We start from the raw sequence: 55,398 nt of genomic DNA, 5'->3' as shown, positions 1-55,398 counted from the left end.
CAGGATGGATTCGATCAGCGGCTCCAGAAAGGCCAGCCCATAATAGCGCGGATAGGTTTCGAACCTTGTATGCACGGACGCCACAGTCGGCAGGCTCCGCGCCCGCGCCCAGCTCAGCGCCCGATGCCCCAGCGGATCGGGGCTGGACAGATGGACGATATTGGGTGCGAACGCCTTGAGGTCGCGGCGAACCGCCGCCGACATGCGGTGCGGCACCCGATATTCCTTGCGCCCCGGCACCGGGAAGGAGGGCGTGCTGACCAGATCGCCCGCCGGCTCGAAAGCGGGGGTGTCGGTGGTCGGCGAATAGACGCGTACCGCCGCGCCCTGCTTCAGCAGATAGCCGACGAAGCGATTGAGCGCCTGGTTCGCACCATCGCGGACATAATTATAATTGCCGCTGAACAGGGCAACGCGCAGGCCGGTAGCATCCATCGGCGCCCCTTATATCAACCCGCATGAAAACCCAAGGGAACCAGAGCGCTCGCCGGGAATTTTGCCTTCGCTGATGACGAGTAACGGCCGACGCAGCATGTGCCCAACATAGGAGAGGACGCCCCATGACCGATACATTCCGTAAGGGAACGCGGGTCAAATGGAATTGGGGGCAGGGCGTCGGCCGAGGGCGCATCGCGGAGCGTTTCGACCGCCACGTCGAGCGCACGATCGAAGGGTCGCTGATCCGTCGCAACGGTTCGGCCCGCGATCCCGCCTATCTCATCACCGCCGACAATGGCGGCCATGTCCTGAAATTGCGGTCGGAACTGAGCGCGGGCTGACAGGCATAAAGTCTATATGGTAGTCTATCCGGGAGGACGACGGATAAACCTCGTCATGCTGAACCTGGTTCAGCATCCATTCCTCCCCACGGCCCAGTGACGCATTGCGACATGATGGATGCTGGGGCCGCCGCGGGATATCGGCCGACAGGGTTCTGGAAGGGGCCTCTTCCCGCAAACCGGTCATCGCCTCCGGCGCGTGACCATGGCAGGATAGGGCTATGACGACCCCATCCATGACCATCGACGCGCTGCTGGTCGGCACGCCCGTCCCTTTCCGTGGCGAGGATTACAGCGCCATCGCCAAGCAACCGGTCAGCGGGCCGGTCCGCATCACATGGGACGGGTTCGAAAGCGATGCCGTGGCCGACCGCATCCACCATGGCGGCAGGGACAAGGCGATCCACCTCTATCCGCAGGATCATTATGGCTGGTGGCGCGAACGCAGGCCCGATCAGAGCCTGCTCGACGCGCCCGGCGCCTTTGGCGAAAATATCGCCTCGCGCGGCCTCACTGAAACCGACATCTGCCTCGGCGATCGCTTTTCGCTGGGCAGCGCGATCGTGGAGGTCAGCCATGGCCGCCAGCCCTGCTGGAAACTCGACCACCGTTTCGGCGCGCGCGATATCATGGCAACCATCGTCAAGACCGCCCGCAGCGGCCTCTACTTCCGCGTCCTGCGCGAAGGGGAGGCGCAGGCGGGCACGCGCATGGACCTGCTGGAACGCCCCTTGCCCGACTGGAGCATCGCCCGCGTCTTCCACCTGCTCATCGGCGGCGGCCACAAGCGCGAGCCAGAAGCCGTACAGGCGCTGGCGAAGATGCCGGTCCTGGCCGGGGCTTGGCGGGAGAGGGCGAACAAGCTGGCGGGGTAGGGGCTGGGAACGACCACGTGCGGACCTAATAGCCCCTCCCCTTTAGGGGAGGGGTTGGGGTGGGGGATCGCCTATAGGCCCTGCGTTATGAGGATGGACCCCACCCCCGTCCCCTCCCCTGAAGGGGAGGGGCTTATGTCGTGTTCCCACCCATCCCAGCCATTTCCCTGAGCGCGGCAATGGCCTACATCCGCTGCATGCGTGCCATTCATCATATTGCTCTGATCTGTTCCGACTATGCGCGGTCGCGGGCCTTTTATCGCGACCTGCTGGGCCTGCCGGTGATTCGGGAAGTGTGGCGGGCGGAGCGGCAGTCGTGGAAATGCGATCTCGATGCCGGCAATGCACAGATCGAGCTATTCTCCTTCCCCGCGCCGCCGCCGCGCCCGACCCGTCCGGAGGCCTGCGGGCTGCGTCACCTCGCTTTCCTGGTCGAGGATCTGGATGCCGAGGTCGCGCGGCTGGAAGCGGCGGGCGTGTCGTGCGAACCCATCCGCATCGATGAATATACCGGTCAACGCTTCACCTTCTTCGCCGACCCGGACGGGCTGCCGCTCGAACTTTATGAAGGCGCGGCATAAACCGCGCCCTCAGACATGGCTTCCGCCGATACTCGCTTTCGGGGCAGCGCCCTATTTTGCGAACCGCTTGAAGAAACTGTCCGCATTCCAGCTTGGCCGCGTATCGGCATTGGCGACGCGCAGCGTCACGGCGGTAACATAGGCGTTCAGCCTGGCGGTTTCGCCGGGCATCACTGGCTGCTTGAGGTCGTCGAACGGCGAATGATAGAGGTTGGCCCGCCACGCCTTTTCCGTTTCGGCCTCCGGCGTCGCCGCCTTGAACCCATATTTGAAGAAGAGCGCGGGAATGCCCTGGCGGATGAAGGCATATTGATCGGATCGGATGAAAACGTTGCGATCCGGGAAGGGATCGGGCGTGATCGGCAGGTGCATCTGCGCGCTCACCGCCTCCGCATCCTGCCCCAGAGAACTCTGGTCATAGCCGATCGGCGTCACACTGGTCAGCGGGAAGATGGGCAGCGCCATGTCGAAATTCAGGTCGGCGACGATGCTGTCCGCCGGCACGGTGGGCCGCCCGGCGAAATAGCGCGCGCCTAGCAACCCCTTCTCCTCCGCCGTCACGATGGTGAAGAGGATGGAGCGTTTCGGTTTCACCTTGCCGGCCTTCAGCGCACGCGCGATTTCCAGCACGCTGGCCACGCCCGAAGCATTGTCGAACGCGCCATTATAGATGGCGTCGCCCTTGATCGGCGTGCCGATGCCATAGCCGTCCAGATGCGCCGAGAGCACTACATGCTCGGCCTTCAGCGTCGGATCGCTGCCCGGCATGACCGCGACCAGATTGGGGGAGGTCAGGTCGCGCCGGGTGGCCGCGACACGGGCCTTGAACCGCAGCGTGAGCGGGAAGCTGGCCACCGGTGCGGCGGCGTCGGCCGCTGCGGCGATCGCGTCGAAATCTTTGCCCGTCCCGGCGAAAAACTGGGCTGATTTGGCCGGATCGAACTGCGCACTGAGGAAGGGCGCTTTGGTTTCCCGCATGGCATCATTGGCAAAATAGAGCGCCGGCGCCCCGGCCAGCGCGACGCGACGGACCCAGGGAATTTCGACCTGCTTGGGTGTCACCAGGGTGATGAGGCCGAGCGCCCCCTGCGCTGCCAGCCATTGTGACCGCTCCGACCGGGCATGCGATTTGAGTGCGCCCGAAATAGTGGCCGGCCCGCCCGACAGCACCACCACGATCTTGCCCTTCAGGTCCAGCCCGGCGAAATCGTCATGCCCTGCCTCCGGCAAATGCAGGCCATAGCCGGCAAAGACCATCGGCGCGTCGATCTGCTCCGGCACCGGCCCGCCGCTTCCCGAGAAGATCAGGTCGCCGGGCACCGCCAGCGCTGTCTCCCCCTGCGGCCCCACCAGTGCGGCGCTGCTCTGGTCGGACTGGATGCGCTGCTCGACGAAGGCGACCGGCTGCTTGTAGCCGTCCACCCCGGCGGGCTTCAGGCCCAGAGCCTTGAACTGGGCGATCACATAGTCGGCGGCGCGATCATAGCCCGGCGTTCCCGTGCCGCGTCCTTCCATGCCGTCATTGGCCAGCGCTTCGACATGCGCCCACCAGCGCGCGCCGGCATCGTCCGCCGTTGCCGCATGGGCGGTGCCGGGGATCAGGGAAAGCAGGGGAAGGGCAAGGAGGGAAAGGCGCATCAGTGCGGACTCCGCTTATTATCAAGGGCTAACATGCCAGACCCTGTCCGACGAACAAGAGGGTTGGAACCGCCACCCCGCATGTGTATTATCATGGCAATACACAAACAGGAGATTGCGATGTCCCGTCCCCTTCCTCTGCTCGCCCTGATGCTGACGGGCATGGCCCTGTCTACCGCCGCCTGCTCGCGCACCGACGAATCGCCTGCCGCGGACGCGGTCTCTCACAGCGCACAGGACTGGTCGAAACTCGGCCAGTTCGACGCGATCGAGGCGACCGGCCCGGACAATGTCGTCGTCACTATCGGCGAGACGTTCAAGGTCACGGCCGATGGCGATAGCAAGGCGGTCGCCGACCTCGATATTCGTACCAAGGGCAGCAAGCTGGTCATCGGCCGCAAGTCCAAGGGCGACTGGAGCTGGGGCCGCAAGGACGGAGACAAGGGCGCGACCGTCCATGTCACCATGCCCGCAATCAAGTCCGCCGACCTGACCGGTGCGGGCGATTTCGATCTGGACAAGGCGGACGGCGACAGCCTGACGCTAGCCCTGACGGGTGCCGGCGATTTCCGAATCGGCGCGGTCCGCCTCAAGTCGCTGGCCGCCGACATTACCGGCGCAGGATCGATGAAGATTGCCGGCACGGCGGATGAGGCGACATTCTCCATCACGGGCGCAGGCGATATCGATGGCGAAGCGCTGAAGGTCGGCACCGCAAAGGTCGATATATTGGGCGCGGGCGACATCGACTTTGCCTCCGACGGGAAGGTCGCTATCAGCATCATGGGTCCGGGCGACGTGACGGTGAAGGGCAAGGCACAATGCACGACAAGCGGAATGGGACCGGGCGAGGCACGCTGCGCACCCTGATGGCGGCGGGCGCGGCGGGGCTGCTCCTCGCCACGCCGGCCAGCGCAGCGACGCGCGGGTTCACCATCACCAGCTTTGACGCGATCCGCGTGGATGCACCCGTGACCGTGGTCCTGACCACCGGCATCGGCGCATCGGCGCGGGCGGAGGGGGACCAGTCGGCGCTCGACCGGCTGAAGGTCGACGTATCCGGCCGGCTCCTGACCGTGAGCATGGAGCGGACGCGGCCCGGTGAGAAGGGCGGCGGCGCGGCCACGCTGCGCCTGTCGACCGGGATGGTCGAGCGGGTTGTGCTCACCGGCGGCGGGTCGATCGCGATCGATCGCATGAAGGGATTGCTCGGCCAACTGGTGCTTGGCGGCAATGGCGACATCAGCGTGGCGAAGGTCGATCTCGATCGGGTCGATGTGGCGCTGGCCGGCGGCGGCCGGATGACGCTCGCGGGGCGCACGGGCGTCGCCAATGTCCGGGTCAACGGCCCCGGCGCGCTCGCCGCCGAACCGCTGCGCGCACGTCAGGCGAGCGTGAGCAATGAAGGGCCGGGCAGCATCATCCTGACCGCCGACGTCAATGCGAAGGTAGTGACGTCAGGATCAGGGGACGTCAGCGTCGCCGGCAAGGCGGCCTGCATCGTGGACAATCGCGGCACCGGCCGGGTGTCATGCGGCGGCGAGAGTTTCTAGAGCGTTTTCTAAGCAGGTGGAATCACCTGCTGACTCGGAAAACGCGGTAAACCAAAAACTTAGAGCAGCCGATCTGATGCAATCGGATCGGCTGCTCTAGGCGGGCTGACAGGAAATAGGATGGTTAGAGGACTGCCTGCTTATAAAGTCGAGCGCCCATAATAGCGCGACCCGAAGGGCGGCCGCAGGCCAACGCTGGTATTTCAGACAGGCGCACGCTGGATCAACGGATAGCGCAAGATGGCTGGCTGCCCTCTACTGCCGCCTGAGACCCCAGCCTTCGCTGGGGTGACGGCTATGAGGCAAGCAGAAACGGCCGCCACATCTCCATCTGGCCATCTGCGGGCAGTGCCTATGGCTGCGGCAGGCGGGATTTCATCGCGTCGATGCGGTCATTCTGCTGATCGACCAGCGCGAGCGCGGCGCTGCGGGCGGCGTCGACATCTTCCAGGCCACCAGCGGCCTTGCCATCGGCGACGGCGTTGCTGCGCTGGACATAGAGGGTGTCGAGGCTGGCCAGCGCCGATACGCTGTCGTTCCGGGCGGATTCGAGCGCGCTGATCGTTACCTGCGCCGCGATCCAGGCGTCGCTCGACACGGCGGCGCCCGATGCTGCGCGGACCGCCTTGTCGGCCCTGGCATAGGCAGCGTCGAACGCGGCAGCGCCCTTGTCCGCCTGACCCACATATTTGGTGATTTCCGCTGATAGTGCCGCATCGGCCGGGACCGGGGCGGATGGCGGGCTGATCTTCGCGACGGGCGCGCTTTCCACCGGGCGCTTGGCGAGCGAAGGATAGCTTTGCGGCGCGCCGGCGCAGCCGGACAGGAACAGGGCCAGGGCGGCAAGGAGGCGGCGCGGATTCATAGACGTCATCTAGGCTGAGGAGAGGCGGGGCGCAATGGCCCCGCACCCAACCTTAGCGCGGCAGCGCTGCCGCTTCGCGGGCCAGCGCCTCGATTGTGTCGGGATCGACCGGCCCCTTTGGTACGACCCAGCTGCCGCCGACGCATTTGATGAAGGGCTGGGCCAGCCATTCGGGTGCGCTTTGCGGCGTGATGCCGCCGGTCGGGCAGAAGCGGGCGGTGTGCAGTGGCGCGGCGAGCGCCTTCAGGGCCGGCAGGCCGCCCGAGGTTTCGGCGGGAAAGAATTTGAAGTGGCTCAGCCCCATGTCCATGCCGCGCATGATATCGCCCGCCGTAGCCGTGCCGGGCAGGAAGGGGATGTTGGCCGCGATCGCCGCCTTGCCCAGCGGTTCGGTGAGGCCGGGGCTGACGATGAAGCGCGCGCCCGCTTCCATAGCGGCATCCAGTTGCGCAGGGTTCAGCACCGTGCCGGCGCCAACGACCGCGCCTTCGACCTTGGCCATTTCGCGAATCACGTCCAGCGCGGCGGGGGTGCGCAGCGTCACTTCCAGCGCGGGCAGGCCGCCCTTCACCAGCGCCTGCGCGATCGGCAGCGCATCCTCGACCCGGTCCACCACCAGCACCGGGATCACCGGGGCCAGTTCCATCACCTGTTCTACGGTCAGGTTGCTCATTATCACTTCTCCCTCCAAGCGTTTTCGAAGCAGATGCTCGCATCTGCTGGCTTGCGAAAACGCGAAAACCAAAAACTCAGGGAAAGATCATCTTTCCCTGAAAGCTGCGGCGGCGCCGAACAGCCCGATTTCATCATGGATGGCGCAGCGGATCGGCACGGTCGCCATCAGGCTTTCGAACCGGCCCTTCGCCTTGAAGCGGGTGTGGAACCCGCTCTGTTGCAGAAAATCCTTCATCCGCTGGGTCAGGCCACCGGCCAGCACCACGGCATGCGGGCCATGCGCCAGCGCCAGATCACCCGCGACGGAGCCATAGCAGAGGCAGAAGCGCTCCAGCGCACGGCGGGCGAACTCGTCGCTGCCGTCCAGCGCCGCCTGCCACAATTCCGGGTCTTCCATCAGCACCACGCGATCATGACCGATTGTGCCCAGCGCCTTGTAGATATAATTGAGGCCCGGACCCGACACGATCCGCTCGGTCGATACGCGCAGGAACTTGTCGCGCAGGTAGGAGAGGATTTTCTCTTCGATATGGTCGAGCGGCGCGAAGTCCAGATGGCCGCCCTCGGTCGCGATGACATGGGGATGACCTTGGTCATAAGCGATCATCGCGACGCCCAGGCCCGTGCCGGGGCCAAGGATGGTGACGCCACCATCGGTGGGGAAAGGACGGTCCTCGCCGAACAGCAAAGGCAGATTCTCGGCCGGCAGGCGCGACACGGCATGGGCCACCGCCTCGAAATCATTGACGAGGCGGACGGTGTCGACCCCTATATCCTCGGCCAGCGTATCGGCGCGGATCACCCAATTGCTGTTGGTCAGCTTGATGACGTCACGCCCGATCGCGGTGGCGAAGGCGATGGAGGCGGCGCGGGGCAGGTCGCCCGCGCCATCCTTCTTCTCGTCCTCGGCAAAGGCAGCCCAGCAGGCTTGCAGGCTGGGATAGTCGGCGACCTTGTACTTGCGTACGGTGCCAAGCGTCGGCACGCCCCGCTCGTCCAGCGAGGCGCGGGCAAAGCGGGCGTTGGTTCCGCCAATGTCGGCGGCGATGATGTCGGTCATCAGGGCATCCAATTCTCTTGCCCGTCATCCCAGCGAAGGCTGGGATCTCATTTTTCTTCTCATCAACGCAGGATAAAGAAGAGAGATGCCAGCCTTCGCTGGCATGACGGAAGGAAGTTTACAGTTCGCTTTCCATTGCCGCCAGGATCGGCGACGCGCCCTGTTCGGCCAGGTCGCTATGATGGCGGAACAAAGCGAACAGTTCGCGGCCGGTGTCGTATGGCGGGGGCGGGGCAGCGGGGATGTCGCGTGCGTCCCATGTCGCCGCATCGACCAGCGCGGTCACGTCGCCGGTCTGCGCGCAGACCCGCACCATGTCGCCATCGCGCAGCTTGCCGATCGCGCCGCCGCCGAGCGCCTCGGGCGACAGGTGGATGGCGGCGGGCACCTTGCCGGACGCGCCGGACATGCGGCCGTCGGTCAGCAGCGCGACCTTGAACCCGCGATCCTGCAACACACCCAGCGCCGGGGTCAGCTTGTGCAGTTCGGGCATGCCATTGGCGCGCGGCCCTTGGAAGCGGACCACGACCACGACGTCGCGCTCCAGCTTGCCTTCCTTGAAGGCGAGCAGCACATCGTCCTGATCGTGGAAGACGGCGGCGGGTGCCTCGATCGTCCAGCGTTCCCTGTCGACCGCGCTCACCTTCATGACGCAGCGGCCGAGGTTGCCCTGAAGCAGCTTCATGCCGCCATCGGCCTGGAAGGGATTGGCGGCCGGGCGCAGCATATTTTCGTCGCGCGATGCGGGCACATCGTTCCACACCAGCCCGTCGTCGCCCAGCGCCGGTTCCTTGCCATAGTCGGTCAGGTCGTCCGACGCGACGGTCATGATGTCGCGGTGGAGGAGGCCGGCGTCGAGCAGTTCACGGATGACGACCGCCATGCCGCCCGCCGCGTGGAAATGGTTCACGTCGCCCGATCCATTGGGATAGACGCGCGCCAGCAGCGGCACGACGTCGGAAATCTCGGCAAAGTCGGTCCAGTCGACATGGATGCCCGCCGCCCGTGCGATCGCCGGCACATGGATCGCATGGTTGGTCGAACCACCTGTCGCCATCAGGCCGATGATCGCGTTGACGATCGCCTTTTCATCGATGCAATGGCCCAGCGGACGGTAATCATCGCCGTCCCAGCCGATCTGCGCGATGCGATGCGTCGCCGCGCGGGTCAGTTCGGTGCGCAGCTTCGTACCCGGATTGACGAAGGCGGCACCCGGCATGTGCAGGCCCATCATCTCCATCATCATCTGGTTGCTATTGGCCGTGCCATAGAAGGTGCAGGTGCCCGCGCCATGATAGGAAGCGCTTTCGGATTCCAGCAGTTCGTCCTTGCCGACTTTCCCTTCGGCATAAAGCTGGCGGATGCGCACCTTTTCCTTGTTGGCGAGGCCCGATGGCATCGGCCCAGCCGGGATCAATATGGTCGGCAGATGACCGAAACGCAGCGCGCCGATCAGCAGGCCCGGCACGATCTTGTCGCAAATGCCCAGCAGCATGGAGCCTTCGAACATGGCGTGGCTCAAGGACACGGCGGTCGAGAGCGCAATGGTGTCACGGCTGAACAGGGAAAGGTCCATGCCGGCCTGCCCCTGCGTCACGCCATCGCACATGGCCGGCACGCCGCCCGCCACCTGCGCCGTGGCGCCGACTTCGCGGGCCGCGATCTTGATGATTTCGGGATAGCGGCCATAGGGCTGATGCGCCGACAGCATGTCATTATAGGACGTCACAATACCGATGTTCATCGCCGCGCCGGTACGGATGACAGCCTTGTCTTCACCGCTCGCGGCAAAGCCATGGGCGAGGTTGCCGCAGGACAGCTGCGCGCGATTGGTGCCGGCGTCGCGGCCCCGTTCGATCAGGTCGAGATATTTCAGGCGCGACGCGGCGCTCCGTTTCACGATGCGGTCGGTGACCTTTGCGATCACCGGATTCAAATCAGTCATGCCAGCTGGCTCCGTCACGTTCGATAAGGGCAATGGCCGAAGACGGACCCCAGTTCCCCGAAGAATAGGCGGCGGGCTTCACATTGGCCTCTTTCCACCCGTCGATGATCGAATCGATCCATGTCCATTGCGCCTCCACCTCGTCGCGGCGGACGAAGAGGGTCTGGTCGCCGGCCAGCAGGTCCAGGATCAATCGTTCGTAAGCGATGCGGCGGCGCTGTCCGGCAAAAGCGGCAGTCAGGGAGACGTCCAGCGTCACCTCGTCCAGCTTCACCTGCCGTTCCAGCCCCGGCCTTTTGCTCATGATGGCCAGCCGGATATATTCCTCCGGCTGCAATCGGATGACGAGCGTGTTCGGCTCCAGCCCCGTTCCGTGCCCGTCGCGGCCGAAGATGCTGTGGCGCACCGGCTTGAACTGGATCACGATTTCGGACTGGCGCGCGGGCATCCGCTTGCCGGTGCGCAGGTAGAAGGGCACGCCCTGCCAGCGCCAATTGTCGATATAGGCCTTGAGCGCCACGAAGGTTTCCGTGTCGGACGGCTTGCCCAGTTCGTCGGCATAGCCGGTGACGATCTGGCCGCGGACGGCGCCCGGCGTATATTGGCCGCGCACGCTATGGGTCTTGACCGTCTCGTCGGTCATCGGGCGCAGCGACCGCAGCACCTTCACCTTCTCGTCACGCACGGCGGTCGGGTCCATGCGGGCGGGCGGCTCCATGGCGATGATCGACAGGATTTGCAGAATATGATTCTGCACCATGTCGCGCAGCGCGCCGACCCCGTCATAATAGGAAACGCGGCCTTCCAGCCCCACCGTCTCGCCCACGGTGATCTGCACATGGTCGATCGCCGTGGTGTTCCACAGCGGCTCAAACATCACATTGCCGAAGCGCAGCGCCAGCAGATTCTGGACCGTTTCCTTGCCCAGATAATGATCGACACGGAAAATCTGGTCCTCGACAAAGAGGTGGCCGATGCCGTCATTGACCACCTTGGAGGAGGCGAGATCCTTGCCGATCGGCTTTTCCATCGCGATCCGGGTATGCGGCGTGATGAGGCCAGCGTCAGCGAGTCCCTGCGCAGTCGGGGCGAAGAGCGAGGGCGGGGTGGACAGATAGACCGACAGGCCACGCTCCAGCCTGCCGTCGATCCGCTGGGCGAGCGCCGCAAACTGGTCCGCATTGCCGGCATCGACCGGCTGATAGCCGATCATCGCGCCGAAGCGGGCGGCGATGTCCGCATCATAGCGGTCGGCGGCCAGGAATTGCTGCAACGCCTCGTCCACTTCCTTGCGGAAGGCGGCATCGTCCATTTCGGACCGGCCGGACGCGACGATCATGAAGTCGTCGGGCAGCAACCCATCCGACAGCAGATTGTAGAGCGAGGGAAAGATCATCCGGCGCGCCAGGTCACCGGTGGCACCAAATAGCAGGAACGTAGCAGACGGCTCGGTCAAAGGATGGTCCTTCTCCGTTTTTGAAATTGTCTATGTCTGCACGAGGCGCCCTTATAGCGCTCGCGGATCGTTACGCAAGAAGGCTATCGTGGAAGCCTGCTGGCGGCAACATCATGACAGGACGGCCTTGGCAACGACCGGACATTTCGCGAATCGAATCAGGGATGAAGGACGTTGTCAGCGCAGCCCGCGCCGCCAGTTGAGAATGTGGGCGCCCGCCAGCAGCAGGCTGCCGGCGACGGTCCAGAGCGTCTCGGCCAGCACGCCATGGGCGACCAGCGCGCCGATGCTCATCAAGGTCAAGCCGGTCACGCCCGCCAGAATCGGTGCCCGACCGCCATGGCGGCGTTGGCCCTGTGCCAGTGCGAACAGGCTGGTCGGCACCGCCAGCCCCAGCATGATGAGGTGAAAGGATTCGCCCGGATCGATGCGGCTGGCGAAGGCCGGGAGCAGCGCGAACAATAGCGGCAGGCCCAGACAATGCAGGGTGCAGAGCGAGGAGGCGCAAAGCGCAAAGCCATCCAGCCAGGCGGAGGGGCCGTTCGCCGGCTCGCTGGCCTTGAGGGGTGGGCAGGGGGAGGCGCTTTGCCGCTCGTCGCAGGAAGCCATGACATTCCAATCAAATGATATAACATTACATAATTCAGGCGGCATGTGGGCGCGACGCCCCATGCTGTCAAGCGATGGGCGGAGGCTTTTATGCCGTCTGCCGATTTTCGGCTGGACGCCCGCGTCGGATTTTGTCATTTGCGCCCAACCAGCCGTGCGGGTGTGGTGAAACTGGTAGACGCGCCGGACTCAAAATCCGGTTCCGCAAGGAGTGTCGGTTCGATTCCGACCACCCGCACCACTGGCATCTCCGGACATGGCTGACGCGTCGTTGCGCCCCGGTGTCGCACCCAAGGTGTCGCACACTGCCTGCGGCCATGCTATGCCGACTCCCATGAAGGTCCGCCACGTCCTGCCGCCCTTGCTGTTCGGCCTGTTTGTCCTGATCGTCATCAGCGTGGGCGACGCGATCTTCTGGAGTGTGCCTCACGCCATCGAAAAACTCCCGCCGCGCCTGCTGACGGTCGCCGTGCTGACCGGGCTGTGGCTGGTGCATCTGTACAAGCGGACTGTGCGATAAGGCAGGTGAGTGGGGGTTCGACGCCGTCGATGGCGATCGGAACTGCGCCAGTCGAAGGGCCCGGCGTGACGAATGACTATACGGCGATCAACGACCAGAAGTTGCCGTAAAAGACGTTAGCTGTGCTTCCGGTTAACGGACGCTCGATCACGGTTTGCGCGTTCCGCTGACGGCCCTGTCTTCATATCTTCCCAGTGGCGTCGGAAGCTGCGAATGGCTCCGACAAAGCCGATAGCCATACTAACCAAGATAATGAGAAGATACGGCAGTGGGAGCCAATCGGTCATATCCTCAGCCTATACCGTGATCCTTCTGGCATCAATCGACCGTTTTTTGCCCATAGAGGCTATCTGCGGCGTTCTTGATAGCCGCGCCTAACGCAAGCCGAAATAAAGAGCACTTAAGCCTCCCAATATGACGACCACGACCATACAGCCTAACCTGAACTTGGCGGTTACATCGCGCTGACGCCTCGTCCACACATCTTCGGTAAAAGCAACCAGCGTAGGGAGATCAGCGTCCATTGGAACCAACTCACCAGCCTGCTGTAGTGAGCGCCGAAGAAGCGCACGCAGGCCATCAGGGTCGGCTGGCTGTTCGGTAGTGCGAATTACGACGCTTTCGCCATCTGTTTCGATCGAAAAAAGTTCACCCGTTGGGCCAAAGACGCGCGTGTAGACTCCGCTCGCAACATCAAGTGGTTCAAGATGCTGCTCAGCCATCTCGATGGAAGGAAAAACAAGGAGCGGCTCGCCGGCCTCGATAAAAAGGGTCGTCATGTCGGTAAACTGCCAACTAAGCTAAAAGTCAGCAACGGACGATTGCTGTCGGGTGGCTCTCTCTGCCGAACATCATCTATCGCCGATCATCTCCCAAAACCGGCCAGTCCCCAACCCACCCAATTCCTCCTCTCCCCCACGGCTCATCGCCTTTCCCGACGTCCTTAGCCTGCGGTTAATCTGCGCCATGCCATAGCGGCCGGGTACAGGAACAAGTCGGGGGACTGATGATGAAGACACGGATGGTAATGGCTGCGCCGCTCCTGCTGCTGGCATTGCCCGGCTGCGTGCGCACGGTGGCCAGCGTGGTGACGGCGCCGGTACGCGCCGGGTCGCAGGTGGTGGACTGGACGACGACCAGCCAGGATGAAGCCGACCGCAATTACGGCCGCAAGATGCGTAAGCAGGAAGCCCGTGACGGCAAGGCCGCCAAGAAGGCCGAAAAGGAACGGCGCAAGCAGTGCCGTGACGCCGGCTACGACAATTGCGGGTGAATTAGCCCAGCCCTTCAGGACAACCACCGTTCGTCCTGAGCCTGTCGAAGGACTGTTCTTTGTCACGAGATTGCAAAGAAGAACCGGTCTTCGAAAGGCTCAGCCCGAACGGGAAATGCGTTCCTAAGCCGCCGCCCGCCGCAACCGATCGTTGATGGCCGCGCCGATACCTTCGTTTGGGATCGGCGCCACCGCGATTCGGCCGGCGGCGCTGGCGTCGGCGATATGCAGCGCGGCGAACAGTTGAGCCGCCGCCTCGCGCAAATCGGCCTCCTGGCTCAGGTTGATGTGGCAGGGCATCAGGCCGAACCCGATCAGATATTCGTCCTTTTCCGCCCGCAACGCGTTCAGCCGCACCGGCTTGGACGGGGCGTAATGGCTTTCCAACTGGCCGGGTGCCTCGATCTTCGTGTCGCTGCCGATCACCACCGGCAGGCCGGACGCCTCCTCCAGCATCGCCGCCGTCACCGGGCCGGGGCGCAGCAGGCGGATGCGGTCGGCTTCCGGTGCGGCGATGGTGGATTCCAGCCCCTCGCTGGTCGGTCCTTCGTCCAGGATCATGCGGATCTTGCCGTCTAGGCTGGCCAGCACATGTTCCGCCCTGGTCGGGCTGATCGATCCGCTGCGATTGGCGGACGGGGCGGCGAGGGGGCAGCCGCTTTCGCGGATCAGCGCGCGCATCGCCGGATGGGCGGGCAGGCGCAGCGCCACCGTCGGCAGGCCGGCAGTCACCAGTGGCGACAGGCCGCTTGTCGCGCGCACCGGCAGCACCAGCGTCAGCGGCCCCGGCCAGAAACGGTCGGCGAGCAGCGCGGCGGAGGGCGAGACGTCGGCCAGCCGCTCCGCCATCGCCCGGTCGGCGACATGGACGATCAGCGGATTGAAGCTGGGCCGCCCCTTGGCGCTGTAGATGGCGGCGACGGCGTTGGTGTCGGTGGCGTCGGCGGCCAGGCCATAGACCGTCTCGGTCGGCACGGCCACCGGTTCCCCCGCCCGGATCAGCAGCGCGGCCTCCCGCAGGGCCTCGCTGCCATAACGGACGGACTTGGTGGAAAAGATTGGATGAGCGATGGTCACAACCCCCGCGATATAGGCCCCGTTTCAGGCGATTAAAAGGCCATTGCGTCAGGGCCGTGACAGAAGCGCATATGCTTGCGAGCGCGCGAATCCGCAGCTAAGCCGCCGCCATGAACGACGCACTCTTGACCCGCATCGCCGAGGCGCTGGAGCGACTGGCGCCGCCGCCGGCCATCTCCGCTGATCTGACCGCGCATCCCGCCTTTGTGTGGGATGGCAGCGCGATCCGGGCGGTGGAGGCGTTTGCGCCGGTCGATTATGACCTGCTGACGGGCATCGACGCGCAAAAGGGCCAGTTGCTCGACAATAGCCGCCGACATGCCGCCGGCCATGCCGCGCATGATGCGCTGCTCTGGGGCGCGCGCGGCACCGGCAAGTCGGCCGTGGTCGCCTCGGTCGTCGGCCAGTTGCAGCGGGAAGGGCAGGACATCGCCCTGCTGCAATGCGCGATCGACGAACTGGCCAGCCTGCCGACGCTTTTCTCGCTGCTGCGTGGCACGGATCGGCCGTTCATCCTGTTCCTGGACGATCTGGGTTTCGATGAAGGCGGCGTCGGCGACGCTCGCACGCTGCGGTCGCTGTTGCAGGGCGGCACGGCTGCGCGTCCGGCCAATGTGCGCCTTTATGTGACGTCCAACCGCCGTCACATCGTCCCGCGCCACCTGTCGGAGCAGGATGATCCCATCAACCCGCGCGACGTGGTGGATGATCGCATGGCGCTGTCCGACCGCTTCGGCCTCAGCCTCGGTTTCCACGCGCTCGATCAGGACGCCTATGTCGCGATCGTCGCGGGCTATGCCGGCAAGCTGGGCGTCGGCTTCGATCCGCTGGAGGCGATCCAGTGGGCCACCCAGCGCGGCAGCCGCTCAGGCCGCGTCGCCTGGCAATATGTGGTCGAACTGGCTGGCCGTCATGGGCTGACGGTTTAAATTCCGACATCCGTTCGTTTCGAGCGTGTCGAGAAACGTTAGCGCAACGCTTCCCGTTTCTCGACCCTTCGACAGGCTCAGGACAGGCTTCGCTTGAAACGAACGGTGATGCGATTTACCGCGCCTTCGTCACCCGCCACACCACGCCGCCGACATCGTCGCTGACCAGCAGCGCGCCCTTGGCGTCGGCGGTGACATCGACCGGGCGGCCATGCGCGGCGCCATCCTTGTCCAGGAATCCGGTCAGCACGTCCACCGGCTTGGCCTTGCCCGCCTCGCCATCGGCAAAGCCGACATAGACGACCTTGTAGCCCGCCGCCGGCTTGCGGTTCCAGCTGCCGTGCAGGCCGACGATCGCACCGTCCGTATAGGGCGCGCCCAGTTGCAGCTTGTCGACAAAGGTCAGGCCCAGCGGCGCGACATGATTGCCCAGCGCATAATCGGGCCGCTTGGTATATTCGCGGATTTCCGGGCGCTGCGGCTGGACGCGCCGATCTTCATAACCGCCCCAGTAATTCCACGGCCAGCCGTAGAAGGCGCCGAATTCCACCCGCGTCAGATAGTCGGGGACAAGGTCGCCGCCCAGCATGTCGCGCTCGTTGACGACCGTCCACAATTCGCCGCTCTTCGGCTCGAACGCGAGGCCGACCGGATTGCGCAGGCCTGACGCGAAGATGCGCTTGTAGCCGGTCTTGGGGTTCACCTCGAACACCAGCGCACGGTTCTTTTCCACCTCCAGCCCATTGTCGCCGATATTGCTGTTGGAGCCGACGCCGACATAGAGCAGCCCTTCGGGGCTGGCGACCAGGCTCTTGGTCCAGTGCTGGTTGGGCGCCTGCGCCGGCAGGTCGATGATCTTGCGGCCCTTGTCCGTGATCTTCGTGTCGCCGTCCTTGTAGGGGAAGGCCATCAGCGCGTCGGTATTGGCGACGTAGAGCGTGTCCCCGATCAGCGCCATGCCATAAGGCGAATTGAGGCCGGTCAGGAACGCCGTCTTCGTCTCCGCCTTGCCGTCGCCATCGGCGTCCCGCAACAGGGTGATGCGGTTGGCGGACGGCACGCCGGCCCCCGCCTTGTTCATCAGGAAGTTCATCACCTTGTTGACGATGCCGCCCTGCGGCCGGGGCGGGCTGTTGGTTTCGGCCACCAGTATGTCGCCATTGGGCAGGCGCAGCATCGATCGCGGATGGGCCAGCCCTTCAGCATAGCGCGCCACGCTCAGCCCCTTGGCCGCCACCGGCGCTTCATTCGCCGTCCAAGGCTTCACTTCGGCGATGTTGACCGTCGGCAGCATCTCGTTCTTCGGGGTGGTGAAGACCGGTTCCTTGCCGGTGTCCGCGCCCGGTGCCAGTTGGGCCGTATTGCCCTGTGCCAGATAGAGGAAGGTGCCGCCGCCGATCAGCAGCAGGATCGCGGGGATGGCGATGATATGTTTTTTCATGACGTCACATCTATGCGGACGCAGGATCGGGAGCAAGGGGCTGGCGAGGCGGCGTGCGCCCCTTATTTTCCCCGTTCGCGCAGCCAGAGCAGCAGGGCGACCAGTACGCCCGCACCGGCCCCCGCCAACAGGCCGATGCTCGGCTGCCCCATCAGCCCGCCGCCGATCGTCCCACCCAGAATCAGGAAGGCGATGATCGCGCCGGCGCCGGTCGGTTCTTGTCTGCCCTTGCTCATTCCTGCCCCTTGCCATGATGCGCGCGGCTAGGCCAGATGCTTTGGTCGAATGGCGCAGGGATATGCCTCCTGCCCCGTGCCGGGACCGTCTGTCCCGTTTCGGGAATGCTGTCCCGCCATGGGACTTCACTAACGGTGCATTGACTCTTCAAACCCGCTTGTGGCGCCAAAGCGTTGAAATGGCACGGCGATTGAAAAGCCTGTCCCTATAATAAAGTCGCCAGGAATATCGGGGGTTGCAATGCAGGTTCCATATCTTTCGGATCGAAAGAGCTATGATGACGCCGCTGAACTGATGGCGATGTTCGGCGACAATGCCGGCTATGAAGCTGCGGCGCGCGCCGATCGCAGCCTCGATCAGGGCAATCACATCCATTTCTGCCACTGGCGCCAGATCGAGCGGCTGATCGTGCTGCTGACCTACGATCAGCCGATGGGCACGATCCACTAAAATAATCCGATTTCGGATCACATTCATTCGTCATTGCGAGCGCAGCGAAGCAATCCATAGTTGCGCGCCATGGATTGCTTCGCTGCGCTCGCAATGACAATTGCGTGTAATCTGCCTCTTACAGGCGCAAGCCTGCGGTTTCCGGCAGGCCGGCCAGGATGTTGAGATTCTGGACCGCCGCGCCCGCCGCGCCCTTGCCCAGATTGTCGAGCGCCGCGACCAGCCGCGCCTGCCCGCTTGTCTCGCTGCCGAACAGGAACAGCGCCAGCCGGTCGGTCGCGCCGACATGCTCCAGCGTGACTTGGCCCATGGCTACGCTTTCGTCCTGCGATGCGACGCTGACGATCTGCGACCCGGCATAGGCGGCCGCCAGCGCAGCATGGATATCGACCAGCGCCGGCGCGCCCGGCATGGCCCGCAGTTGTAACGGCACTTCCACGATCATGCCGCGATAGGCATTGGCCACCGCCGGCGCGAAGAGCGGCGGATGGCTCAGGCCCGAATAACGGGTCATTTCCGGCACATGCTTGTGGCCCAGCGCCAGTCCATAGGGGCGGAAAGCGCTCGGCGCACCGGCTTCGCCCTCATATTCGGCGATCATCGCCTTGCCGCCGCCCGAATAGCCCGATGCGCCCGACACCGTCACCGGCCAGTCGGCGGGCAGCAGGCCTGCCAGCACCAGCGGGCGCACCAGCGCCAGGAAGCCGGTCGGCCAGCAGCCGGGATTGGCGACGAAGCGGCTGTTCGCCAGCGTCTCGCGATGGCCTGGCTCCAGTTCGGGGAAGCCATAGGTCCAGCCATCGGCCACGCGATGTGCGGTCGATGCGTCGATGACGCGTGTATGGTCATTGTCGATCAGCGACACGGCTTCGCGCGCAGCATCGTCCGGCAGACAGAGGATGACGACATCGGCCGCGTTCAGCGCATCGCGCCGCGCATCGGCGTCGCGGCGCAGTTCCTCCGGCACGGTGATGAGCGACAGTTCGGCACGACCGGCCAGCCGGTCCGCGATTTCGATGCCGGTGGTGCCATGGCCACCGTCGATGAAGACCTTCGTGCTCATGCGCCAATTCTCCGCCGGGCGATAACGGGCTGTGGGTGCGTGTCGGCAAGGCGCGCGACCACGTCCGCCAGCGGCTCCTGCACCACCGCCATCCAGTGCGCATTGGCGTGCAGCAGCGTCTTGCCGTCGGTCATGATGCCGACATGGCCGGGGAAGAAGATGAGGTCGCCCCGCTGGAGCGCCGCCTCGCTGTCGATCGGCGCGCCAATGCCTTCGCATTGCAGGTCGGTGTCGCGCGGCACGGCGATGCCGGCCTGGCCCAGCGCGACCTGCACAAGGCCCGAACAGTCGATGCCGCGATGGCCGCGTCCGCCCCAGATATAGGGCTGGCCCAGATAGCGTTCCGCCACGGCAACCCAGTCGGCCGGCTTGCTATCGGCCGGTTCGGCGTGGCGACCATGGATATAGCCTTCGGCGCAGGCGATGAAGTCCCCCTGCGTCTCGCCAGTGAACAGCGCGCCACCCGGCCAATGGTCGGCGATTGGCGACTTGATGTCCGGCGCGCTGAACAGCGGGGCGCTTTCCACCCTGATGCGGTGGCTGGGCGTTTCCGCCAGGTCCAGTGCGTCGCGGCGGATATAGCCGACATAGCCGTCATGGCCGCAAAAGCCCCAGGCCCAGTCGGTCATCACGTCCAGCGCATGAAAAATTTCGCCGCGCAGCAGCTCGCTCACCGCCTCGGCCGTCGGCGAGGCCGCCGACACGATCGCCGCGCCGGGCGCGACGCAGGTGAGGGGGACGGCCTTGGCATAATGCGCCGAAAAGAGGACGCCCGCCAGCGCCAGATCGGCCAGGTCGCCACGCGCCGCGTGGACGCGGCGGTCGAGCGCTATCGAGCGGCCGTCGAGCTTGAACCGGGTTCTTTCAGGCGGTGCGTTCCGCGCGGAGTTGATCGTGCCTGTCATCGCGCGCGGTTCCTGCGATGAAATGGTGAAAGGCGTCAAGGAATTCCGCGCCTTTTGACGTCCGGGTGATGAAAATATTGCGACGATCGGCCACATCGCGCTCGCGGCGGAGATATCCGAGCGCCGAAAGCTTGTTGAGCGCGCGGGTGATGACCGGCTTCGACACATGCAATGCCTCGGCCAGACCGCGCACCGTGTGCGGGCCAGATCCGATGTAGACGGTCATCATCAGCGCCATCTGGCGGTTGGTCAGGTCGGGTTTGCCCGATCGGACATAATCGACCAGCGTGCGCATCCACTGACCCAGGGGTTGAAGGGCGGGGCGCTCGGTTTCGGTGAGGCTATGCGCGTTCATGTCCCCTTAACGCACGATTCCCAATCCGGTTGCGTAACGGACAGGGGCTGGTCGCAGCCTTTATGCACTCCGTCCATAACGCTGCTGCAACAGCCGGAAGACTGCGCGCAGGCCCAGCGCTTCGCCGCCCTTGGGCCGGCCAGGCTTCGGCGCCGGCCGCCAGGCGAAGGTGTCGAGGTGTAGCCAGGGCGTGTCGTCTGGCACGAACCGCTTCAGGAACAGCGCAGCGGTGATCGCGCCGGCAAAGCCGCCTTCGCCCGCATTGTTGATGTCCGCGACATCGGATTTCAGCATTTCGGCATAGCCGTCCCACAAGGGTAGCCGCCAGGTCGGGTCGTCCACCTGGGCGCCGGCCGCGGCGATATCGGCCGCCAGCGCATCGTCATTGGCGAACAGGGCGGGCAGGTCCGGGCCGACCGCGACGCGCGCCGCGCCGGTCAGGGTTGCGAAGTCGATCATGAGTTCGGGCTTGTCCTCGCCGGCGCGGGTCAGTGCATCGCCCAGCACCAGCCGCCCTTCGGCATCGGTATTGCCGATCTCGACGGAAAGCCCCTTGCGCGTGCGCAGGATATCGCCCGGGCGGAAGGCATTGCCCGCAATCGCATTTTCCGCCGCCGGGATCAGCAGGTGCAGCCGCACCGGCAGCCGCGCGCTCATGATGAGCTGCGCCAGGGCCAGCGCATGCGCCGCGCCGCCCATATCCTTCTTCATGATCCGCATCCCCGAAGACGGCTTGATGTCCAGCCCGCCGCTGTCGAAGCAGATGCCCTTGCCGATGATGGCGATGCGCGGGTGGGCGGCATCGCCCCAATGGAGTTCGATCAGGCGGGGAGCGAAGCCCTTGCCCGCCGCCTTGCCGACGGCATGGACCATGGGATAGCCCTGCTCCAGCGCATCGCCCTTGATGGTGGTGATGCTCGCGCCAAAGGCGGCGCCGACCTTTTCCACCGCCGCTTCCAGATCGGGCGGTCCCATGTCGGCGGCGGGAGTGTTGACCAGATCGCGGACCAGCGCCACCGCCTGCGCCAACTGCACGGTGGACGCGATCCGCGCGACATCGCCGGTCAGCAGCACCCGCGCGCCGGCCGGTGTCTCGTCCTTGCGGTAGCGATCGAACCGATATTGCGCCGTCAGCCAGCCCAGCGCCGCCGCGCCGACCGACCCCTCGGCCAGTCGATAGCTGCCTTCGGGCAATGTCTCGGCCAGCCGGGCAAGGCACCAGCTGCCCAGAGCCTCCTTGTTGGCGACCCCTGCGACCACCGACCAGTCATCATCCTGCACGCCCGGCACGATCGCATGCTCATGCGCCAGCCCCTTGAACTTCTGCGCCGCCAGCAGGGCGCGGACGGATGCGGGGCGGCTGGCCAGCCAGTTGTCGAAGCCCTTCGCGTCGACCAAGTGGATCGAACGGGCGGGCTGCTGGTTGTCGGCTTTGAGCAGGTCGGAAAAATCGGTCATCCATGGGATGTAGGGGAAAGGGATCAGCGAAGGGAAGCGCATTTTTTCATCGCTGCGCCGCCACGTCCGGCCCTTTCTTCATTTGCGATGTGAACCGGCTGGGCCTAGCTTCGTTGGATAATGAATAAGGAGACGGACGATGATTCATGGTGATGATCGCAGCCTGCAAGCCGCGCGGGCACGGGCCTATGCGCTGGCCGAAAGCGGGCAGTTCGACAACAGTAATGCCGTCCAGCAGGCGTTGGTCGCAGAAGGTTGGTCCAATGCCGGGCGTGCGCTCGACAGCGACTATGCCCGCAAGGCGATCGGCGAAAAATGCCGCGCGGCCGCAAAGGCGCATTGATGCAGGGCAGAATTTTGGTTCCGGCGGCGGTCCTCTTGATCGCCGCCTGCTCGCCGTCGCAGGACAAGTCAGCCGGCAACGCCGCCGAAAATGAGGCGGCGGCGCGTTTCGCCGACAAGATGGCGGGCACCCCCCAGCCTCCGCCGCCCGCAAAAGCCTTTGCGCAGGCGGACAAGAGCGCGTTCCTTGAATTTTCCTACGCCTATCCGGCGCCAGCGGCGGCGATCCCGTTCCTGGTCGACAAGTTCGGCAAGGATGCGGCCTCGACCAAGGCGGACGCGCTCAAGATGGCGAAGGAGGACAGCGCCTCGGCCAAGGAAGCCGGCTATCCCTTCCGCCCGCACAGCATCGAAACCAAATGGTCGGTGGAGGCGGATACGCCGCGCTTCCTGTCGCTCGGGTCGCAATCCTACAGCTACACCGGCGGCGCGCACGGCATGTCGGCCTATGACGTCGTGCTGTGGGACAAGGCACGGCGGCGCGAAACCAGCGTCAAGGCGCTCATGACGTCGACAGCGGCCTTTGCGGCCGCGATCCGCGATCCCTTTTGCAAGGAACTGGACCGGCTACGCGCCGAAAAGCGCGGCGAACCGGTCGTGCGTGGCGATGATCCCTTTACCCAATGTATCGATCCGATGTCGGAAACATTGGTGCCTACATCCAGCGATGGCAAGCTGATCGACAGCATGACCGTCGTTGTCGGCCCTTACAGCGCCGGTCCCTATGCGGAGGGCAGCTATGATGTGAAGCTGCCGGTCGACGCCGCCATGCGCAAGACGATCAAGACCGAATATCAGGACGGATTCGTCACGCCCAAATAGGCATTTATCGTTCTGATCCCGATCAGAATGTCGGCTTCACCGCGATTGCAGCTATCATGGCGAAGCGGTTTACTTGCATGGAAATCCGATTATGCCGGCCTTATGAAGCCGCCCTTTGTCATAACCGGTTCCGGCCGGTGCGGGACGACCCTGGTCCGCCGCTTGCTGGTCGAGCGTACGAACGTGGTTATCCCGCCCGAAAATTACGTTCTTTACCTGACGCCCAGGCTGCACAAGGAATCGCGGTCCTGGGACGAATTTGTGGGCAAGATCGTGGCGGCCCTGTCAGCGACGCAAAGCTGGCGCGAACTGAACATGGACGCCGACGTCCTGCGCGACAACCTCCTGTCCATTCCCCAGGATCGCCGGTCGAGGCTGGAATTGTGGAATGTCTTCCATGAAAGCTGGGCGGCGAGCAACAATATCGCCTACAGCCATCATTGGGGGGACAAGACGCCCAGGGCGGCCCTTTATCTGGGCGCCGTGAAGGCGACCCTTCCCGATGCCCGTTTCCTGTTTCTGGTACGCGACCCTTATGACGTCATCCGATCCTATCTGAAGATGGGAGTCGATCACGGAGAGATCGAGGAAATCGCCGGGCGATGGGCGCGATCCAACGAGAATATTCTCAAGGTCCGCAAACGCTTTCCGCGTCAATGCCTCATGCTGAAATATGAGGATCTGGTGTCGGACAATGATCGCGTGATGGAGAGGATCATTGCGCATATCGGCGCGGATGAAGATCGTTCCGACGCCAATTCCGTCTCCCTGGACGATATTGAATCTGTCCCTCACTTCCAGAATGTTCGGAAGGACGTGTTTTCGGATTCCGTCGGGAAGGGGATGGAATTTTTCTCCCCGGATCAGAAGATTATCATCGAATCCATAGTCGGGGACGTGCGCAGGACGATGCGGTACTGATCCGGCAGATAGGCGAGCAAGACGAGTCGCTCGCCCTCATCGCTGCTAGGCCGGCACGCCGTACAAATCATGATCGTCGGCATCTTCGATCAGCACATCGAACATGTCGCCGGCCTTCCGCCCTTCACCGACATCGCGCAGGAAGACATTGCCGTCGATTTCCGGCGCGTCGGCCTGGCTGCGCGCGGTGGCGCCGATGCTGCCATCTTCCTCGTCCGGTTCGCCCACTTCGTCGAGGATGACGGGCAGCACGCGGCCGACTTTCGCCTGCAACTTTGCGGCGCTGATCGCGGCGGTCTTTTCCATGATCCGCTGGTAGCGTTCTTCCTTTACCTCTTCGGGCACGGCGCCGGGCAGGGCATTGGCCGCGGCCCCCTCGACCGGTTCGAAGCGGAAGGCGCCGACACGGTCGAGTTGCGCCTCGTCCAGCCAGTCGAGCAGATATTGGAAATCCGCCTCCGTCTCGCCGGGGAAGCCGACGACGAAGCTGGAGCGGATCGCGATGTCGGGGCAGATGTCGCGCCACTTGGCGATGCGGCTCAGCACCTTGGCTTCGTTGGCAGGGCGCTTCATCGCCTTCAATACGGATGGCGCGGCATGCTGGAAGGGGATGTCGAGATAGGGTGTCAGCAGCCCTTCGGCCATCAGCGGGATGACCTGATCGACATGGGGGTAGGGGTAGACATAGTGCAGCCGCACCCAGGGCGCCTCGCCCTCGGCGGTGCGCAACTGCCCCAGTTCGCGCGCCATGTCGGTCATGTGCGCGCGGACCTCGCGGCCCTTCCACATGCGCGGATCATGGCGAGTGTCCACGCCATAGGCCGACGTATCCTGGCTGATGACCAGCAGTTCCTTGGTGCCGGCCGCGACCAGCTTCTCCGCCTCGCGCAGCACCGCGTCGATACGCCGCGATACCAGGTCGCCCCGGATCGACGGGATGATGCAGAAGGAGCAGCGATGATTGCAGCCCTCGGAAATCTTGAGATAGCTGTAATGGCGCGGCGTCAGCTTCAGGCCGCCTTCGGGCACCAGGTCGACGAAGGCGTTGGGGATGGGCGGCGATGCGTCATGCACCGCATTGACCACCTGCTCATATTGATGCGCGCCGGTCACGGCCAGCACCTGCGGGAATTTCGCGCGGATCACGTCCGCCTCGTCCCCCATGCACCCGGTCACGATGACGCGGCCATTCTCCGCCATCGCCTCGCCGATCGCCTCCAGCGATTCTTCCTTTGCCGAATCGAGAAAGCCGCAGGTGTTGACCAGCACGACGTCGGCACCGGCATAGTCGGCGGACATCTGATAGCCGTCGGATCGCAGCTTGGTCAGGATACGCTCGGAGTCGACCAGATTCTTGGGACAGCCGAGCGAAACCATGCCGATCTTCGGCGCGTCTGGGATTTTGGTTGCCATGATCGGCGCGCACATAGGGATTTTTGCGCCAAATGTCACGGGGGGCCGCAAAATGAGGCAGGGCGCGCCATGGCGGGCGCGCCCTGCCTTCATCCAAGTCCTTGATTCTTCACATCTTGTAGGAAAGACGGACATAGCCGAACTGGCCCGGCACGTCATAGGTGGTCGGGTCGAAATTGGCACTGTCGCAGGTGTTGCAGAGCGGCGGGTCTTTGTCGAACAGGTTGTTCACGCCGATCGTGAAGCGCGTGCGATGGTCCAGCCATGCGGGCGAGAAATAGGCCTGCATGTCGCCATAGAAGGTCGTGCCCATCTTGTGCCCGTCGGTCTCCGTCACCTTGCTGATATAGCGGCCGGTGAAGGACAGGCCCCAGGCTTCGGTCGAATAGTCGATCGTCGCATTGGCCTTGAAGCGCGGATAGGCCTGGTCGCTCGACGCGCAGCGTTCGGTGCCGGCGCATTTGATTGTCGGCGCATTGAGGTCGGATGGCGGCACGATATTATATTTGTGCAGATAGGCCGCGTTGACGGTCAGGCCCGCCGATCCGTCGCCGATCATCTTGGATCGGTAGATTAGTGTGCCGTCGAACCCGTCGGTTGTGATGGCGTTCAGATTTTGCAGCACGCCGTCGATCCCGGCCACGGCGCCGCTGCCGGTACGGGTGATCGCGGCGCAGCTCAGCGGATCGCCGTCGAAGGCGCAACGGCGCAGCGTCAGCGTTGCCGGCACGGAATCGATCGCGTTCTTCAGGCGGATATTATAATAGTTGACCTCGATGCTGAACGCGCTGGCAAAGCCGTCCCGCGCCCAGGCCGGGGCATAGGTGAAGCCCGCCGTCCAGGTCTTCGCCGTTTCCGGCTTCAACCCGGTATAGCCCTGCGAAAAGACGCCCAGCTGCCCGCCGACCGGCTCGTCATAGCTGCCGTCCGCCGGCACGCCGTTGGCGATGCAGTTGGCGCGCACGGTCGGATCGGCCCAGGAACCGCCCGCCGCGCTGGTGCAGGGGTCGTTGATCGTCGCGTCGGTACGCGACCGGCCGGCATAAAGTTCGCCGATGCTGGGTGCGCGCAGGCTTTCGGCATAGCCGCCGCGCAGCAGCAGATCCTTCACCGGCTTCCACAGGCCCGACACGGTATAGGTCGTGTTGCTGCCGAAGCTGCTATAGTTGGAATGGCGGGCCGCCCCGCTCAGTTCCAGCTTCTCGAAGAAGGGCGTGTCGGACAGGATCGGGATGCGCAGTTCGCCGTAAAATTCGTCGACGTTGAAGCCGCCGCGCGCCGGGCTGGTCGGCACGTCGGCCCCCAGACCCGCGGTGATGATCGGATCGGGGGTGTAGCTGGCCTGCTGGTCGCGATGTTCATAGCCGATGGCAAAGCCCACCGGGCCGCCCGGCAGGTCGAACAGTTCGCCCGACAGGTTGGCGGTGACGTCCCACAATTCCTGCTCGCTGCGGTCGCGCTCGTCAAAGGTAACATAATCCAGCATCGCCTGGGTGATCGACCCCGCTCCGCCGAAGATGTTGAACGGCACGCAATCGCCGGTGCAGTCCGCCACCGGGCCAAGCGCGCGGGCCAGCTTGGCCGCGTTCAGATTGCCGGTAAAGGTCTGATGCGCATTGTTGGTGCCGTAGATGCCGTTGATATCCCAATACCATTTATGGCTGCCGACATCGAACGAGCCTTCCAGCGTCGATTGCATGGTCAGCGTATCGACATCCTGGCTGAAGATGCGCGGGCCGCCCTCCACGAAGCGGCGGCGCACCGTCGAATAATTGGCAGGCGTACCGTCCGCGCCGGACGAGAGCGTTACGCCGAACGGGTTATAGGGGTTGGTGGCATGGATCGATATGGTGTCGAGCAGATTGCCATTGCCCGCATCCGGTCCGATGAACAGCGGCAGGAACGCCGCCTGCGTGGTCGAACTGCGATGCTGGTAGACCAGCCGGGTGCGCAGGCTGACCGTGTCGGAAAATTCCATCTTGGCATTGAGGAAGGCGCCATAGCGTTCCGATGGCGTCAGCAGGTAATTATAGGGCGCGAAATTGAAGCCATCGACATTGGTGCCGGCCCAGTCGCGATAGTCGCTCAACACCGGCGCGCGGCCGGTGACCGGCTGAATCAGCGTCAGGCTCTGGCCCAGCACGTCGTAGCGGCCGTTGGGCGTGGCGCTGGAACAGCCGCCGTCCAGGCAACTGGTCCCGCCCGCCGCCGGCCATTGCGAAATGGAGCGGTCGGATGTGCGCACCGCCTGCTGCTTCACATAATTGCCGCCGAACACCACGGAAACGCGGTCCGACTGGATGCCATAGCTGGCATTGATGTCGTAGGTTTCGCCGTCGCCCTGTTCATAGGTGCCGAACTGGGCGGAGAAATCCAGCCCCTTCTGCGACTGCTTGGTGATGATGTTGACCACACCGGCGACCGCGTCCGTACCGTATAAGGGGGAAGCGCCCGATTGCAGAACTTCGACACGCTCGATCATGCTCTGCGGAATGGTGTTGAGGTCGACCGATGCGGGAATGCCGCCGGCCGCCGACCCGTTCACATAGCGCATGCCATCGACCAGGATCAGCGTGCGCTTGGCGCCCAGATAGCGCAGGTCGACTTCGGCCGACCCGGAACTGACGCCCGTGCCGTCGGGCGGGCCGCCGATATTGCCGGCATTGTTGACCTTGGTGTTCAGGCCGCCGGCGGCGCTCGGGATGCGCTGCAACACGTCGGCGATGGAGGTCAGGCCGGTACGGGCGATCGCCTGTTGGTCGACCGTGACGATCGGCTTGTCCTGATCCAGCGGGTTCTGGCGGATGCGCGATCCGGTGACGATGATCGCGGCGCCATCTTCGGCTTGCGGTTCGACGGATTGGGCAAGGGCGGGAGCGGTCCAGGCGACGACCGACAGCACGACGCCACATTGCAAGGCACTTTTAAAGCGCATGTCATACCCCTTTTTCAGCGACCTGTCTGGCACAGGTTCTGCGAAGGAGTGTTTGCGTTTTACAACAGTATAGCAATCGGGCGCGCGACCGGGCGGCAAGGGTGTAGCGCTAATATTGCAAAATGTTGCCACACTGCAACAAAGTGCAACATTTCATCTTTCAGGACGACCTATTCGTCGCTCTTGTCGCCGTCGCCTTCGGCCACCTCGATGATGCAGTCACCGGTCTGGAGCCGCTTCGCGCCCTCTTCCCAGAAGCCGATCGGCTGGTCGTTCCGGTAGATGCGCAGGCCAAGCCCCGTTTTTATCGCCGACAGCGGTTGGCCGATTTCTTCCGGCAGCACGGGCCCGTTCATTCAGCTTGATCCGCCCGCCTGAGGCCGCCAGGTCCGCCATATAATCGGCGATATGCTTGCCGCTGGTGCTGCCCGCCAGCAGCAGTCCGGCGAAGCTGACCGGGTTGATGACCGTGGTGGCGCCGGCCTGGCGCGCGGGCAGTTCATTATCCTCGTTGCGCACGACGATGCTGATCGGCAGGCGCGGGGCCAGATGCCGGGCGGTGAGGGTGATGAGGATGGACGTATCGTCGCGCCCCGCCGACACGATCATGCTGCGCGCCCGGTGGATCGCCACGTCCTTCAGCGTCTTGTCCCGCGTGGAATCGCCGCACAATATGTTGCACCCGCGCGCCTCGGCCAGCGCCAGCGCCTTTTCGCTGCCGTCGATCACGACGATTTCGCGCGCGTCGGTCCCGCGCGCCAGCAGTTCGTTCACCGCCTCCTGACCGCTGGTGCCAAAGCCGGTGACGATGATGTGATTATGCAGATCGGCCTGAATACGCGCCATGCGCCACCTGTAGAGGATGTTGCGGAGGAAGAGATTATAGGCTGTACCAAGGAAGATCAGCCAGACGAACAGCCGGATCGGCGTCACGAAGATCGATTCGAACAGCCGCGCTTCCGGCGTCACCGGGACGATGTCGCCATAGCCGACCGTCGTAACCGTTACGGTAGTGAAATAAAGAACGTCGATGAAGCTGATCTGATTGTCATAATTGTCTTTCAGCCCGTCGCGCCCGAACCAGTGCAGCGCCAGCACGATCGCGATCAGCCCGAAGACGAGGCCTACCCGCCAGACCAGATCGGCCCACATCGGCATGGACGATCGCCGCCGCAGGAATCCGGCCGTTGCCGAAGCGGGCGCCTCATTGATCCTCATGCCGGGGGCAACTGGCCGATCGGGTTCACCGGCACGCGCTCCTTGCGCAATTCGAAATGCAGCTTGGGCTTGCTGGCATAGCCGGTATCGCCGGTCAGGCCGATGACCTGCCCTTTCGTCACCTTCTGCCCGCGGACTACATCGACGCGGCTGGCATGGCCATAGGCGCTGACCCAGCCGCTGCCATGGTTGATGAGGACGAGGCCACCGAACACCGCCACCTTGTCCCCGGCATAGGCGACCACGCCATCGGCCGTCGCGCGGATCGGCGTGCCCATGGGGGTCGCGATGTCGATGCCGTTATTCTTCGCGCCGCTCTCGCCGGGGCCGAAGCGCGACAGGATCGTGCCCTTGACCGGCCAGGCGAAGCTGCCGGCAAAGCGTGCGGGCTGGGCGGCCGGGACGTTGGAGGGCAGGGGCTTGGGCGCGCTCGACGCCACCGCCTTGGGCGCATTGTCCGCGGTGGCGGGCTGGCCGCCGGTCAGCACATCGTCAATGTCGATGCGGAAGGCGGCGGCGCGCTGCTCGATGGTGCTGGGTGCGCGAGCCGGGGTGCCTCCGGGCAGCAGCAGCCGCTGGCCCCGCCGCAATATATAGGGTTCTTCCAGTCCGTTGACGTCGACAATCTGCCGCCATGGCACGCCATAGGCGGCCGCGATGGCGATGCCCGTCTCGCCTTCGGCTACCATATGATAGCGGCCACCGGGAATTTGCAGCCGCTGCCCAGCGCGCACGCCATAGGGCGGCGTCAAGCCATTGGCCCGCGCGATCGCTTCCGATCCGGCGCCGGTACGATTGCCGATGCCGCGCAGCGTGTCGCCCGGCTGGACGACATAGGTGGACGTGCTGACGGTCCGCGCGCCCGGCACCACCTGCTGCGCGGTCCACACCGGCTGCGGTTCAGCCAGCTTTACGGTGGCCGCGTCCGCATCCATGCGCGGCGGCGGGGTGGGGGCTGGCGACGGATCGGCACGCTCGCCCTGATTGGGAATACAGGCGGCCAGCAGGAGCGGGCCGAGCGGCAGGATCAGGAGGGACGGGCGCTGCATCGGCATTCATGTACCGTATCGCGCAATGGTTTCCACTCCTTAACCAACTGCCTGTTGGCTCTTTTATCGACATCCGTTCGGTTCGAGCCTGTCGAGAACCTTGCACCTCGTTCTCGACAGGCTCGAACCGAACGGCAACGGGGGGCAATTCGTTAGCCTGCTAACGAATTGCCCCCCGTTTATTTTACCTGTCCAACTCGCTGTCGCGCAGCGCGCAGACTATCCGTTCAGCGCGGCTCCAGCCTGGTGATCCCGCCCATATAGGGCGCCAGCGCCGCCGGCACGATCACGCTGCCATCGGCCTGCTGGTAATTTTCCAGTACCGCCACCAAAGTCCGCCCTACGGCCAGACCCGACCCGTTCAGCGTATGCAGGAAGCGCGTCTGCTTCTCGCCCTCCGGCTTGTAGCGGGCGTTCATCCGCCGCGCCTGAAAATCGCCGCAGTTGGAAACCGAACTGATTTCGCGATAGGTGTTCTGGCTCGGCAGCCAGACTTCCAGATCCCACGTCTTGCGCGCACCAAAGCCCATGTCGCCGGTGCATAGCAGCATCTTGCGATAGGGCAGGTCCAGCGCCTGCAAGATGCCTTCGGCCGCCGCGACCATGCGTTCATGCTCGGCGTCCGACTCTTCGGGCGCGCAGATCGCGACCAGTTCGACCTTCTCGAACTGATGCTGACGGATGAAGCCGCGCGTATCGCGCCCGGCCGACCCGGCCTCGGACCGGAAGCAGGGGGTCAACGCCGTCAGTCGGATCGGCAGGCTGTCGGTCGCCACGATCTGCTCGGCCACCAGATTGGTCAGCGAGACTTCGGCGGTCGGGATTAGCCAGCGGCCATCGGTGGTGCGGAACAGATCCTCGGCGAATTTGGGCAACTGGCCCGTGCCGAACAGCGCCTCGTCGCGGACCAGCAGCGGCGGATTGGTTTCCTCATAGCCGTTGGTGCCGCTCTGGGTGTCGAGCATATATTGCGCCAGCGCCCGGTGCAGCCGCGCCATCTGCCCCCGCAGCGCGGTGAAGCGCGCGCCGGACAGGGCAGCGCCGCCCTCGAAGTCCAGTCCCAGCGCCGGGCCGAAATCGGCATGGTCCTGCGGCGCGAAGTCGAAGCTGCGTGGCGTGCCCCAGCGGCTCACCTCGACATTGTCCGCCTCGTCGGCGCCCTGCGGCACATCGTCGCCGGGCAGGTTGGGAATGGCGGCCAGCATGGCGGTCAGCGCCTCACCGACCTCCCGATCCTGTGCTTCCAGCGCAGGTGCGCCTTCCTTCAGCGCCGCGACCTCGGCCTTCAGCGCGTCGGCTTTTGCCATGTCCTTGGCGGCCATGGCCTGACCGATCGCCTTGCTCGCCTCGTTGCGGCGGGCCTGACCCTGCTGCAATTCGGTCTTGATCGCCCGGCTCTTCTCGTCGAGCGCCAGGATATCGGCGGACAGGGGCGCCAGCCCGCGACGGGCAAGGCCGGCGTCGAAAGCTGCGGGGTTTTCGCGGATGGAGCGGATGTCGTGCATGGGGCCGTCCTATGCCGCCGTGCGACGAACCGCGCAACCCTGCGCGCTGCCGTCCGTTGGTCCTACATCCATGAAAAAGCAAAGGAGACAGCGATGCAGATCGATCATGATGCAATGATATTGGTGGCGGATGGCCGCAAGCTGCTCTTTTTCCGTAACAAGGGCGATCGCGCCTTCCCGCAACTGGAGGCGGAAGCGGTCGAGGTGCAGGATAACCCCTCCCATCTGGACCAGGCGTCCGACCGCGCCGGTCAGTCGTCCTCCACCGGCACCGCGTCGGGCACGATGGGCGAAAACAATTTTCATGAACTGGAAGAACAACGTTTCGCCGCCCATGCCGCCGACCTGTTGAAGCGCCGGGCCTTCGCCCAGGATTATGAGAAGCTTGTCATCGTCGCGCCACCCGACGCGCTGGGCGAAATGCGCAAGCATCTGCACAAGGAAGTGCAGGACCGACTGGTGGGCGAGATCGCCAAGGATCTGACAAATCACCCGGTTGCGGATATCGAGAAGCTGATCGTGGCCACCTGACCGGCCTTATGGCCTGGACAAGAAAAAGGGGCGGCCCCGACAAGCGGGGTCGCCCCTTTTTCTTGGCTGCGTCATGCGCTCAGGCGGCGGCTTGCGCCTTGCGTTCGGCAAAGCGGCGGCGGGCGACGAGCGCCACGGCGGCCGCGCCGAACAGGAGCACCATGGGCGGAGCCGGAACATCGGTTCCACCGGTGCTGCTCGAACCCCCGCTCGAGCTGCTGGATGACGAACTGCTCGAGGAAGAGCTGCTCGAAGAGGAAGAGGAACTGCTGCTCGACCCGGAACTGCCGCTGCTGCCCGTGCTGCCGAAGCTGGACGATCCGCCCGACGACGAAGAACTGCTTGAAGAGGAGCTGGACGACGAGGAGGAGGAGCTGGACGATCCGCCGCTGCTGCCGCTCGATCCCGAACTGCCGCTGGAGCCGCTGCTGCCGCCCGACGAGCCCGGATGGTCGGGCTTGCCCGGATGACCGGGATGGCCCGGCTTGCCGCCGCTCGATCCGCCCGAGCTGCTCGAAGAAGAGCTGGACGACGAGGAGGAAGACGAGCTGGAACTGGAGGAGGAAGACGAGCTGCTGCTGACATTGCCCGACGAGGTCGAGACATTGCCCGATGAGGTAGATACGTTACCCGAGGATGTCGAGACGCCGCCGGTCGAGGTGGAAACCCCGCCCGTCGACGTGGACACACCGCCGGTGGATGTCGAAACGCCGCCCGTGGTCGAGCTGGTCGAGCTGCTGATGCCGCCGGTCGAACTGCTGGTCGAGGAGATCACGACCGACCCGCCACCGCTGCCGCCACCACCGCCGCCGAAGAAGCCGCCGATGAAGCCGCCGCCGCCAAAGCCGCCGCCACCGCCCATCACGACCGGCACGGCGCCGCCGCCACCCGACATCATCGGCATTTCCGCCATTGGCATCGGCGCGGGCAGGGGAATGGGCGCGGGCTGGGTCGTAACGGTCACGACCTGCGGCGCTGCGGCCACGCGCACGGTCTTGACGACCTTGCGCTTCACGGTGCGGACGGCCAGCCGCTTCTTGGGCGCGGCCTTCACGCTCTTATAGCTGTGGACCACGGCAGGGCGCGCATTCTCAGCGACATGGACGGCGCCGCCGCCAATGATCGCCCCGCCACAGGTGCAGGCGCACAATTTTGCCAAAGCCATCCGAACCGACATAGGATCTACTCTTTTCTCGTTACCCCCGTACCCTTTGCCGAATCCCCTTCAGCGCCAGGTTCACGGGAACTTCCTATGCGTATAGAACGCAAAAAAAAGGGTTAACTGCAATCCCGTTAACCCTCAATATCAGCTTCAAGTCGCAGGAAAAGCTACTGTTTGCTGAAAGTAAATGGTTAACGTCCCACTATGAAACGGCTGGCGAGCCGGGCGTGAATCAGTCAGGCCGGCCGCAGCGCGCGGGTTGGCGCGGGCCGGGCCTCCATGACAACTGCTGTCATCTACAGGAAAAAATGGCCGAAACCTCCTTCCCGGGCGTTGATTGCCCGCTTGTGTCGGCCTGCGCCGATGGCTATGAGGCCCGCACAATCAATATTTGGGCGCCCGGAATATCAAGCGCCGGGGCCTGACGAGTCGGAGAGCCAGATGGCATCGGTCCTGAATTCCGATAAAGACGGCGAAAAGCCGCCCAAATCGACTGTAACACTTCCTGCCGACTACCGGCCGTCGCCGGATGAAGAGTTCATGAACCCGCTGCAACAGGAATATTTCCGGCAGCGACTCTGGGATTGGAAGAAGCAGATCCTGGCCGAAGCGGAAGGCACGCTGGCCGTGTTGCAGAATGAACCGCTGCGCGAGCCGGACCTTAACGATCGCGCGTCGAGCGAGACGGACTGGTCGATCGAACTGCGCACCCGCGATCGGCAGCGCAAGCTGATCTCCAAGATCGATGCCGCCCTGCGCCGCATCGATGATGGCGAATATGGTTATTGCGAAGTCACCGGCGAGCCGATTTCGCTAGGCCGGCTCGAAGCGCGCCCGATCGCAACCATGACGGTCGAGGCGCAGGAGCGTCACGAGCGTCAGGAAAAGATCTCGCGCGACGATTAACGGTTTTTCCATCACCCCCGGTTAGGCTATCGTCATCATCGCTAGCTTAACCGTGGATTTGCGCATGGACGACGGACAGGATATTTCGGACCGGGGACCGGCGCGCGCCGCGCCGCGTGACAGCCTGTTCCTGCTCACTACGCTCAGCACGCCCGATGGTGCCCAACTGGGCAAGGCCCGCGTCCGTAACCTGTCCGCAACCGGTCTGATGGCCGATTGCGAGCGGGCAGTGCCGGCCGGTATCCAGATCGTCTGCGAACTGCGGGGTGTCGGGCCTGTGACCGGTTCGGTCGCCTGGTCGCGGGACGAGAAGATCGGCATCGCCTTCGATGAACCGATTGATCCGCAACTGGCCCGCAAGCCCGTCAGCAACGGTTCGAGCAAGGCTAGCGTACCTGACTATCTGCGCATGCATCAGCGCGGCGCAACCCGCCGCTGACCTTGCCTTCCCGTTGAGGTAATAAAATGCCCCGCAAGCCTGTTGGCTTCGGGGCTTTTTGCGATCCTGCGATCGGCTTTCCATCTTTGTGGCCATCCGTGCGGAGGGAGGACCGGCGATCTCCGTCGCCCGGCCCCGACCTCCTGAACGGCCTGACTATAAGGGTCGTCGCCAGCGTCTCAGTGCTGTGCCGCCAACTCTTCCTTCAGCCGCAATTTCTGCTTCTTGAGCGAGGCCACGAGAATGGCGTCGGGCATCGGCCGACTCGATTCCGCCTTGATTCGTGCTTCAAGGCCGGCATGCTTGGCTGAAAGGGCTGAGATGTGGCTATTTTCCATGACATTCTCCTTACGAGGGGTGATGGATGATCAAATAAATCACGATTCGCCCCGCTTGTCTCGCGATGATTCGGCCTTTGCGATGGGCCGCCCTTAAATTTGCGATGGTCCGCATCGCCTACCCGCGTTATCAGGCGCTAATCGAGCCAGCGAAGTGAAGGGCAGGGAGGCGCAGTGAGCCGGGAAGATATCATGCGCCGACTGGAATTGTTGCGGGTCGAGCATCGTGATCTCGACAGCGCGATCGCCGCACTGGTCGACGCGGGGGGGGGCGACCAGATGCAGATTGCCCGCCTCAAGAAGCGCAAGCTGCGCCTGCGCGATGAAATCTCGACGCTGGAAGATGCGCTCGTCCCCGACATCATTGCCTGAGCGGATCTTTTTTCGTTAACGCCGCGCTAACCGATCACAAATGGGACAAAGGGCGGTCGCGACCCGCCAATAGGCCTGACAAGGTTGCGAAAATATGGCAGCAACGGCTGATGCAGAACCCCGCTTTCCTTGATCCTGGCCTCCATCGCCGATTGGTGGACGGACTCTATCTGGAAGCCATGGTGATGGCCGATGAAGCGCGCGCCTATTTCGATGGCAACGCCTCGCTCGATGATGGGGTGGATGATCCGCTGCGCCGGGTCGCCTTCGCCTGCGAATCCCTGAAGGTCACGACCCGGCTGATGCACATCATTGCCTGGCTGCTCAGCCAGCGGGCTTGGCAGCGGGGGGAGATCGAGCAGGTCGACCTGACCGATGAGAAATACCGGCTCGGCCGCGCGTCGCAGACGGATGCGGATTTGGCCGCCAGCTTCCCCTTCGCTGCCCGCGCGCTGATCGACGGCAGCCAGGAATTATATGAGCGCGTCGCTCGCCTACAGGACCGGCTGGACGTGATGAGCAGTCCGGCCGCGACGGCATTAGCCAGTCCAGCGCGCGCATTGCTCGATCGATTGAATACTGCATTCTGACAATTAGCCGGTAAATGAACGCAATCACTGGCTTCTAGGGCTGGCCTTCCCGCCTGTTTCTGGGCTAGACCGACCCCATGACCGATGGTTTGCGGACCCAACGCCGCTTTTCAGGCCGCCCGCATGCCGCCCGGCTCTTGTTCGCGCCGCTCTTGCTGGCCGCGCCGGCTTCCTTGCGCGCGCAGGAAGTGCAGCCATCCACAACCTCCGCACCCGACCAGAATGGCGACCAGGCGCCCAGTCAGGCGCTAGATGCCATGCCAGATATCGGCGTCGACTGGCCGGACATGGGGCAACCCGACAGCATTGCGCCCTTGCCCGAAGATCCGGTCTATACGCAGGCCACCGCCGATCCGGCGACACCGGCCCAGCCGGATGCGCCTGCGCTCGCCCTGCCGACGGACGACGCCGATTCTGCGATCGATCCGGTGGATGACGCCGCCAGTTTCGCCGACGCCAGCGAAGAACGGCGCTATACGGTACAACTGAGCGGCATAGAGGCCATCGCCGACGCGCAATTCACGCTGCGCTTCGACGAATTGTCCGTCCTGCGCCAGGGACAGGGCAAGCCCGCCAACCTCGCCCAGATCAACCGCCGCATGAAGGAGGATGGCGAGCTGCTTGACCGGCTGCTGCGGGCGAAGGGCTATTATGCCGCCCGCATCCGCAGCGCCGTCGCCGCCCCGCCACCGGGCAGCGATCGCCTGTCGGTCACCTTCGACATCGTGCCGGGCACCCAATATCTGCTGGAATCGGTCGATGTCACCGGCCTTATCGAAACCGCCGGGCAGGAAGCGCGGCTGCGCGCGGCCTTCCCGCCCAAGGCTGGCGATCCGGTCGATGCGGACAAGATATTGGCGGGCCGTGACGCGCTCAGCACCGCGCTGGCCGAAAGCGGCTTCCCCTTCGCCCGCGTCGATGAACCGGAAGTGCGCATCGACCATGAAGAGCGCAACGGCGACCTCGACATCATTGTCGCGCCCGGCGGCTTCCGTCGCTTCGGCGCGATCCAGATGGACGATACGAAACTGTTCGACGCCCATCATGTGCAGGAAATCGCCCGCTTCGATCCCGGCGACACCTATATGGCATCGGACGTGGAGGATTTGCGCCGCGCCATCGTCGCGACTGGCCTCGTCTCGTCCGTCAGCCTGAAACCGGTCGATGCCGGCGATGGCGAGTATGTCAATCTGGACGTCGATGTGCGCCCCGCGCCGCTGCGCACCATCGCCGGCGAATTGGGCTATGGTACGGGTGAAGGCTATCGTGCCGAAGTCAGCTGGCAGCATCGCAACCTCTTCCCGCCCGAAGGCGCGGTGACGCTGCGCGGCGTACTCGGTACGCAGGAGCAGACCGCTTCCTTCACCTATCGCCGCAACAATTTCCACCGACGCGACAATGTGCTGACGGGCCTCGTGTCGATCAGCAATATCCGTCGCGACGCCTATGACGCCCGCACCATCAACCTGTCGGGTGCGATCGAGCGGCAGAGCAACATATTGTTCCAGAAGAAATGGGTCTGGCGCTTCGGCGGCGAACTCATCGCGTCGGACGAAGCCGATGCCTTCAGCGGCGGCGCGCGCCGTACCTTCCTGATCGGCGCCGTGCCGGTCAGCCTGACCTATGACGGCAGCGACGACCTGCTGAACCCATCCAAAGGCTTCCGTCTCGGTGCCCGCGTCAGTCCGGAACTGTCCTTCCAGAACACGACCTTCGGCTATGCCCGCGTGCAGGTGGACGGCAGCGTCTATCAGCCAATGACAGACCGGGTGGTGGTCGCCGCCCGTGCCCGCTTCGGCACCATCTTCGGTTCGACCGTGGAGCAGATCGCGCCGTCCCGTCGCTTCTACGCCGGCGGCGGCGCGTCTGTGCGCGGCTACGGCTATCAGGCGATCGGTCCGCGCTATGGCGATGACAACGATCCGGTCGGCGGCAAGAGCCTCGCCGAATTTTCGCTGGAAAGCCGCATCCGCTTCGGCAATTTCGGTGTCGTGCCTTTTGTCGATGCCGGCAATATCTCGACCAGCTTCCTGCCGCGCTTTCGCGACCTGCGCATCGGTGCCGGCATGGGCCTACGCTATTACAGCAATTTCGGCCCGATCCGCGTCGATGTCGGCACACCGCTCAATCCGCAGACGGGCGATCCCAAGGTCGCGGTCTATGTCTCGCTGGGGCAGGCTTTCTGATGGCCGACGACGCAGCCCCGCCTGTCCCGCCGCCACCGGCACCCGCGCCGCGCCGCCGTGCGTGGGACGGCCGCTGGCAACGCTGGCTGGCCGGCCTGCTGCTGACGCTGGTGCTGATCGTCGCGGCGGCGGTGGCGTGGCTGGACACGAGCGGCGGACATCGCTTCCTCGCGACCCGAATCGCCACCATCAAATCCTCCTCGGGCCTGCGCATCCATGTCGGCGCGATTGAAGGCAGCATCTATCGCAAAGCCGTCCTGCGCGACCTGATCCTGTCCGATCCCAAAGGCAAATTTCTGGAGGCGTCCCGGGTCGAACTGGACTGGTGGCCCTTTGCCTGGTTGTCCAACCGGCTGGATATCGACCGGCTGGTGATCCCGCGCGCCACGCTGCACAAATTGCCCAAGCTGAACCCGACGGAGCGGCGCGGGCCGATCCTGCCCGGCTTCGACATTCGTCTGATGCAATTTTCGGTCGGCCAGCTCGATGTAGCCTCTGGCGTCACCGGCCGGGCGCAGCGCGCCACCATGTCCGGCGACGCGGACATTCGCGGCGGCCGCGCCATCATCGACTTGTCTGCTCGTACGCTGGACGGCAGCGACGCGTTGACCATCGCGCTCGACAGCCGGCCGGACAAGGATCGCTTCGCCCTCGACGTCACCGTCAATGCGCCCAGGGCCGGCGTGCTGGCTGCGATGGCGGGCCTCAAGCAGGACGCGAACCTGCGCATCGGTGGCAAGGGCCGCTGGAGCCAGTGGGACGGCCGTCTTGCCGCCACGCTCGACGGCGCGCCGGCCGCCGATTTCGTCCTGGCCGCCCGCAGCGGTGCCTATTCGGCGCGGGGCACGGTGGAGGGCGATGCGATCGCCGGCAATGGGCTGGTTCGCCGCATGGCCGCACCACGTCTGGCCGTGCGCGCCGACGGCACCATGGTAGACCGGGTGATTGACGGGCGCCTGTCGCTGCGGTCGGCCGCACTGGACCTGGCTGCCGACGGCGCGATCGACCTGCGCAACAATGCGCTCGACAATATGCGGGTCGACCTGAAGCTGGCCCGACCCGAAGCGCTGGTTAAAACCATGCGCGGCAAGGATATCGATGCCAAGGTCCGGCTGGACGGGGCTTTTGCAGCCCTGGGCTATGAATATCTGCTCACCGCGCGGCAGATCGCTTTTGACAAGGCGATCATCAACGACGTCCGGGCAGAGGGCAAGGGGCGCGCCACTGCAAAGGGGCCGGCGCTCATACCGTTGCGCCTGCGCGCGCGCAGTCTGGACGGGCAGGGTGATCTGGTCGGTGGGATCGTGCGCAATTTCCAGCTGGATGGCGTGCTACAACTCAAGGGGCAGCAGATCGTCAGCAATCCGATGCAACTGCGATCAGACAAGCTGCGGGGCAAGCTGACGGTGATCGCCGATCTGGCGACCGGCCGCTATGATGCGGGACTGGATGGCGAGATCAACGGCCTGTTCATTCGTGGGCTGGGCATTGTCGACCTGACGTCCAAGCTGCGCGCCGTGCCGCGCGCCGATGGCGGCTTTGGCCTCAGCGGCAACGCGCTGGCGCGGGTCCGGCGGCTGGACAATGAATTTCTCCGCACGCTGGGTGGCGGCCTGCCGACCTTGCGCAGCAAGCTGGATTTGCTGAAGGACGGTGAGGTTGCCTTGTCCGACATGCAACTGACGTCGCCACTGCTCAATCTGACGGCGCGCGGCATACGCCATCGCGACGGGTCGCTTCATCTGGAAGGCAGCGGCCGGCACGGGCGCTACGGGCCGGTTACGCTGACGCTGGACGGCATGATCGAGCGGCCGACCGTGGACCTGCTGCTCGCCCGGCCGATGGATGCGCTGGGCCTGCGCGATGTACGAGCGAAACTCATCCCTGACGCCAATGGCTACAGCTACACGGCCAATGGTGGCTCCACGCTTGGGCCCTTCACCGGCCGGGGCGTGATCCTGTTGCCGCAGGGCGGACAGGCGGTGGTGCGGGTTGCCAACCTGTCCGTGTCGGGCGTTACCGCCAGCGGCGATATCCGCCCCATTGCCGGCGGCCTGGACGGCCAACTCAGCGTCATGGGGCCGGTCACTGGCTACATCAATTTCAAGCCGGTCGATGCCAATCAGCAGGTGCAGCTGAAACTCACCGCGAACGACGCCAGCTTCGAAGGGCCGACCGTCATAGAGGTGCGGCGCGGCACCCTGGATGGAACGATCCTGCTCGACCCAACGGGCACCACGGTCAACGCCACGGCGCAGGCGCGGGGTCTGCGCGTGGGCGGCGTGCTGCTCGGCCGCTTTGCCGCCAATGCCGAACTGGTCGATGGCAAGGGCAAGATACGCGGCAGCCTGTCGGGCCAGCGTGGACGCCTGTTCGAGCTACAGGGCGAGGCACAGGTCGAACCGGACCGCGTCCGCCTCACCGCCGCCGGCACGATCGACAAGCGCCCGATCCGCCTGACCCGGTCCGCCTTGCTGACGCGCACGGAGGATGGCTGGCGCCTGTCGCCTGCGACGGTCAGTTATGCCGGCGGATCGCTGCAACTGGCCGGGGAACTGGGCGGGGCGTCGACTCATATCGAGGCGCGGATGCAGAAGCTGCCGCTTGCCCTGCTCGACATCGCCTATGACAATCTGGGGCTTGGCGGCATGGCGACCGGATCGCTCAGCTATGTGCAGCCGCGCGGCGGCCTGCCCACTGGCAAGGCGGAACTGCGCATTCGCGGCCTGTCTCGCTCTGGCCTCTCGCTCAGTTCCCGCCCGGTCGATGTCGGCGTCAACGCGGTGTTGACGGGCGAGCGGCTCGCCACCCGCATGGTCTTCGTTGCCGATGGCAAGACGATTGGTCAGGCGCAGGCGCTGCTCAACCCGCTGGGCACCGAAGGGGGCCTTGTAACCCGCCTCAATAGCGCCCCCTTCTTTGGCCAGTTGCGCTTCAACGGCACGGCGGACACGCTCTGGCGCCTGACCGGGGTGGAGATTGTCGATATCGCCGGCATGGTCGGCGTGTCGGCGGACATGCGCGGCACGCTGGGCGAACCGGTCATCACCGGCAATTTCACGACCGACAATGCCGCCATCACCAGCCCTGTCACCGGCATGCGGCTGCGCGGCGTCAAGGCGCGGGGCCGCTTCTCCGGCGCGCAACTGGTCATCTCCAGCTTCGCCGCGACCGCGCAAAATGGCGGCACCGTCAACGGCACCGGCCGCTTCACCTTCAACGGCATCGGCGGCGTCGGCATGGACCTCAACCTGCAAGCCGACAATGCCGCGCTCCTGGAGCGGGACGATATCGCCGCGACCGTCACCGGCCCCATAACCTTGCGGTCCGACGGCGTGGGCGGCACGATCGGCGGCGATCTGGTGCTCAACAAGAGCCGCTTCACCATGGGCCGCGCCGCCGCCGTGGCGCAGATTCCCGAACTCAAGGTCGTGGAAATCAACCGGCGCGGTGATGAGATAGAGCGGCCGCGCACCAACGTCCCCTGGGCGCTGGCGATCAAGGCGCGGGCGCGCAATCGCCTGACCGTCACCGGGCTTGGCCTCGACAGTGAATGGCGCGCCGACCTCGACATCGGCGGCACCGTTACCAACCCGGCCATCGCCGGTCGGGCGCAACTGGTGCGGGGCGGCTATGAATTTGCCGGCCGCCGTTTCGAACTGCGCGAAGGCAATATCCAGTTCGATGGCAAGGTGCCGGTCAACCCGACGCTGGACATCAGCGCCGAAGCCGACGTCAGCGACCTGAGCGCCACGATCCATGTCGGCGGTACGGGCCTCAAACCCGACATCACCTTCACCAGCGTCCCCGCGCTGCCGCAGGACGAACTGCTCTCGCGTATCCTGTTCGGCACCTCGATCACCAACCTGTCCGCACCCGAAGCGCTGCAACTCGCCTCGGCCGTCGGCTCGCTACAGGGTAATGGCGGCCTCGACCCGATCAACGCCGTGCGCAAGGCGGCGGGCCTCGACCGGCTGCGCATCATCGCTGCCGACCCGACGCAGGGGCAGGGCACATCGATTGCGGCGGGCAAATATCTGACGCGCAAAACCTATGTCGAACTGATCACCGATGGTCAGGGCTACAGTGCCACCCGAATGGAATATCAGGTCACGCGCTGGCTATCGCTGCTGGCGGCCATCTCCACCCTCGGCCGCGAAAGCGCCAACGTACGTATTTCCAAGGATTATTGACGTGACGAAGAGCGCGATCGACGCCGCCACCGCCATCAGCGTGATGGACCTGTTCACCATCGGCATCGGTCCGTCCAGTTCGCATACGGTGGGGCCGATGCGCGCCGCGCTCATGTTCATGGACACGCTGCCGGCCAAGCCGACGCGGGTGCAGTGCGAATTGTTCGGGTCACTGGCGCTCACCGGCAGGGGGCATGCGACCGATAGCGCCATCCTGCTCGGCCTCTCCGGCTATCGCCCGGAAAGCGTCGATCCCGATGCGATCACCACCATCCTGGCTCAGATCCGCAGCGACCGCCGCATCCGCGCCGGCAGCGCCATCGACCAGTGGCTCGCCTTCGAGGAGGAGCGCGACCTGCTGTTCCGCATGGGCGAGTTTCTGGAGGCGCACAGCAACGGCATGCGCTTCACTGCCTGGATCGACGGGCGCGACGATCCGATCGTGCGCGACTATTATTCCATCGGCGGCGGCGCTGTCCTGCCGGGCGTGGTACCGGTCAGCGATGAAGCACCGCTCGGCCATAATGTCGTCCAGCCCTGGCCCTTTTCGTCCGGCGCAGAAATGCTGGCGCAGGGCGATGTCAGTGGCTTGTCGATCGCCACCCTTGTGCTGCGCAACGAAGGCGCCTGGCGCGCGCAGGCGGAGACGGAAACCTTCCTCGACGCCGTGATCGACGCCATGAGCGCGTCGATCGACCGGGGGCTGATGCAGGAAGGACTGTTGCCCGGCGGCCTCAAGGTCCGCCGTCGCGCCCGCGCCATTCATCAGCGCTTGCGCCTGCAACAGGATGCGCTTGGCCCCGCGCAGATTTTCGAATGGGTCAGCCTGTTTGCGCTCGCCGTGAATGAAGAAAATGCCGCCGGCGGCCGTGTCGTCACCGCGCCCACCAACGGCGCGGCGGGCGTCATCCCGGCTGTGCTGCATTATTATCGCCGCTTCGTGCCCGGCGCCGATCGCGACGGGGAACGTCGCTTCCTGCTCACCGCTGCCGCAATCGGTTTCCTCTACAAGAAGCGCGCCTCCATCTCGGCGGCCGAAATGGGCTGTCAGGGGGAAGTCGGCGTCGCCTGTTCCATGGCAGCCGCTGGCCTTGCCGCCGTGCTGGGCGGCACGAACACGCAGGTCGAAAATGCCGCTGAGATCGGCATGGAACATAATCTCGGCCTCACCTGCGATCCGATCGGCGGCCTCGTCCAGATTCCCTGTATCGAACGCAACACGATGGGTGCGGTCAAGGCGATCAACGCGGCCTATCTCGCGCTGCAAGGCGACGGCCGCCACATCGTCAGCCTGGACGCCGTCATCGAAACCATGCGCCAGACCGGCGAGGACATGGCGAGCCGATACAAGGAAACATCGCTCGGCGGTTTGGCCGTGAACGTCGTGGAATGCTGAAAAAAGTTCCGTCGTTTCATCGCTCTATCTGAACGCTCACACGCCGAATTGAACCGATTTCGTGACATTAATGGCACAGAATCAGGTGTTTATCTCCTGTTCATGAAACCAATCGGCCCGCTCCGGCTTCATCGCCTCACCCCCGCAAGAGGGGACAAGAAAATGATGAACGGAGTATCTGTTATGCGTAAGTTGATGGTCGCAACTCTTCTCGCCGGTGCCACTGTCGCCACGCCCGCCCTTGCGCAGGATGTCGGCCCGACCTTCACCGGCCCGCGTGTCGAAGGCATCCTTGGCTATGACCATACCGGTGCAGGCAGCACGGTCGATAATGACAATGGCAGCGACGACCAGTCGATCGACGGTCTGCTCTACGGTATCGGCGCCGGCTATGACATGAATCTGGGCAGCGCCGTTGTCGGCGTAGAGGGCGAGTGGACCAACTCCACCTCCAAGAGCAACCGCCGCGACTTCAGCGACAATTTCGGCTTCGGCCGCGTGAAGCAGGGCCGCGACCTCTATGTCGGCGCCCGTGCCGGTATCCTGGCCGATCCCGCCACGCTGGTCTACGTCAAGGGTGGCTATACCAACACGAAGCTCAACGTGCTGGCCGGCGATACCGACGAAAGCACCGACACCGCCTTCAAGCTGGACGGCTGGCGCATCGGTGCTGGCGTGGAACGCGCGATCAACGCGAATACCTTCGCCAAGGTCGAATATCGCTATTCCAAATATGAAGATGCCCACATCAATTTCGCCGATGGCTCGACCAGCAGCGAATTCGGCATCGACACCGACCGCCACCAGATCGTCGGCAGCGTCGGCTGGCGCTTCTAAGAGCCAACAACCGTTCGTTTCGAGCGCAGCCGGGAAACGGGAAGCGCTGTTTTGTCCGCGTCTCGACAGGCTCGGAGGGAACGGAGTGGGTGGGAAAGGGGCCGGTCTTCGGATCGGCCCCTTTTTCCGTATATCCGCCTTGTGCCCTCTATCAGGGGACATGCAGGCCTGTTATTGACACTCATGTGAGTAACGCGATTCCCCACCGCTTCCCGATCGGCATCGATCCGACCGACATCGACTTCATGGGGCATGTCAACAATGCCAGCTACCTGAAATGGGTACAGGAGGCGGTGCTGGACCATTGGCGCGCGCTGGCCCCGGCCGAAGCGGTCGCCCAGCATCTCTGGGTCGCGCTCAAGCATGAGATCACCTATCGCAAGCCCACCTTCCTGGACGACGATGTGATCGCCACCGTCCTGCTGGAAAAGGTACAGGGCGCCCGCGCCTTCTACGAAACGGTGATCCGCCGTGGCGAGGAAGTGCTGGCCGAGGTCAAGTCCAGCTGGTGCTGCATCGACGCCAGCAGTCTGCGCCCCGCGCGACTGACGCGCGAAGTGATCGACCGGTTTTTCGCTTCGGATGATGGTAGCGATCGGGGTTGATCCGCGGGTGGTTTTATGTCCGAGATGGGTGGAAAGGGGACTGCCTGATTTGGAACAGGAAACTATCGACAGCCGCCCTTAGGCCCGAAAAAATCCCCAACCGTCAGTTCGCCCACCGTATCGTTGAGCGAGAACCTCGAAGCGCTCTTCCCATGAGGTTATGTTAGTGGCTGAAGGCTGCAATTCCACTGTCACGGTAACGTCCCATGGATCTTCAACTCGATCTGTTTCTATAACGTCAATTTTCAACCCATCCCGTTCGCATTCGGCAGCGAAGTCCTGAGCCGCTGCAAGGGTAGCAAAAACATGCGAAAAGTCGACCGGCCTCGAAGGGGCAAGATCACTACCATCTCGTTCCATACCCGCTAGAATTTCTGCGTTTTCTTCGAGCAGTGACATAGGCGCCTCCAATGGACGCCCATGTCTGAAGGAATGACCTCTTTCGGGCAAGCCAACGGTTCGTGTGACCGGCAAAAACTGGTCGTTCGCCGGACACCTACCTACAACGTCGCCTCAATCTCCCGCGCCGCCATGTCCGGGTTTTCCGCCTGGCTGATCGGTCTGCCGATGACCAGCATCGACGCGCCCCGGTCCAGCGCCTCGCGCGGGGTGACGGCGCGCTTCTGGTCGCCCATGGCGCCGCCGGTCGGGCGCACGCCGGGCACCACGAAATAGCCGTCGTTCCACGCAGCCTTGGCGATCCCCACTTCCGCGCCCGAACAGACGATGCCGTCCAGCCCCGCGCTCTGGGCGAGGTCGGCGAGGCGACGCACCTGATCCTCCGCCTTGCCACCCACGCCGATATCCAGCAGGTCGCCATCGTCCAGGCTGGTTAGTACGGTCACGGCCACCACCTTGGTATTGATGCCCGCCGCCGCCTTCGCATCCTCCAGCATGGCGCGGCCGCCGGCGGCATGGACGGTCAGCACCGCCGGCTCCAGCACATGCAGCGCCTGCACCGCCTTCGCCACCGTATTGGGAATGTCGTGGAGCTTGAGGTCGAGGAAGATCGGCAGGCCGAACTTCATCATCTCATGCACGCCATGATGGCCGTTGGCGCAGAAAAATTCGAGGCCCAGTTTCAGCCCGCCGACATGATGCCGCACCTGCCCGGCCAGCGTCTGGGCCTTGGTCAGGTCGGGCGTGTCGATGGCGACATAGATGGGGCTGCTCATGCTGATCCTGTAACGGTTGGAGTAGGGGCGGGGGAGTCCGCGACGGTCGTAAGGCTGGGCGCATCGGAAAAGGCGGGCGGCGGCGGGGGGGCGGCGGCGGCCGTGGCGGCGGCCAGCGCGCGCTCGCTGCTGTCCAGGCGGCGCTTCAACCGCCAGCGCGTCGCCCGCGCCATCACCCAGAAGGGCAGCGCGCCCAGCAGGAAGGCGACGATCAGCAGCACGGGCAGCTTGGTTTCCATCACCATATCGCCCCACAGGCGTACGGTCACGGGGACGTAATTCGCCATGCAGAAGAAGGCGAGCGCCACGGCGATGACGACCCAAAAGGCTGTCCGCAAAAACTGCATAGGCTAGACCCTCTTGCTGTTGGTGAAGGGCAGCTTAGGCGATTGCGGCGGATTTCGGAAGCGCCGGTTGGATTTTGTCGATGGCGATGGTCATGGACAGGCTTGCCGTCTCGCCGGGGGCAAGCACCGGCATGCCGCCGCGATTGATCGCATCGGGCATATGGCTGACCGGCTCCAGGCAGAAATCGACGCTGTCGGGCGGGCGATAGACATGCAGCCAGTCGGCGCCGGTCGCCGTCATCGTCAGCCTTATCCCGTCGCCGCGCTGCACGATCGCCGTGCCGTCCCAGCCGGTATAGGCATTGTCGACCAGCGTGCTGCCGCGCACGATGGCGGGGCTGGACCAGTCGCCCAGTGCATCGGCGGGCGCCTGCGCATCGGGCAGCATGTCGGGCGTGGACAGCCACAGGCCCCGCGCGCCAAAGGTCAACGTGGTCGCTTCGTCGGCGAGGAAATAGGGATGGAAGCCCAGCCCGATCGGCATGGCGACATCGCCGATATTGTTTACGGACAACGACAGGGACAGTTGCGACGGGGTCAGCGTGATCCGCTGCTCGGCCCGATAGGCGGACGGCCAATGGGCCTCGCCACGATGCTCATGGATCAGGTGCGCGGACGTTTCACCTGTCTCACTCGCTGTCCAACCTGTCTGCCAGCCAAAGCCATGAATGCTGTGCGGATGATCGCCGAAGTTGAGCGGCAATTGATAGTCCGCGTCCGCGAAGGCGAAGCGCCCGTCTGCGATGCGATTGGCATAGGGCACCAGCGGAAAGCTGGCCATGGCCAGCGGATCAGCGGCTCCATCCGGTGCCCGCCGCAGCAGGTCGACGCCGTCCAGCGCCAGCGCCAGCAGCGAACCGCCGACGGCGGGCGACAGGACCGCTTCCAGCCCTCCCGCCCGCAGGATGATGCTATCCGTGCTCAGCCGACCATATCCTCAAGCTCGCGCCCCTTCGTCTCATGCACCATGGCGCGGACGAAGAAGAAGCTGATGGCCGCAAAGACCGCATAGCCGACATAGGCCGTGGCCAGACCCGGCCAGGTTACCAGCGACGGGAAGCTGACCGAGACGACCGCATTGGCGATCCATTGGGCAAAGCCGGCGACGGCCAGACCCGATCCGCGGATCTGGTTCGGGAACATCTCGCCCAGCATGACCCACATAATCGGGCCCCAGCTGGCGTTGAAGAAGATGACGTACAGGTTCGCCGCGACCAGGGCAATCAGGCCATTATTGCCGGGCAGGCTGACCGCGCCGTCCGCGCCGGTGACGGCAGTGGAGAAGGCGTAGGCGACCGTCGCCAGCGTCACCGCCATGCCGGCCGAACCGATCAGCAACAACGGCTTGCGGCCGATCCGATCGACCAGCGCGATGGTGGCCAGACAGGCGCCGATCGAAAGGACGCCGGAAATGATGTTGATCTGAAGCGCATAATCTTCGGCAAAGCCCACGGCTTCCCACAGGGTCGCGCCATAATAGAAGACGACGTTGATGCCGACGAGTTGCTGAAAGACGGCTAGGCCGATACCTGTCCATACGATCGGGCGGATCTTGCCGCTGGCCTTGTCGACCAGGTCGGACAGCTTGGGCCGGTGATGGTCGGCGGCCAGGCTAGCGCGGATTTCCGCGACCTTGCGCGCGGCTTCCTGCGCCCCGAACAGGCGGGTCAGCACGGCCAGTGCACGCTCGTCCTGCCCCTGTGCGACAAGGTAGCGGGGGCTTTCCGGGATGACGAGCAGGGCAAGGAAATAGATGGCAGCAGGAATAGCCTGCAACCAGAACATCCAGCGCCAAGCCGGGAAGTCGAGCCACAGCGTCGCGGTCGATCCGCCAGCATAGCGGGCCAGCACGAAATTCGCGACGAAAGCACCGGTCAGGCCGGAGATAATCATCACCTGCTGCACCGACGAGAGTCGACCGCGCACGGCGGCGGGGGTGACTTCGGAGATATAGACGGGTGAAATGACGCTCGCGGCGCCGACGCCCAGGCCGCCGATGATGCGGGCGATGATGAAGATGGCGGAGGAGCCGGCGGCCCCGGCCAGCAATGCGCTGACGAGGAAGAGGACCGCAGCCAGCATCATGACGCCACGCCGGCCGATGATGTCGGCCATGCGGCCTGCACCGAACGCGCCGATGGATGAACCCACCAGGATCGCGCCGACATTGATACCGATGCCCAGCTTGCCCAGGTCAAAGGCGCTTTCCAGCCCTTTTTGCGTGCCGTTGATGACGCCGCTGTCATAGCCGAACATGAAACCGCCGATCGTCGCCACAGCCACGATCGCGGCGATAAAGGCCATGTTGACCTTTTCCGCGCTCCCCTCACTCATCCTTTTGCGTCCTTCCAATTCTTATAATCGTTGCGGCTTACAACGTGGCGACATGGCCCGGCAGCCCGGCCACGCCGGGGTCGAAGGCGAAGAGATCGCCTGCCAGGGGCTGTTTTGTCAACGCTGTCATGTCCAGCCCCTTGCGCGCCGTCGTCGCATAGGCGGTGGCCAGCCCTTCGCCACCAAAGGCGATCTTGGTGATATTGGCCACGGGGAAGCGGATTTCCCGCATCAGCTTGCCCGCCGGATCGTAACGGCGCACCACCCATCCGCCGAACAGGCCGGTCCACAGGCAGCCTTCCGCGTCGACGGTCGGCCCATCGGGATAGCCGGCATCCGCTTCGATCTTCGTAAACAGGCTGGTGTTGCCAACCGATCCGTCGTCGTTCAGGTCTGTGCGCCAGATGCGCTTGCCCAACGTGTCGGTATGATAAAGCGTCCGGCCATCGGGCGACAGGGCAGGACCATTGGTGATCGACACGGCCGGCAGGCCGCTCTCGACACAGGCGCCCTTGTGGAAGCGGTAGAAATAGCCGCTATCGGCTTCCTCCGCATCATCCATCGACCCGAACCACAGCGCGCCATCGGGCGCGACGCAGGCATCATTCTGGCGGTTACCGGGCAGATGGGTTTCGGGCGCATGGAGCAGCGTGAAGCTGGCCTGTACCGGATCAAAACGATGCACACCGGTCTGCAAACCAACCGCGAACAGGCCATCGTCGGTGGGCACGATCCAACCGACCTGACAGGGCGCCGCCCAGCTACGCCCAACATCCAGTGCCGGGTCGTAGCGGTGAATGCTATGCCCTTTGATATCGACGAACCACAGGGCGGCGTCGCGCGCCACCCAGATCGGGCCTTCGCCCAGTGTCGCGCCGACCGACAGGACGCTCTGTGGCTCTGCGCTCATGGCGTCAGCGCCAGCCGGCATCGATGAAATAGTCATGCGCGGTGCAGTAACGTGCATCGTCGGACGCCAGGAACATCGCCAGCGCCGCTACGTCGACCGGCAGGATGCGGCCGTCCAGACATTGCGCGGCGACGATCTCGGCCTCGCCCTCCGGCGTATACCATTTTTCCTGCCGTAACGTCTTCACATTGCCGGGGATGATGGTGTTGACGCGGATATTGTCGCGGCCAAGGTCACGGGCGAGGCTGCGAGTCAGCCCTTCGATCGCGGCCTTCGAGGTCTGATACAGGACCAGATCGGGCAAGGCGAGATGCCAGCTGATCGATCCGAAGTTCAGGATCACGCCGCCGCCCGCGCGCTTCATCGCGGGAACGACAGCCTGTGCGGCGAAGAAGAGATGGCGCAGATTGACCGCCATGCGCTCTTCCCAATAGGCGGGCGTCACTTCTTCGATCGTGTGGCGATCGTCATTGGCGGCATTGTTGATGAGGATGTCGATGCCGCCGAAATCCGCCTCCACGCTGGCCATCATCGCCTGTACGGCGTTGATGTCACGCAGGTCGATCGCGTGGAAGACCGGTGCGAAGTCGGCACTGGACAGGCGCGCGACCAATGCCTCGCTTTCGGTCACGGCGATGTCGCAAAAGGCGACTTGCGCACCCTGTCCGACAAAGGCTTCGACCAGCCCTTCGCCGATGCCGCTGCCGCCGCCGGAAATGAAGACCCGCTTGCCCTTCAGGCTGGGGTAGATGGCGTGGCTCATGCGGTTTCTTTCAGCAGGCCGCGTGCGGCCAGATTGGTGAACAGGGCAGTCAGGCCATAGGTCCAGGGCGCGGCATCCTTCGATGTCACCACTTTGTTGACCAGCTTGCCGAGGCGCGGAGTGGAAATGGCCACCACGTCGCCGACCTTGTGGGTGAAGCCGCGACCCGGCTCGTCACGATCCTGTACAGGCGCGAACAGCGTACCCAGGAACAGGGTGAAGCCGTCGGGATATTGATGTTCGGACAGCGTCTGACGCACCAGTTCCAGCGGGTCGCGGCTGATTTGGTTCATGCTGCTGTGGCCCTCCAGCCGATAGCCTTCCGGCCCGTCTATGGTCAGCGCCACTTCGGCATTGCGGACGTCATCGATGGTGAAATCACTATCGAACAGGCGGACGAGCGGGCCGAGCGAGCAGGAGGCGTTATTGTCCTTCGCCTTGCCCAGCAGCAAGGCTGACCGTCCTTCGAAATCGCGCAGGTTGACGTCATTGCCCAGCGTCGCGCCGATAGCGCTCCCAGTCGCATTGACCAGCAGCACGACTTCCGGCTCGGGATTGTTCCAGGTGGAATCCGATCGGATGCCGATCTCCGCGCCCAGCCCGACGGTCGACAGGACCGGCGACTTGGTGAAGACCTCCGCATCCGGGCCGATCGCGACTTCCAGATATTGCGACCAAAGGCCATCCTCGATCAGTGCGGCCTTCAGCGCGGCGGCTTCAGCCGATCCGGGCACTACGGCGCGGATGGAACCACCCACGCGCTCTTCCAGGCGACCGCGAATCTCGGCGGCTGCACTGGCATCGCCACGCGCCCGTTCCTCGATCACGCGCTCCAGCGCGGACAGAGCGAAGGTGACGCCACACGCCTTGACGCATTGCAGGTCGACCGGGCTGAGCAGCGGCAGCGCCAGAGTATCGAGCTGTCCGAGATCTTCGCCCGTCGCGGCGTCAAGCGGCAGCTTCTCGACCAGTTGTGCAACTGTCGGCGCGATCCGGCTCATGTCATAGGCGATGCCCTTGTTGACTAGGATCGGGCTGGGGCCATCGGCGGTCAGGACGCGGCCGATAAACTGGCCCTCGCGCCAATCGGCGGGCAGGCAATCAAGCAAGGAGATTTCTCCCGGCATCATCAACTCCTAATCAGGCGGTTCTAAATTGATAGCGCTACCAACATCGAACCGCGAGCGAAGTCAAGAGGGCGCGGGTAAAATGCAAATGCGATGGAATGGCGCGCTACCGTCTTTTCCCGGCGCCTGCTTTGAGGCATAGCTGCTGCTGTCATGAGCAAGACCGAAAACAGCGCGTCGGACACCGACGCAGTCGCCGGCGCACAAGCAGCCGCTTCCGCAACGCCCGCAGCCGAAAAGGCCAAGGACAAGAGCAAGGTGGATCTTGCCACCGCAGCTATCAAGTCGGCGGGCAAGGGCGTATGGGCTGGCGCAGCCGTAGGGATCGGATCGGCCGCGATCGTCGCGGCCTTGCTCTACAGCCGCAAGAAGAGCTGAAGCGCTGTAAATTTGTATAAAAGCCGTTCGTCCCTAGCCCGTCGGACGGCTTCTTTTCTCGCGCGTGCGGAAAATCGCTGGGCTTCGAAAGGCTCAGCCCGAACGGCGTTTTCACCAGATGCCCGCGCATAAAAATGAGGCGGCATGGCCTTCGTTCCATGCCGCCTCCGGGTGCGACCCCTCAGGCTCTTATATCCCCGCCTTCGTGACAGAGGGGGATGTGGTCGTTCCTATTATCCGGCGCCGCCGGTCAGATAAGTCACCAGCTCGGGCTTGCTGACCGATATGCTCTTGTCCTTGTCTGCTGTCGAAAAGGCGCCGTTGGCCCATGCCGTGACCTGTTCGGCCGGCAGGGTTGATCCGGTCGCCTTCATTTCCTGGCTCTTGAGCGCGACCATCCAGCGGGTGAATTCCGACTGGTCGAGTTGACCGTCCTTATTGGCATCATAGGCAGGAAATTCGCTTTCCACGATGGATGCGACCGAAGCGGCCGGATTGGCGGGCGCGGCGGGTGTCGCAGCCTGCGGCGTCGCGGACGCAGCCGGAGTCGCGGGGGCAGCGGGCATGGCACCCTCGGCCGGAGCCGGGCTCTGCTGGGCCATCACGGGCGCCGCTATCGCAAGGGCGGTTGTGAATAGGATTGTGCGGACCATGGCAATCTCCTGTTACCTTGAATGAACCGGGACGAACTATGTTCCGGAAAACCTCGTTATGCTCGCCTAATAATGAACGGGAACTGGCGATGTTCCTGAATATCTGTTCATGTTGCGGTATTCGTCTTGAAAATATGCTCGACTCATCGGTCTTTTCTGTTCGCGTCATGAAAGCGGCAATCCGCTGCCGTCCTGTCTTTCCCGATTTGCCCCGATGGGCCGACGCTGCTAGGCGGCGCGGCAACAATTCCTCCTCCAGCCGCTAGGATTCGCGCCATGGTCCCTCGCTACGCCCGCCCGCAAATGACCGCCCTTTGGGAACCGGAGGCCCGGTTCAAGATCTGGTTCGAGATTGAGGCGCACGCGACCGAGAAGCTGGGCGAACTGGGCGTCGTGCCGCCATCCGCGGCCAAGGCGCTGTGGGACTGGTGGGCGACGAACCCGGCCATCGACGTGCCTGCGATCGACGCGATCGAAGCTGTCACCAAGCATGATGTCATCGCCTTCCTGACCTGGGTGGCCGAGCAGGTGGGCGACGAAGCCCGCTTCATGCATCAGGGCATGACCTCTTCGGACGTGCTCGACACCTGCCTTGCCGTGCAACTGGCCCGTGCCGCCGACATCCTGATCGAGGATCTCGACAAGCTGCTGGAGGTCATCAAGCGCCGCGCCTTCGAACATAAGCTGACCCCGACGATCGGCCGCAGCCATGGCATCCATGCCGAGCCGGTCACCTTCGGCCTCAAGATGGCCGAAGCCTATGCCGAGTTCAGCCGCTGCAAGACCCGCCTGATTGCAGCGCGCGAGGAAGTCGCCACCTGCGCCATTTCCGGCGCGGTCGGAACCTTCGCCAATATCGACCCGCGCGTGGAAGAGCATGTGGCCGAAAAGCTGGGCCTCGCCATTGAGCCGGTATCGACCCAGGTCATTCCGCGCGACCGTCATGCGATGTTCTTCGCGACGCTGGGCGTCATCGCCTCCTCGATCGAGCGCCTCGCCGTCGAGGTTCGCCATCTCCAGCGCACCGAAGTCCTGGAAGCCGAGGAATATTTCTCGCCTGGCCAGAAGGGCTCGTCGGCCATGCCGCACAAGCGCAACCCGGTGTTGACCGAAAACCTGACCGGCCTTGCCCGCGTGGTCCGCGCCGCCGTGGTTCCGGCGCTGGAAAATGTGGCGCTGTGGCATGAGCGCGACATCAGCCATTCGTCGGTTGAGCGTTTCTTCGGCCCCGACGCGACCATCACCCTCGACTTCGCGCTCGGCCGCCTGACCGGCGTGATCGACAAGCTGCTCATCTATCCCGAGCGGATGATGAAGAATCTCGACAAGATGGGCGGCCTCGTCCACTCGCAGCGTGTGCTGCTGGCCCTGACGCAGGCGGGTGTGAGCCGCGAGGACAGCTATCGCTACGTTCAGCGCAACGCCATGAAGGTGTGGGAATCGGACGGGCAACTGTCGCTGCTGGAACTGCTGAAGGCTGACGAAGATGTCGCCAAGGCGCTTTCCGCGCAGGAGATCGAGGACAAGTTCAACCTCGACTATCATTTCAAGCAGGTCGACACGATCTTCAACCGCGTGTTCGGCTAGATCTAAGCTAATCCCCGTTCGTTTCGAGCGAAGTCGAGAAACGCTGGCACAGCGCTATCCGCTTCTCGACAGGCTCGAAGCGAACGGATTTCTTGCTCTACCGCCCGCCCATTCGCGGTCGCATCCGGGGCGCCGCATCGGACTGGCGCCGGATCAGCGCGTGATCCAGCACCAGATGCTCGACTTCCGCGTCACTGCCGCGCCGGCCTTTCAACTGCCGCACCAGCACTTCCACCGCCGCGCGCGCCATGGCGCTGATCGGCTGGCGGATGGTGGTCAGTTCCGGCCAGATGGTCGTCGCCAGCGAGGTATCGTCGAACCCGCACACCGTCAGGTCGCCCGGCACATCCAGCCCGGTGCGATGCGCGATCGCCACCGTCGCGGCGGCCATGTCATCATTGCTGGCGAAGATGGCGGTCGGCGGGTCGAGCAGCGACAAGATATGTTCGGCCGCATCCAGCCCCGACCGATAGGTGAAATAGCCCTGCGCGATCAGTTCGTCCTGCACCGGCAGGCCGGCTTCGCGCAGCGCGGCGATATAGCCTTCGAACCGCTTGGCGCTGGCGCTCTGGTTCGGATTGCCCTTGATGAAGCCGATGCGGCTATGGCCCAGCGCGATC

General features: G+C 64.3%; 57 protein-coding genes, 1 tRNA gene and 1 pseudogene (2 of these 59 cut by a window edge). 27 read left to right on the top strand and 32 right to left on the bottom strand.

Annotated elements, in window-relative coordinates; all coding sequences use genetic code 11:
• Positions 1-435 carry the beginning of a glycosyltransferase family 4 protein gene (locus ACNHGR_RS07305; protein ID WP_475285056.1) on the bottom strand. 744 nt of this gene lie to the left of the window's left edge, so 435 of the gene's 1,179 nt are visible here — the first part of the coding sequence; it begins with the start codon at positions 433-435; the stop codon falls past the left edge of the window.
• A gap of 125 nt (positions 436-560) precedes the next feature.
• On the opposite strand from ACNHGR_RS07305, the gene ACNHGR_RS07300 reads away from it, so the two are divergent.
• From ACNHGR_RS07300 to gloA2, 3 genes are all read left to right on the top strand, one after another.
• Positions 561-779: a hypervirulence associated TUDOR domain-containing protein gene (locus ACNHGR_RS07300; RefSeq protein ID WP_184265460.1), complete on the top strand. Its 219-nt coding sequence runs from the start codon at positions 561-563 to the stop codon at positions 777-779.
• A 221-nt stretch (positions 780-1,000) separates the two neighbouring features.
• Positions 1,001-1,654 (top strand): MOSC domain-containing protein, encoded by a 654-nt coding sequence (locus ACNHGR_RS07295; protein WP_475285054.1) that lies wholly within the window; start codon positions 1,001-1,003, stop codon positions 1,652-1,654.
• Positions 1,655-1,851: 197 nt separating this feature from the next.
• Complete coding sequence (gene gloA2 / locus ACNHGR_RS07290; protein ID WP_475288352.1) at positions 1,852-2,235, top strand: SMU1112c/YaeR family gloxylase I-like metalloprotein; 384 nt, start codon at positions 1,852-1,854, stop codon at positions 2,233-2,235.
• 51 nt (positions 2,236-2,286) lie between these two features.
• Here the strand turns inward: gloA2 and ACNHGR_RS07285 are convergent, their stop codons facing one another.
• Positions 2,287-3,873: a M28 family metallopeptidase gene (locus ACNHGR_RS07285; protein WP_475285052.1), complete on the bottom strand. Its 1,587-nt coding sequence runs from the start codon at positions 3,871-3,873 to the stop codon at positions 2,287-2,289.
• 120 nt (positions 3,874-3,993) lie between these two features.
• Here ACNHGR_RS07285 and ACNHGR_RS07280 point away from each other — a divergent pair, with 120 nt between their 5' ends.
• Positions 3,994-4,743 (top strand): head GIN domain-containing protein, encoded by a 750-nt coding sequence (locus tag ACNHGR_RS07280; protein ID WP_475285050.1) that lies wholly within the window; start codon positions 3,994-3,996, stop codon positions 4,741-4,743.
• On the top strand, positions 4,695-5,426 hold the full coding sequence (locus ACNHGR_RS07275; protein ID WP_475285048.1) for a GIN domain-containing protein: 732 nt from the start codon (positions 4,695-4,697) through the stop codon (positions 5,424-5,426). The genes ACNHGR_RS07280 and ACNHGR_RS07275 overlap by 49 nt, the downstream gene beginning before the upstream one ends.
• Positions 5,427-5,778: 352 nt before the next feature.
• Here ACNHGR_RS07275 and ACNHGR_RS07270 read toward each other — a convergent pair whose 3' ends face one another.
• From ACNHGR_RS07270 to ACNHGR_RS07245, 6 genes are all read right to left on the bottom strand, one after another.
• Entirely contained in the window at positions 5,779-6,291 is a 513-nt protein-coding gene (locus ACNHGR_RS07270) for a hypothetical protein (protein WP_475285046.1), read from the bottom strand.
• A gap of 52 nt (positions 6,292-6,343) precedes the next feature.
• The gene (gene eda, locus ACNHGR_RS07265; RefSeq protein ID WP_475285044.1) at positions 6,344-6,964 is read right to left on the bottom strand and encodes a bifunctional 4-hydroxy-2-oxoglutarate aldolase/2-dehydro-3-deoxy-phosphogluconate aldolase; all 621 of its coding nucleotides are present in this window, start codon (positions 6,962-6,964) and stop codon (positions 6,344-6,346) included.
• 87 nt (positions 6,965-7,051) lie between these two features.
• On the bottom strand, positions 7,052-8,026 hold the full coding sequence (gene glk / locus ACNHGR_RS07260) for a glucokinase (RefSeq protein ID WP_184265445.1): 975 nt from the start codon (positions 8,024-8,026) through the stop codon (positions 7,052-7,054).
• Positions 8,027-8,144: 118 nt separating this feature from the next.
• Entirely contained in the window at positions 8,145-9,971 is a 1,827-nt protein-coding gene (gene edd, locus ACNHGR_RS07255; protein ID WP_475285042.1) for a phosphogluconate dehydratase, read from the bottom strand.
• Positions 9,964-11,427 (bottom strand): glucose-6-phosphate dehydrogenase, encoded by a 1,464-nt coding sequence (gene zwf / locus ACNHGR_RS07250; RefSeq protein ID WP_475285041.1) that lies wholly within the window; start codon positions 11,425-11,427, stop codon positions 9,964-9,966. The genes edd and zwf overlap by 8 nt, the downstream gene beginning before the upstream one ends.
• A 177-nt stretch (positions 11,428-11,604) precedes the next feature.
• Positions 11,605-12,036: a MerC domain-containing protein gene (locus ACNHGR_RS07245; RefSeq protein WP_475285040.1), complete on the bottom strand. Its 432-nt coding sequence runs from the start codon at positions 12,034-12,036 to the stop codon at positions 11,605-11,607.
• A 156-nt stretch (positions 12,037-12,192) separates the two neighbouring features.
• On the opposite strand from ACNHGR_RS07245, the gene ACNHGR_RS07240 reads away from it, so the two are divergent.
• Positions 12,193-12,277: transfer RNA gene (locus ACNHGR_RS07240), tRNA-Leu, on the top strand.
• A 15-nt stretch (positions 12,278-12,292) separates the two neighbouring features.
• On the top strand, positions 12,293-12,556 hold the full coding sequence (locus ACNHGR_RS07235; protein WP_475285038.1) for a hypothetical protein: 264 nt from the start codon (positions 12,293-12,295) through the stop codon (positions 12,554-12,556).
• A gap of 374 nt (positions 12,557-12,930) precedes the next feature.
• Here ACNHGR_RS07235 and ACNHGR_RS07230 read toward each other — a convergent pair whose 3' ends face one another.
• Entirely contained in the window at positions 12,931-13,335 is a 405-nt protein-coding gene (locus ACNHGR_RS07230; RefSeq protein WP_475285036.1) for a hypothetical protein, read from the bottom strand.
• Between the two features lie 227 nt (positions 13,336-13,562).
• Here ACNHGR_RS07230 and ACNHGR_RS07225 point away from each other — a divergent pair, with 227 nt between their 5' ends.
• Entirely contained in the window at positions 13,563-13,829 is a 267-nt protein-coding gene (locus ACNHGR_RS07225; protein WP_475285034.1) for a hypothetical protein, read from the top strand.
• 123 nt (positions 13,830-13,952) lie between these two features.
• On the opposite strand, the gene ACNHGR_RS07220 is transcribed toward ACNHGR_RS07225, so the two are convergent.
• Entirely contained in the window at positions 13,953-14,906 is a 954-nt protein-coding gene (locus ACNHGR_RS07220) for an L-threonylcarbamoyladenylate synthase (RefSeq protein ID WP_184265431.1), read from the bottom strand.
• A gap of 110 nt (positions 14,907-15,016) precedes the next feature.
• Between ACNHGR_RS07220 and ACNHGR_RS07215 the strand changes: the two genes are divergently transcribed.
• Entirely contained in the window at positions 15,017-15,835 is an 819-nt protein-coding gene (locus ACNHGR_RS07215; RefSeq protein WP_475285032.1) for an ATP-binding protein, read from the top strand.
• Between the two features lie 115 nt (positions 15,836-15,950).
• On the opposite strand, the gene ACNHGR_RS07210 is transcribed toward ACNHGR_RS07215, so the two are convergent.
• Together ACNHGR_RS07210 and ACNHGR_RS07205 are read right to left on the bottom strand one after the other, a co-directional pair.
• Positions 15,951-17,276, bottom strand: a complete 1,326-nt coding sequence (locus tag ACNHGR_RS07210; protein ID WP_475285030.1) for a PQQ-dependent sugar dehydrogenase — start codon at positions 17,274-17,276, stop codon at positions 15,951-15,953.
• A gap of 62 nt (positions 17,277-17,338) precedes the next feature.
• Complete coding sequence (locus ACNHGR_RS07205) at positions 17,339-17,512, bottom strand: hypothetical protein (protein WP_475285028.1); 174 nt, start codon at positions 17,510-17,512, stop codon at positions 17,339-17,341.
• A 241-nt stretch (positions 17,513-17,753) separates the two neighbouring features.
• Between ACNHGR_RS07205 and ACNHGR_RS07200 the strand changes: the two genes are divergently transcribed.
• Positions 17,754-17,963, top strand: a complete 210-nt coding sequence (locus ACNHGR_RS07200; protein ID WP_184265423.1) for a hypothetical protein — start codon at positions 17,754-17,756, stop codon at positions 17,961-17,963.
• A gap of 118 nt (positions 17,964-18,081) precedes the next feature.
• On the opposite strand, the gene argC is transcribed toward ACNHGR_RS07200, so the two are convergent.
• From argC to ACNHGR_RS07180, 4 genes are read right to left on the bottom strand one after another with little or no spacing between them, the layout of a single operon-like run.
• Positions 18,082-19,026 carry an N-acetyl-gamma-glutamyl-phosphate reductase gene (argC, locus tag ACNHGR_RS07195; RefSeq protein ID WP_475285026.1) on the bottom strand — a complete coding sequence of 315 codons (945 nt, stop codon included), beginning with the start codon at positions 19,024-19,026 and terminating at the stop codon, positions 18,082-18,084.
• Positions 19,023-19,931 (bottom strand): C40 family peptidase, encoded by a 909-nt coding sequence (locus ACNHGR_RS07190; RefSeq protein WP_475285024.1) that lies wholly within the window; start codon positions 19,929-19,931, stop codon positions 19,023-19,025. Before ACNHGR_RS07190 ends, argC begins: the two co-directional genes overlap by 4 nt.
• On the bottom strand, positions 19,891-20,286 hold the full coding sequence (locus tag ACNHGR_RS07185) for a MarR family transcriptional regulator (RefSeq protein WP_184265417.1): 396 nt from the start codon (positions 20,284-20,286) through the stop codon (positions 19,891-19,893). Before ACNHGR_RS07185 ends, ACNHGR_RS07190 begins: the two co-directional genes overlap by 41 nt.
• A 60-nt stretch (positions 20,287-20,346) precedes the next feature.
• Positions 20,347-21,744 carry a leucyl aminopeptidase family protein gene (locus ACNHGR_RS07180; protein ID WP_475285022.1) on the bottom strand — a complete coding sequence of 466 codons (1,398 nt, stop codon included), beginning with the start codon at positions 21,742-21,744 and terminating at the stop codon, positions 20,347-20,349.
• Positions 21,745-21,883: 139 nt separating this feature from the next.
• Between ACNHGR_RS07180 and ACNHGR_RS07175 the strand changes: the two genes are divergently transcribed.
• The 3 genes from ACNHGR_RS07175 (at position 21,884) to ACNHGR_RS07165 (ending at position 23,829) form a co-directional block, all read left to right on the top strand.
• On the top strand, positions 21,884-22,087 hold the full coding sequence (locus ACNHGR_RS07175) for a hypothetical protein (protein ID WP_184265413.1): 204 nt from the start codon (positions 21,884-21,886) through the stop codon (positions 22,085-22,087).
• On the top strand, positions 22,087-22,908 hold the full coding sequence (locus tag ACNHGR_RS07170; protein ID WP_475285020.1) for a DUF4163 domain-containing protein: 822 nt from the start codon (positions 22,087-22,089) through the stop codon (positions 22,906-22,908). Before ACNHGR_RS07175 ends, ACNHGR_RS07170 begins: the two co-directional genes overlap by 1 nt.
• Positions 22,909-23,010: 102 nt before the next feature.
• Complete coding sequence (locus ACNHGR_RS07165; RefSeq protein ID WP_475285019.1) at positions 23,011-23,829, top strand: sulfotransferase family protein; 819 nt, start codon at positions 23,011-23,013, stop codon at positions 23,827-23,829.
• A gap of 45 nt (positions 23,830-23,874) precedes the next feature.
• Here ACNHGR_RS07165 and rimO read toward each other — a convergent pair whose 3' ends face one another.
• The 5 genes and pseudogenes from rimO to serS form a co-directional block, all read right to left on the bottom strand.
• Complete coding sequence (gene rimO / locus ACNHGR_RS07160) at positions 23,875-25,257, bottom strand: 30S ribosomal protein S12 methylthiotransferase RimO (RefSeq protein WP_475285018.1); 1,383 nt, start codon at positions 25,255-25,257, stop codon at positions 23,875-23,877.
• Between the two features lie 94 nt (positions 25,258-25,351).
• Positions 25,352-28,177: a TonB-dependent receptor domain-containing protein gene (locus ACNHGR_RS07155; RefSeq protein ID WP_475285017.1), complete on the bottom strand. Its 2,826-nt coding sequence runs from the start codon at positions 28,175-28,177 to the stop codon at positions 25,352-25,354.
• A 170-nt stretch (positions 28,178-28,347) separates the two neighbouring features.
• Positions 28,348-29,395: pseudogene (locus ACNHGR_RS07150) on the bottom strand (potassium channel family protein).
• Entirely contained in the window at positions 29,392-30,444 is a 1,053-nt protein-coding gene (locus ACNHGR_RS07145) for a peptidoglycan DD-metalloendopeptidase family protein (RefSeq protein WP_475285015.1), read from the bottom strand. Before ACNHGR_RS07145 ends, ACNHGR_RS07150 begins: the two are co-directional and overlap by 4 nt.
• Positions 30,445-30,671: 227 nt before the next feature.
• Entirely contained in the window at positions 30,672-31,949 is a 1,278-nt protein-coding gene (serS, locus tag ACNHGR_RS07140; protein ID WP_475285014.1) for a serine--tRNA ligase, read from the bottom strand.
• Between the two features lie 93 nt (positions 31,950-32,042).
• Between serS and ACNHGR_RS07135 the strand changes: the two genes are divergently transcribed.
• The 5 genes from ACNHGR_RS07135 (at position 32,043) to ACNHGR_RS07115 (ending at position 34,987) form a co-directional block, all read left to right on the top strand.
• A complete protein-coding gene (locus ACNHGR_RS07135) occupies positions 32,043-32,480 on the top strand; it encodes a host attachment family protein (RefSeq protein WP_475285013.1) in 438 nt (145 codons plus the stop codon).
• A 161-nt stretch (positions 32,481-32,641) separates the two neighbouring features.
• Complete coding sequence (locus tag ACNHGR_RS07130; protein WP_475285011.1) at positions 32,642-32,950, top strand: hypothetical protein; 309 nt, start codon at positions 32,642-32,644, stop codon at positions 32,948-32,950.
• 15 nt (positions 32,951-32,965) lie between these two features.
• A complete protein-coding gene (locus ACNHGR_RS07125; protein WP_475285009.1) occupies positions 32,966-33,544 on the top strand; it encodes a hypothetical protein in 579 nt (192 codons plus the stop codon).
• Positions 33,545-34,083: 539 nt separating this feature from the next.
• Positions 34,084-34,548, top strand: coding sequence for an RNA polymerase-binding protein DksA (gene dksA / locus ACNHGR_RS07120; protein ID WP_184271819.1), 465 nt, complete (start codon positions 34,084-34,086; stop codon positions 34,546-34,548).
• A gap of 64 nt (positions 34,549-34,612) precedes the next feature.
• Positions 34,613-34,987 (top strand): PilZ domain-containing protein, encoded by a 375-nt coding sequence (locus ACNHGR_RS07115; RefSeq protein ID WP_475285007.1) that lies wholly within the window; start codon positions 34,613-34,615, stop codon positions 34,985-34,987.
• Between the two features lie 179 nt (positions 34,988-35,166).
• On the opposite strand, the gene ACNHGR_RS07110 is transcribed toward ACNHGR_RS07115, so the two are convergent.
• Positions 35,167-35,325: a YdcH family protein gene (locus tag ACNHGR_RS07110; protein WP_082679101.1), complete on the bottom strand. Its 159-nt coding sequence runs from the start codon at positions 35,323-35,325 to the stop codon at positions 35,167-35,169.
• 192 nt (positions 35,326-35,517) lie between these two features.
• Here ACNHGR_RS07110 and ACNHGR_RS07105 point away from each other — a divergent pair, with 192 nt between their 5' ends.
• The 7 genes from ACNHGR_RS07105 (at position 35,518) to ACNHGR_RS07075 (ending at position 45,504) form a co-directional block, all read left to right on the top strand.
• On the top strand, positions 35,518-35,697 hold the full coding sequence (locus ACNHGR_RS07105) for a YdcH family protein (protein ID WP_120253267.1): 180 nt from the start codon (positions 35,518-35,520) through the stop codon (positions 35,695-35,697).
• 110 nt (positions 35,698-35,807) lie between these two features.
• Positions 35,808-36,287, top strand: coding sequence for a DUF1465 family protein (locus tag ACNHGR_RS07100; RefSeq protein WP_184265391.1), 480 nt, complete (start codon positions 35,808-35,810; stop codon positions 36,285-36,287).
• A 77-nt stretch (positions 36,288-36,364) separates the two neighbouring features.
• Complete coding sequence (locus ACNHGR_RS07095; RefSeq protein WP_475285006.1) at positions 36,365-38,473, top strand: autotransporter assembly complex protein TamA; 2,109 nt, start codon at positions 36,365-36,367, stop codon at positions 38,471-38,473.
• Complete coding sequence (locus ACNHGR_RS07090; protein WP_475285004.1) at positions 38,473-42,666, top strand: translocation/assembly module TamB domain-containing protein; 4,194 nt, start codon at positions 38,473-38,475, stop codon at positions 42,664-42,666. The genes ACNHGR_RS07095 and ACNHGR_RS07090 overlap by 1 nt, the downstream gene beginning before the upstream one ends.
• A gap of 1 nt (position 42,667) precedes the next feature.
• The gene (locus ACNHGR_RS07085) at positions 42,668-44,062 is read left to right on the top strand and encodes an L-serine ammonia-lyase (protein WP_475285002.1); all 1,395 of its coding nucleotides are present in this window, start codon (positions 42,668-42,670) and stop codon (positions 44,060-44,062) included.
• Positions 44,063-44,245: 183 nt separating this feature from the next.
• Positions 44,246-44,899: a porin family protein gene (locus tag ACNHGR_RS07080; protein ID WP_184265386.1), complete on the top strand. Its 654-nt coding sequence runs from the start codon at positions 44,246-44,248 to the stop codon at positions 44,897-44,899.
• A 185-nt stretch (positions 44,900-45,084) separates the two neighbouring features.
• On the top strand, positions 45,085-45,504 hold the full coding sequence (locus ACNHGR_RS07075) for an acyl-CoA thioesterase (protein WP_475284999.1): 420 nt from the start codon (positions 45,085-45,087) through the stop codon (positions 45,502-45,504).
• Positions 45,505-45,582: 78 nt separating this feature from the next.
• Here the strand turns inward: ACNHGR_RS07075 and ACNHGR_RS07070 are convergent, their stop codons facing one another.
• The 8 genes from ACNHGR_RS07070 to ACNHGR_RS07035 all read right to left on the bottom strand — a co-directional run bounded on the left by ACNHGR_RS07070 (position 45,583) and on the right by ACNHGR_RS07035 (position 52,160).
• Positions 45,583-45,903 (bottom strand): ribonuclease E inhibitor RraB, encoded by a 321-nt coding sequence (locus tag ACNHGR_RS07070; protein WP_475284998.1) that lies wholly within the window; start codon positions 45,901-45,903, stop codon positions 45,583-45,585.
• Positions 45,904-46,004: 101 nt separating this feature from the next.
• Positions 46,005-46,679 carry an orotidine-5'-phosphate decarboxylase gene (gene pyrF / locus ACNHGR_RS07065; RefSeq protein ID WP_475284996.1) on the bottom strand — a complete coding sequence of 225 codons (675 nt, stop codon included), beginning with the start codon at positions 46,677-46,679 and terminating at the stop codon, positions 46,005-46,007.
• Positions 46,676-47,026 carry a LapA family protein gene (locus ACNHGR_RS07060; RefSeq protein WP_184265380.1) on the bottom strand — a complete coding sequence of 117 codons (351 nt, stop codon included), beginning with the start codon at positions 47,024-47,026 and terminating at the stop codon, positions 46,676-46,678. The genes pyrF and ACNHGR_RS07060 overlap by 4 nt, the downstream gene beginning before the upstream one ends.
• A gap of 34 nt (positions 47,027-47,060) precedes the next feature.
• Positions 47,061-47,930 (bottom strand): aldose 1-epimerase, encoded by an 870-nt coding sequence (locus ACNHGR_RS07055; protein WP_475288351.1) that lies wholly within the window; start codon positions 47,928-47,930, stop codon positions 47,061-47,063.
• Between the two features lie 17 nt (positions 47,931-47,947).
• A complete protein-coding gene (locus ACNHGR_RS07050; RefSeq protein WP_184265377.1) occupies positions 47,948-49,360 on the bottom strand; it encodes a sugar porter family MFS transporter in 1,413 nt (470 codons plus the stop codon).
• Between the two features lie 37 nt (positions 49,361-49,397).
• On the bottom strand, positions 49,398-50,270 hold the full coding sequence (locus ACNHGR_RS07045) for an SMP-30/gluconolactonase/LRE family protein (protein ID WP_475284994.1): 873 nt from the start codon (positions 50,268-50,270) through the stop codon (positions 49,398-49,400).
• A 4-nt stretch (positions 50,271-50,274) separates the two neighbouring features.
• Positions 50,275-51,033, bottom strand: coding sequence for a D-xylose 1-dehydrogenase (gene xylB, locus ACNHGR_RS07040; protein WP_475284993.1), 759 nt, complete (start codon positions 51,031-51,033; stop codon positions 50,275-50,277).
• Complete coding sequence (locus ACNHGR_RS07035; protein WP_221417023.1) at positions 51,030-52,160, bottom strand: fumarylacetoacetate hydrolase family protein; 1,131 nt, start codon at positions 52,158-52,160, stop codon at positions 51,030-51,032. Before ACNHGR_RS07035 ends, xylB begins: the two co-directional genes overlap by 4 nt.
• A 153-nt stretch (positions 52,161-52,313) precedes the next feature.
• On the opposite strand from ACNHGR_RS07035, the gene ACNHGR_RS07030 reads away from it, so the two are divergent.
• Entirely contained in the window at positions 52,314-52,538 is a 225-nt protein-coding gene (locus tag ACNHGR_RS07030; protein WP_475284991.1) for a hypothetical protein, read from the top strand.
• 233 nt (positions 52,539-52,771) lie between these two features.
• Here ACNHGR_RS07030 and ACNHGR_RS07025 read toward each other — a convergent pair whose 3' ends face one another.
• Complete coding sequence (locus ACNHGR_RS07025; protein WP_475284990.1) at positions 52,772-53,191, bottom strand: EF-hand domain-containing protein; 420 nt, start codon at positions 53,189-53,191, stop codon at positions 52,772-52,774.
• Between the two features lie 276 nt (positions 53,192-53,467).
• On the opposite strand from ACNHGR_RS07025, the gene purB reads away from it, so the two are divergent.
• Positions 53,468-54,778 carry an adenylosuccinate lyase gene (purB, locus tag ACNHGR_RS07020; protein ID WP_475284988.1) on the top strand — a complete coding sequence of 437 codons (1,311 nt, stop codon included), beginning with the start codon at positions 53,468-53,470 and terminating at the stop codon, positions 54,776-54,778.
• Positions 54,779-54,875: 97 nt separating this feature from the next.
• On the opposite strand, the gene ACNHGR_RS07015 is transcribed toward purB, so the two are convergent.
• Positions 54,876-55,398 carry the end of a LacI family DNA-binding transcriptional regulator gene (locus tag ACNHGR_RS07015; protein WP_475288349.1) on the bottom strand. The gene runs 596 nt beyond the window's last position, so 523 of the gene's 1,119 nt are visible here — the last part of the coding sequence; its start codon lies beyond the right edge, outside the window — the gene reads right to left on this strand; it ends in the stop codon at positions 54,876-54,878.

It is taken from the genome of Sphingobium sp. RS1, assembly GCF_056156825.1.
The sequence above is the reverse complement of the archived record's forward strand: the minus strand, read 5'-3'. Positions and strand labels throughout refer to the sequence as shown.

Coding starts and splice junctions, on each gene's coding strand:
- ACNHGR_RS07300 (WP_184265460.1), top strand. CDS start 561: ATGACCGATACATTCCGTAAGGGAACGCGGGTCAAATGGAATTGGGGG.
- ACNHGR_RS07295 (WP_475285054.1), top strand. CDS start 1,001: ATGACGACCCCATCCATGACCATCGACGCGCTGCTGGTCGGCACGCCC.
- gloA2 (WP_475288352.1), top strand. CDS start 1,852: ATGCGTGCCATTCATCATATTGCTCTGATCTGTTCCGACTATGCGCGG.
- ACNHGR_RS07285 (WP_475285052.1), bottom strand. CDS start 3,873: ATGCGCCTTTCCCTCCTTGCCCTTCCCCTGCTTTCCCTGATCCCCGGC.
- ACNHGR_RS07280 (WP_475285050.1), top strand. CDS start 3,994: ATGTCCCGTCCCCTTCCTCTGCTCGCCCTGATGCTGACGGGCATGGCC.
- ACNHGR_RS07275 (WP_475285048.1), top strand. CDS start 4,695: ATGCACGACAAGCGGAATGGGACCGGGCGAGGCACGCTGCGCACCCTG.
- ACNHGR_RS07270 (WP_475285046.1), bottom strand. CDS start 6,291: ATGAATCCGCGCCGCCTCCTTGCCGCCCTGGCCCTGTTCCTGTCCGGC.
- eda (WP_475285044.1), bottom strand. CDS start 6,964: ATGAGCAACCTGACCGTAGAACAGGTGATGGAACTGGCCCCGGTGATC.
- glk (WP_184265445.1), bottom strand. CDS start 8,026: ATGACCGACATCATCGCCGCCGACATTGGCGGAACCAACGCCCGCTTT.
- edd (WP_475285042.1), bottom strand. CDS start 9,971: ATGACTGATTTGAATCCGGTGATCGCAAAGGTCACCGACCGCATCGTG.
- ACNHGR_RS07245 (WP_475285040.1), bottom strand. CDS start 12,036: ATGGCTTCCTGCGACGAGCGGCAAAGCGCCTCCCCCTGCCCACCCCTC.
- ACNHGR_RS07235 (WP_475285038.1), top strand. CDS start 12,293: ATGGCTGACGCGTCGTTGCGCCCCGGTGTCGCACCCAAGGTGTCGCAC.
- ACNHGR_RS07230 (WP_475285036.1), bottom strand. CDS start 13,335: ATGACGACCCTTTTTATCGAGGCCGGCGAGCCGCTCCTTGTTTTTCCT.
- ACNHGR_RS07225 (WP_475285034.1), top strand. CDS start 13,563: ATGATGAAGACACGGATGGTAATGGCTGCGCCGCTCCTGCTGCTGGCA.
- ACNHGR_RS07215 (WP_475285032.1), top strand. CDS start 15,017: ATGAACGACGCACTCTTGACCCGCATCGCCGAGGCGCTGGAGCGACTG.
- ACNHGR_RS07210 (WP_475285030.1), bottom strand. CDS start 17,276: ATGAAAAAACATATCATCGCCATCCCCGCGATCCTGCTGCTGATCGGC.
- ACNHGR_RS07205 (WP_475285028.1), bottom strand. CDS start 17,512: ATGAGCAAGGGCAGACAAGAACCGACCGGCGCCGGCGCGATCATCGCC.
- ACNHGR_RS07200 (WP_184265423.1), top strand. CDS start 17,754: ATGCAGGTTCCATATCTTTCGGATCGAAAGAGCTATGATGACGCCGCT.
- argC (WP_475285026.1), bottom strand. CDS start 19,026: ATGAGCACGAAGGTCTTCATCGACGGTGGCCATGGCACCACCGGCATC.
- ACNHGR_RS07190 (WP_475285024.1), bottom strand. CDS start 19,931: ATGACAGGCACGATCAACTCCGCGCGGAACGCACCGCCTGAAAGAACC.
- ACNHGR_RS07185 (WP_184265417.1), bottom strand. CDS start 20,286: ATGAACGCGCATAGCCTCACCGAAACCGAGCGCCCCGCCCTTCAACCC.
- ACNHGR_RS07180 (WP_475285022.1), bottom strand. CDS start 21,744: ATGACCGATTTTTCCGACCTGCTCAAAGCCGACAACCAGCAGCCCGCC.
- ACNHGR_RS07175 (WP_184265413.1), top strand. CDS start 21,884: ATGATTCATGGTGATGATCGCAGCCTGCAAGCCGCGCGGGCACGGGCC.
- ACNHGR_RS07170 (WP_475285020.1), top strand. CDS start 22,087: ATGCAGGGCAGAATTTTGGTTCCGGCGGCGGTCCTCTTGATCGCCGCC.
- ACNHGR_RS07165 (WP_475285019.1), top strand. CDS start 23,011: ATGAAGCCGCCCTTTGTCATAACCGGTTCCGGCCGGTGCGGGACGACC.
- rimO (WP_475285018.1), bottom strand. CDS start 25,257: ATGTGCGCGCCGATCATGGCAACCAAAATCCCAGACGCGCCGAAGATC.
- ACNHGR_RS07155 (WP_475285017.1), bottom strand. CDS start 28,177: ATGCGCTTTAAAAGTGCCTTGCAATGTGGCGTCGTGCTGTCGGTCGTC.
- ACNHGR_RS07145 (WP_475285015.1), bottom strand. CDS start 30,444: ATGCAGCGCCCGTCCCTCCTGATCCTGCCGCTCGGCCCGCTCCTGCTG.
- serS (WP_475285014.1), bottom strand. CDS start 31,949: ATGCACGACATCCGCTCCATCCGCGAAAACCCCGCAGCTTTCGACGCC.
- ACNHGR_RS07135 (WP_475285013.1), top strand. CDS start 32,043: ATGCAGATCGATCATGATGCAATGATATTGGTGGCGGATGGCCGCAAG.
- ACNHGR_RS07130 (WP_475285011.1), top strand. CDS start 32,642: ATGGGCGGAGCCGGAACATCGGTTCCACCGGTGCTGCTCGAACCCCCG.
- dksA (WP_184271819.1), top strand. CDS start 34,084: ATGGCATCGGTCCTGAATTCCGATAAAGACGGCGAAAAGCCGCCCAAA.
- ACNHGR_RS07115 (WP_475285007.1), top strand. CDS start 34,613: ATGGACGACGGACAGGATATTTCGGACCGGGGACCGGCGCGCGCCGCG.
- ACNHGR_RS07110 (WP_082679101.1), bottom strand. CDS start 35,325: ATGGAAAATAGCCACATCTCAGCCCTTTCAGCCAAGCATGCCGGCCTT.
- ACNHGR_RS07105 (WP_120253267.1), top strand. CDS start 35,518: ATGCGCCGACTGGAATTGTTGCGGGTCGAGCATCGTGATCTCGACAGC.
- ACNHGR_RS07100 (WP_184265391.1), top strand. CDS start 35,808: ATGCAGAACCCCGCTTTCCTTGATCCTGGCCTCCATCGCCGATTGGTG.
- ACNHGR_RS07095 (WP_475285006.1), top strand. CDS start 36,365: ATGACCGATGGTTTGCGGACCCAACGCCGCTTTTCAGGCCGCCCGCAT.
- ACNHGR_RS07090 (WP_475285004.1), top strand. CDS start 38,473: ATGGCCGACGACGCAGCCCCGCCTGTCCCGCCGCCACCGGCACCCGCG.
- ACNHGR_RS07080 (WP_184265386.1), top strand. CDS start 44,246: ATGCGTAAGTTGATGGTCGCAACTCTTCTCGCCGGTGCCACTGTCGCC.
- ACNHGR_RS07070 (WP_475284998.1), bottom strand. CDS start 45,903: ATGTCACTGCTCGAAGAAAACGCAGAAATTCTAGCGGGTATGGAACGA.
- pyrF (WP_475284996.1), bottom strand. CDS start 46,679: ATGAGCAGCCCCATCTATGTCGCCATCGACACGCCCGACCTGACCAAG.
- ACNHGR_RS07060 (WP_184265380.1), bottom strand. CDS start 47,026: ATGCAGTTTTTGCGGACAGCCTTTTGGGTCGTCATCGCCGTGGCGCTC.
- ACNHGR_RS07050 (WP_184265377.1), bottom strand. CDS start 49,360: ATGAGTGAGGGGAGCGCGGAAAAGGTCAACATGGCCTTTATCGCCGCG.
- ACNHGR_RS07045 (WP_475284994.1), bottom strand. CDS start 50,270: ATGAGCGCAGAGCCACAGAGCGTCCTGTCGGTCGGCGCGACACTGGGC.
- xylB (WP_475284993.1), bottom strand. CDS start 51,033: ATGAGCCACGCCATCTACCCCAGCCTGAAGGGCAAGCGGGTCTTCATT.
- ACNHGR_RS07035 (WP_221417023.1), bottom strand. CDS start 52,160: ATGCCGGGAGAAATCTCCTTGCTTGATTGCCTGCCCGCCGATTGGCGC.
- ACNHGR_RS07030 (WP_475284991.1), top strand. CDS start 52,314: ATGAGCAAGACCGAAAACAGCGCGTCGGACACCGACGCAGTCGCCGGC.
- ACNHGR_RS07025 (WP_475284990.1), bottom strand. CDS start 53,191: ATGGTCCGCACAATCCTATTCACAACCGCCCTTGCGATAGCGGCGCCC.
- purB (WP_475284988.1), top strand. CDS start 53,468: ATGGTCCCTCGCTACGCCCGCCCGCAAATGACCGCCCTTTGGGAACCG.